Below are 56,979 nucleotides of genomic sequence, written 5' to 3'. Positions count from 1 at the left end.
GGGGAGCTGCAGTTGGTACGGTATACACTGCGCGATGGTCGTGACGGTCATCGGGGCGGGGCCGCGCCACAAGGCGGGGCTTTTTCGTTGACAGGACCATTTTATTTGTACAATCGTACAAATCTCTCCCTGCCGTCGTTGAGGCAGATCACGCGGCTTGCGCCGAATGGTCGCCCAACGTCCGATTGACAACGGGGTTGCAGAGGACGCCATGTGGCCGCACGGCATGGCTTGTCCGTGAGTGAAGCGCGGCAAGGACCGGGTACTCGGTCCGGCGCACAAGAGTGAGGAATGAAGGGGAGGGACATCTGATGTTCGAACGCAGGATTTTTTCACGCACCGCAGCGGTTGTCGCTATCGCGGGCCTTGCGGCCGTCGCGCCCGCCAAGGCGGAAGACACGGTCAAGATCGGGCTGATCCTGCCGATGACCGGCGGCCAGGCCTCGACCGGCAAGCAGATCGAGAACGCGATCAAGCTCTACATGCAGCAGAAGGGCGAGACCGTCGCCGGCAAGAAGGTCGAGGTCATCGTCAAGGACGACGCCGCAATTCCGGACAAGACCAAGACCGCCGCTCAGGAGCTGATCGTCAACGACAAGGTCAATTTCATCGCCGGCTTCGGCGTGACGCCGGCCGCGCTCGCCGCCGCGCCGCTCGCAACCCAGGCCAAGATCCCGGAAGTCGTGATGGCGGCGGGCACCTCCATCATCACCGAGCGTTCGCCCTATATCGTGCGCACCAGCTTCACGCTGGCGCAATCCTCGACCATCATCGCCGACTGGGCGGCGAAGAACGGCATCAAGAAGGTCGCGACGCTGACCTCGGACTACGCGCCGGGCAATGACGCCCTCAACTTCTTCAAGCAGCATTTCACGGCCGGAGGCGGTGAGGTGGTGGAAGAGGTCAAGGTGCCGCTGCAGAACCCCGACTTCGCTCCGTTCCTGCAGCGCATGAAGGACGCAAAGCCGGACGCGATCTTCGTGTTCGTGCCGGCGGGCCAGGGCGGCAACTTCATGAAGCAATATGCCGAGCGTGGCCTCGACAAGGCCGGCATCAAGGTGATCGGGCCGGGCGACGTCACGGACGACGATCTGCTCAACAACATGGGCGACGCCGTACTCGGCACGGTCACCGCGCATCTCTATTCGGCGGCGCACCCATCGCAGATGAACAAGGACTTCGTCGCGGCTTACAAGAAGGCCTTCGGCAACCGTCCGGGCTTCATGGCCGTGGGCGGCTATGACGGCATCCACCTGATCTACGAGGCGCTGAAGAAGACCGGTGGCGACACCAACGGCGACAAGCTGATCGAGGCCATGAAGGGCCAGAAGTGGGAGAGCCCGCGCGGTCCGATCTCGATCGACCCCGAGACCCGCGACATCGTGCAGAACATCTACATCCGCAAGGTCGAGAAGGTGGATGGCGAACTCTACAATGTCGAGTTCGCGACCTTCGAGGCCGTCAAGGATCTCGGCAAGACCAAGAAGTGACGCGCTCTTCTGAACCTCTCTCGCTTGCGGGAGAGCGTAGGCCGCCTTCGGCTGCCGTCCTTTAAGAGACGCCGAGGCGAAGCCTCGGCTATCGCAAAGCGCCGGGTGAGGGCTGTCTCCTCTTGGGGATTGCCCCATTGCGGAAACACCCTCTCCCCGACCCTCCCCCGCAAGAGGGGGAGGGGGCGCAGTAAGGCACTTGGATACATCTAGGGCTATTTCCGGCTATCGATGACCGCAATCCTCACCAACCTGTTCGATGGCGTCGCCTACGGCATGCTGCTATTCGTGCTCGCCTGCGGGCTCGCGGTCACGCTCGGCCTGATGAACTTCGTCAATCTCGCCCACGGCGCCTTCGCGATGGCCGGGGGCTATGTCTGCATGGTGCTGGTCAACCGGATGGGCTGGCCGTTCTTCGCGGCCCTGCCGCTCGCTTTCGTCTCCTCGGCTGCAATCGGCATCGCGCTCGAGCGCACGCTGTACCGTCATCTCTACACCCGCAGCCATCTCGACCAGGTGCTGTTCACGATCGGCCTGACCTTCATGTCGGTGGCAGCCGTCGATTACATCCAGGGATCCTCGCGGGTCTTCATCAATTTACCCGCCGCGCTCCAGGGCCAGTTCGACCTGTTCGGCGTCGGCATCGGCCGCTACCGGCTGATGATCATCGTGATCTGCGGCCTGCTGACCATCGCGCTTCAAATGGTGCTGGCGAAGACGCGTTTCGGCAGCCGCCTGCGCGCGGCCGTCGATGACCCCCGCGCCGCGAGCGGTCTCGGCATCAACGTGCCGCAGGTGTTCGCCTTCACCTTTGCCTTCGGTTGCGGGCTCGCCGGCCTCGGCGGCGCGCTCAGCGCCGAGATCCTCGGCCTCGATCCGTATTTCCCGCTGAAGTTCATGATCTACTTCCTGATCGTGGTCACCGTCGGCGGCTCGTCCTCGATAACAGGCCCATTCCTCGCCTCGCTGCTGCTCGGCATTGGCGACGTCGCCGGCAAATATTACGTGCCGAAGATGGGCCCCTTCGTGATCTACACCATGATGATCGTGATCCTGATCTGGCGCCCGAACGGCCTGTTCGGCCGCACGGCCGCGCGTTGAGTTCGCCGATGAGCGCTGCTTCCGACGTCGGCCATCATGCCCAGCGGCAGGCGCGCTGGCACTACGGCGAAATCGCCTTCTGGCTGGTCGTGCTGGCCTGCGGCTTCGCGTTTCCGTCGCGCTATCTCATCATGACCGACATCCTGCGCCTCGCGCTGTTTGCGATGTCGCTCGATCTCATCCTCGGCTATGCCGGCATCGTGTCGCTGGGCCATGCCGCCTTCTTCGGCGTCGGCGCCTATGCCGCGGGGCTGCTGGCGCTTCACGGCATCGTCAAGGAGCCCGTGCTGGCGCTGATCGTCGCCGGCCTTGCCGCCATGGTGCTCGGCTTTGCCACCAGCTTTCTGGTGATCCGCGGCGTCGACCTGACGCGCCTGATGGTGACGCTCGGCATTGCGCTGCTGCTGGAAGCGCTCGCCGAGCGCTTCTCCAATATCACCGGCGGTACCGACGGCCTGCAAGGCATCGAGATGCAGCCGATCTTCGGCGAGATCCCGTTCGATATGTTCGGCAAGGCCGGCTTCTTCTATTCGCTGGCCGTGTTGTTCCTGCTGTTCCTGTTCGCCCGCCGCGTCGTGCATTCCCCGTTCGGCCTGTCGCTGCGCGCCATCAAGAACAATCCCCTCCGGGCCGCCGCCATTGGCATTCCCGTCAACCGTCGCCTGATCGCGATCTATACGCTCGCCGCGTTCTATGCCGGCATTGCGGGAGCGCTGTTCACCCAGACGACCGCGATCGCCTCGCTCGACGTGTTTTCCATGGAGCGCTCCGCGGACCTGATGCTGGTGCTCGTGATCGGCGGCACCGGCTATCTCTATGGTGGGCTGATCGGCGCGGTGATCTTCCGCATGCTCCAGGAATTGTTCTCGACCATCACGCCGCAATACTGGCAGTTCTGGATCGGCCTCGTGCTGGTCGTGATCGTGCTGGTCGGCCGCCAGCGCCTGCATCGCTGGGTGCTGTATGTGCCGAACCTGATCATCAGGCAGATTGCAGGCCGCAAGGCGATCGTCGCCGTGCCGGAGAGCGATTCATGACCATCGCGCTCGAAACCCAAAATCTCGAAAAGCAGTTCGGTGGCCTGCGCGTCACTCGCGATCTGTCCCTGAAGGTCGAGCAGGGTGCCCGCCACGCGCTGATCGGCCCGAACGGTGCCGGCAAGACCACGGTCATCAACCAGCTCACCGGCGTGCTGAAGCCGAACTCGGGCCGCATCCTGCTCGAAGGCCACGACATCACCGATCTGCCTGTGCACAAGCGCGTGCTGCGCGGACTGTCGCGCACGTTCCAGATCAACCAGCTCTACCCGGACCTGACTCCCCTGGAGACCATCGGGCTCGCGGTCTCCGAACGTCTCGGCCATGGCGGCGACTGGTGGCGGCGGATGGGCACGCGCAATGACGTCAATGGCGAGATCGCCGATCTGCTCTCCCGTTTCCACCTGCTCGACGTCATGAACGAGCAGACGGTGACGCTGCCCTACGGCAAGCAGCGCCTGCTCGAGATTGCGGTCGCCATTGCAGCCAAGCCGCGCGTGCTGCTGCTCGACGAGCCCGCCGCCGGCGTGCCCGAGAGCGAGCGCCACGACATTCTCGCCGTCGTGGGCAGCCTGCCGCGGGACGTCACCGTGCTCCTGATCGAGCACGACATGGACCTCGTGTTCTCCTTTGCCGATCGCATCTCGGTGCTGGTCTCGGGCGCGCTGCTGACCGAAGGCCGGCCCGAAGAGGTCGCGCGCGATCCGCAGGTGAAGGCGGTCTATCTCGGCGAGGAGGCGGTCGATGTCTGACCTGCTCGCGATCGATTCACTTCGCGCCGGCTACGGCGAGGCGGTGGTGCTGCCGAAGATGACGCTCCGTCTCGCCGAAGGACAGGTGTTGGCGCTGCTCGGACGCAACGGCACCGGCAAGACCACGCTGATCAACTCGATCGTCGGCGTCACGCGCCGCTTCTCAGGCTCCATTGCGCTTGCCGGCACCGACGTCACGGCGATGCGGCCCGACCAGCGGGCGCGCGCCGGCATCGGCTGGGTGCCGCAGGAGCGCAACATCTTCCGCTCGCTGACGGTGGAAGAGAACATGACCGCCGTGGCGCAGCCCGGTCCCTGGACGGTCGAGAAGGTCTACGAGATGTTCCCGCGGCTGAAGGAGCGGCGGAGCAATTTCGGCAACCAGCTCTCCGGCGGCGAGCAACAGATGCTGGCGATCGGCCGCGCACTCACCCTCAATCCGAAAGTCCTGCTGCTGGACGAACCGACCGAGGGTCTTGCGCCCATCATCGTTGAGGAACTCTTGAAGGCGATCGGGACCATCACCCGGTCCGGGGGCATCTGCTCGATCATTGTCGAGCAGAATGCGCAAAAGATTCTGGGGCTCGCCGACCGCGTTGTGATATTGGAGCGCGGAACGATCGTCCACGACGCTCCGAGCGCCGCGCTGAAGACCGACCCCTCTGTCCTGGAGCGCCATCTCGGCGTCGCCGGGGCGAGCGCCCACTAAGATGTCCAGGGAGTGACACATGCAGCGAACCAAAGCCCCCTTCCGCGCCGACGAAGTTGGCAGCCTCCTGCGTCCGCCCAAGATCAAGGAAGCCCGTAGCCGGCTGGAGAATGGCGAGATCTCGGCTGACGATCTGCGCAAGATCGAGGACATGGAGATCGAGAAGGTCGTGCACAAGCAGGCCTCGATCGGGCTGAAGCTCGCCACCGACGGCGAATTCCGCCGCTCCTGGTGGCATTTCGACTTCCTGTCCAAGCTCACGGGCTGCGAGCTGTTTCACCCCGACACCGGCATCCAGTTCACGGGCGTGCAGACCCGTCACGATGCGGTCCGCGTCATCGGCAAGCTCGACTTTCCCGATAGCCATCCGATGCTGGATCACTTCCGCTTCCTGAAGAAGGTCGCCGATCAGGCCCACGTCACCGCCAAGATGACGATTCCTTCGCCGGCGGTGCTCCACTTCCGCGGCGGGCGCAAGTCGATCTCCAAGGACGTCTACCCCGATCTCGAACCCTTTTACGAAGATCTCGGCAAGACCTATCGCAAGGCCGTGAAGGCGTTCTACGACGCCGGCTGCCGCTATCTCCAGTTCGACGACACCGTCTGGGCCTATCTCTGCTCGCAGGACGAATTGCAGAAGGCGCGTGAGCGCGGCGATAACCCGGATGGCCTGCAGCAGATCTATGCCCGCATCATCAACTATGCGCTGGCGGAGAAGCCGGCCGACATGGTTGTGACCACGCATGTCTGCCGCGGCAATTTCCGCTCGACCTGGATTTCTTCGGGCGGCTACGAGCCTGTTGCCGAGACCATGCTCGCCGGCACCAATTACGACGGCTACTTCCTGGAATACGACTCCGACCGCGCCGGCGGATTCGAGCCGCTGCGCTTCCTGCCCAAGGGCAACAAGGTCGTCGTGGTCGGCGTCATTACCTCGAAGTTCGGCGAGCTCGAGAAAAAGGACGATATCAAGCGCCGCCTGGAAGAAGCCGCCAAGTTCGCGCCCTTGGAGCAGCTCGCGCTGTCCCCGCAATGCGGCTTTGCCTCGACGGAAGAGGGCAACATCCTCTCCGAGGAGGAGCAGTGGGCCAAGCTCAGCCTCGCGGTCGAGATCGCGAAGGAAGTGTGGGGTAATTGAGGATGGCGTCATTCCGGGGCGCGCCTAGCGCGAACCCGGAATCTCGAGATCCCCCGGTGCGCAATTGCGCACCTGAGGTCTGGTGCTTGCGCACCATCCCGGCATCACGGGGCGGTATAGTGCGCCGTCACTTCTCCGCCAGATAGACCTCACCCAGCAGCGACGAATTCGACCACGGCACCTGCTTGTTCTTGGTGGTCGAGACCACCTCGGCCCGCACCCGCGTGAGCATCTGCTGCACCTCCAGCCCTGGCGTGCCGATATGGCGCGAGAGGGCGGCGGAAAACGGCGAGTTGGCGCCTTCGCCGTCGAGCGCCACCTGGCCCGGCGCGGTCGCGAACGCAATCAGCGTGCCGGCCCCCAGTGTCGCACCGGTGCCAAGACTCGTCGGCGCGGCGAGGCCCGAGGCGCCCTCGATGCCGCGACTGTTTCCGGCAGATGCGATCTGCTGCGCCATCGGATTGTTGCGGCATGCATCGAAGATCAGGATGTTGGTGCGGACCTGGTCGTCGAGGCCGGCCATGATCGTGTCCATGTCGATCATCGCCTCCGTCAGGCTCGCGCCGGGCTTGAGCGCGACGTCGACCGGAATGAGATAGTTGCGGCCGTCGACCTGCACGCCATGGCCGGCATAATAGACCAATGCCACCTGCGCCCGCGCGGCCTCGCGAAGAAAGTCGCGCGTCATCTTTTGCATCGCGGCGCGATCGAGATCGACACCTTCCGATACGCTGAAGCCGATGTCGCGCAGGCTCTTGGCGACCGCGCGTGCATCGTTGGGTGGATTGGGCAGCGCCTTGACGTGGGTATAGGCGCCGTTGCCGATCACCAGCGCCATGCGTGTGCCGCGAACGGCCGGGGCGGGCAATTGTGTCGGTGCCGCGCCGGTCTGTTGCGCGGCGGGGGCGGAGGTCGGCTGGGTCGTCGGTGAGGGCGCATCGCGCGGGATCGGCGCGGCCGCGTCCGTCAGCAGCGACAGGCGCACGCGTGCTGTGGCCTGGTTGGCCTTGCTGCCGGCATCAGACGCCACAATCGCCAAGGTTGCCTTATAGTCCTCGCCGGCGCGGGCGTAGTCGCCCTTGGCTTCATAGGCCAGCGCGCGGTGCGTGTAGCCGGAGATCAGCACGCTGTTGGGCGGCGTCATGATGTTGACCGGCGGCTTCTCCTTGGCGAGCCGGATCGCCTCGCTGCCGTCGGCGATGGCGCGATCGAGATCGCCCCTGGCGCGCCAGATTGCGGTGCGATTGATCAGCGGCTGCGGCAGCGAGGGATCGAGCCGGATCGCCTGGTTGATGTCGGCGAGCGCACCGTCGAGATCTCCGAGCGCTTCCTTCGAGATGCCGCGGTTCTGGAACGAGAACGTCGATTTCGGATCGGCCTTGATGGCCATGTCGTAGTCGGCGATCGCCTTGGCATAATCGTGCTTGCCGCGCCAGGCGTTGCCCCGATTGTGGAAGATGGCGCCGTTGGGCGGGCCGAGCTTCAGCGCATCGTCGAAATCGGCGATCGCGATGTCGTAGTCGCCCTTGTCGTAATAGGCCGAACCCCTGAGGTTATAGACCGCCTGGCTCGGCTGCAGCCGGATCGCGTCCGTCGCATCGGCGATGACCTTGGCGTAGTCGCCCTTCTTGTTCCAGCCAACCGCGCGCCAGAAATACACGGTGGCGAGTTGCTCGCCCTTGAAGACCTTTAGCGCGATGATCTTGGTGCAGGCGTCGACCATCTTGTCCGCCGGCGTGGTCTCGGTGGTGCAGAGCGGGCCGAGCTGGTTGCGCGGCTGCGCCGCCGCCGGCGCGGACCAGTGCGCGAACATGAGCAGGCAGAGCGTGACGAGGAGGCGGCGCATGGTGGTGTCTCATGCGAGAGGAGGGGCGCTTGTTTGTTGCCCGGCCAGCCGCAGGGGTTCAGCTCTCCCCGGGGGCACATAAGGCCCGCATCCGCTATTCCCTGAGTGGGCAGAATTTGCTAAGACGCAAGTCCCAACCCGTCTGCCCACCGATTTCCCACTCATGAAGAACGACGAAATCCTGAGCCAGATCACCGACTTCTGCCGCAAGGCGGACATGGCGGAATCGACGTTCGGCCGACGCGCGGTGAACGATGGGAAGCTGGTGCACCGCCTGCGCGAGGGAAAGCGCATCACCATCGACACGCTGGAGCGGATTCAGGCCTATATGGCGGCGTCGATGGCCGGCGGCGTGCCGCCGCCGCGGGGACTTCAGGTGCCCCCCGAGAAGCGCGATCCACGCGGCAATTTCCGCTTCTTCGAGAACCGCCAGAAATACCTGCTGTTCGTCCACACCTGCAGCGAAAAGCGGGTGATCGCGGACCGCGTCGCGCTGGAGCTTGCCTCCATTCATCCGCGTCCACCGGCGCTGCGCCTGTTCGACGCCGGCGTCGGCGACGGAACGGTGCTGGCGCGAGTGCTGCGCGCCACGCACCAGCGCTTTCCGCACATGCCGTTCTACGTCGCCGGCAAGGAGCTCAGCCTGGAGGACCTGCGCCTGACGCTGGAGAAGGTGCCGGACCGCATTTTCGAGCACCCGGCATCGGTGTTCGTGTTCACCAATATGTTCTACGCCGAGGCGCCCTGGCTGACGCCGGCGTCGCCTGCCGCGGCGGCGGCCACCGTCTGGCACGAAGTGCCGCTCCGCGGCGCTTCGTCGGGTGAATTCGAGCAGCAAATTGCGGAGCTGAGGCCTTTTCTGGAGCAGAACTGGCGCGCGGCGATCAGCCCGCGCACGGCCATGCCGCTCTACGAACGGCCGGTCGTCCTTGTGCTCTATCGCGAGGACCACAGGTTCCTGCTGGATTCGACCATTCCGCGGCCGGGCCAGACTGAGGCCAATTTCGACCTCGTCATAGCATCCCAGCCCTACCGGGCCCTGTCCTCGGTCAATTTCCGGGCCAAGCGGATCATTGCGCCTTTGGCGCGGGCGCTTCGGCCGGGCGGCAGGCTGATCGGAATCCACTCCCATGGGCAGGATCCAGGCATGGAAATGATCCAGGCGATCTGGCCCGGAGAAAATCCTTTCTCAGTCAGCCGTCATGAGCTACTGCGTGCAGTTAAGTATGAACTTGGATCGGTGGGCCGCGACTTAAATTTTAATGCTTATGCGGACAACCGCTCGATCTTCAGGTATGATATGGAAGCGCTGCCCAACGAGGTAACGGGCTCTATCGGAACCTCGACGGCTTTTGCAGCGTGGAATGCGGCGGTGTATGTCGCTCAGATTGAGGACGACCGATTGACAGAAATGACTCAAAACGGCCGCACTCTGGATGCCGCCAGGGATGTGCTGCGGAAGTATAACGGGCTCTGGTTTCTCGACGAATCCTACGTCATCTCGCGCCGGCGTGATTGACATCATTAAAAGTAAACATCGCAAACGCCCGCCGGCTAGCGGCGGAACAAGGGGTTACTGATGCGCGCGTCCTATCTCTTCACCAGCGAGTCCGTGTCCGAAGGCCATCCGGACAAGGTCTGTGACCGGATCTCCGACGAGATCGTGGATCTGTTCTACCGCGAAGGGCCGAAAGCCGGCATCGACCCCTGGCAGATCCGTGCCGCCTGCGAAACGCTCGCGACCACCAACAAGGTGGTGATCGCCGGCGAGACCCGCGGGCCGAAGTCGGTCACCAACGAGCAGATCGAGAGCGTCGTGCGCGGCGCGATCAAGGACATCGGCTACGAGCAGGAAGGCTTCCACTGGAAGACCTGCGATATCGAGATCCTCTTGCACCCGCAATCGGCCGACATCGCCCAGGGCGTCGACGCGCTGCAGCCGGGTGAGGTCAAGGAAGAAGGCGCGGGCGACCAGGGCATCATGTTCGGCTACGCCACCAACGAGACCCCCGATCTGATGCCGGCGCCGATCTTCTACGCCCACAAGATCCTGCGTCTGATCTCCGAAGCCCGTCACTCCGGCAAGGAGAAGGTGCTGGGTCCGGACTCCAAGAGCCAGGTCACCGTGCAATACGAGAACGGCAAGCCGGTCGGCGTGCGCGAGATCGTGGTCTCGCACCAGCATCTGGTTCCCGACCTCACCTCGAACCAGGTCCGGGAAATCGTCGAGCCCTATGTGCGCGAGGCGCTGCCGAAGGACTGGATCACCCCGAAGACGATCTGGCACATCAACCCGACCGGCAAGTTCTACATCGGTGGTCCCGACGGCGATTCCGGCCTGACCGGCCGCAAGATCATCGTCGACACCTATGGCGGCGCGGCCCCGCATGGCGGCGGCGCCTTTTCCGGCAAGGATCCGACCAAGGTTGACCGCTCCGCGGCCTACGCCGCACGCTACGTCGCCAAGAACATCGTCGCCGCCGGCCTTGCCGACCGCTGCACGCTGCAGCTGGCCTACGCCATCGGCGTGGCACGTCCGCTGTCGATCTACATCGACACCCATGGCACCGGCAAGGTTTCGGAAGACCAGCTCGAGAAGGCCGCGGCCAAGGCGATGGACCTCACCCCGCGCGGCATCCGCACGCATCTCGATCTCAACCGGCCGATCTACGCGCGCACCTCGGCCTACGGTCATTTCGGCCGCACGCCCGACAACGAGGGCGGCTTCTCCTGGGAGAAGACCGACCTCGTCGAGCAGCTCAAGCGCGCGCTCTGATTCACTTGCGTCGTTCCGGGGCGCCGCAACAACGGCGAACCCGGAGTTTTGCACCTTGCGGATTCCGGGTCGCTCGTTTCTCGAGCGCCCCGGAATGACGAGCCAAACAAACAGGAACCTCTCATGAACGCGAAGCCCGGCTTCACCGATTACATCGTCAAGGACATTTCGCTCGCCGATTTCGGCCGCAAGGAGCTCTCGCTGGCCGAGACCGAGATGCCCGGCCTGATGGCCACCCGCGAGGAGTACGGCCCGAAGCAGCCGCTGAAGGGCGCACGCATCGCCGGCTCGCTGCACATGACGATCCAGACCGGCGTGTTGATCGAGACGCTCGCCGCGCTCGGCGCCGACATCCGCTGGGTCTCCTGCAACATCTACTCGACGCAGGATCACGCTGCCGCTGCGATCGCGGCCGCCGGCATTCCCGTCTTCGCCGTCAAGGGCGAGACGCTGACCGAGTACTGGGACTACACCGCCAAGCTGTTCGACTGGCACGGCGGCGGTCACCCGAACATGATCCTCGACGACGGCGGTGACGCCACCATGTACGTCCATCTCGGCCTGCGTGCCGAGAACGGCGATACCGCCTTCCTCGACAAGCCCGGCTCCGAGGAAGAGGAGGTCTTCTTCGCGCTTCTGAAGAAGCAGCTCAAGGAAAAGCCGAAGGGCTACTTCGCCGGGATCGCCAACAGCATCAAGGGCGTCTCCGAGGAGACCACGACGGGCGTGCATCGTCTCTATGACATGCAGAAGGCAGGCACGCTGCTGTGGCCGGCCATCAACGTCAACGACAGCGTCACCAAGTCTAAGTTCGACAACCTCTATGGTTGCCGTGAATCGCTGGTCGACGGCATCCGCCGCGGCACCGACGTGATGCTGTCGGGCAAGGTCGCGATGGTCGCGGGCTTCGGCGACGTCGGCAAGGGCTCGGCCGCCTCGCTGCGCCAGGCCGGCTGCCGCGTCATGGTCTCGGAAGTCGATCCGATCTGCGCGCTGCAGGCGGCGATGGAAGGCTACGAGGTCGTGACCATGGAAGACGCCGCGCCGCGGGCCGACATCTTCGTCACCGCCACCGGCAACAAGGACATCATCACCATCGAGCACATGCGCGCGATGAAGGATCGCGCCATCGTCTGCAACATCGGTCACTTCGACAACGAGATCCAGATCGCGTCTCTGCGTAATCTGAAGTGGACCAACATCAAGCCGCAGGTCGACGAGATCGAATTCCCCGACAAGCACCGCATCATCCTGCTGTCGGAGGGCCGCCTCGTGAACCTCGGCAACGCGATGGGCCATCCGTCCTTCGTGATGTCGGCGTCCTTCACCAACCAGACGCTGGCGCAGATCGAGCTGTTCGCCAACAACAAGGACGGCAAGTACGAGAAGAAGGTCTACGTGCTGCCCAAGACGCTCGACGAGAAGGTCGCCCGCCTGCACCTCTCCAAGATCGGTGTCAAGCTCACCCAGCTGCGCAAGGACCAGGCCGACTATATCGGCGTGAAGCAGGAAGGCCCGTACAAGTCGGATCACTACCGCTATTGAGCCACAGGTTCGACGAACCATCGACCCAAAGCCCCGGAGCGATCCGGGGCTTTGTTGTTTCGGGACATGGAATTCAACTCGCTTTGCAGTTGGGGCACTCTGATTGCCGATTGACGGCCAGCAGCGGCAGGCGGACAATCCGCCCCGGCGGAGGAAGCCATGCAACAAGAACATTTCGACGTGCTGATCGTCGGCGCCGGGCTATCAGGCATCGGCGCCGGCTATCATCTGCAGACCAAGTGTCCGGCCAAGAGCTACGTCATCCTCGAAGGCCGCGACTGCATCGGCGGCACCTGGGACCTGTTTCGCTATCCCGGCATCCGCTCGGACAGCGACATGTTCACGCTCGGCTATTCGTTCAAGCCGTGGACCGACCCGAAGGCGATCGCCGACGGCCCGCAAATCCTGAACTATGTGCGCGAGACTGCTAGCGAGAACGGCATCGACAAGCACATCCGCTATCATCATCGCGTCAAGCGCGCGGCGTGGTCGACACCGGACGCGCGCTGGACGGTGGAAGCCGAGCGAATCTCTGGCGAGGGCGCGGCCGAGCTCGTGCGGTTCACCTGCAACTTCCTGTTCATGTGCTCGGGCTATTATAAATACGAGGCGGGCTATACGCCGGAGTTCAAGGGCGTGGCGGATTTCGCCGGCCGCATCGTGCATCCGCAGAAGTGGACCGAGGACATCGACTACGCGGGCAAGCGTGTCGTCGTGATCGGCTCGGGCGCGACAGCGGTGACGCTGGTGCCGGAGCTCGCCAGGAAGGCGACGCAGGTCACCATGCTGCAGCGCTCGCCGACCTATGTGGTGTCGCGGCCGGCGCAGGATCCCCTCGCGAACAAGCTGCGCCGCAATCTGCCGGCGCGATTCGCCTATCACCTGATCCGCTGGCGCAACGTGATGTGGGGAATGTTCTTCTTCCAGCTCAGCCGGCGCAGGCCGGCGAAGGTGAAGGATCTTATCCTCAAGGGCGTGAGAATCGCGCTCGGCCCGGACTACGACGTCGCGACCCACTTCACGCCACGCTACAATCCCTGGGACCAGCGGCTGTGCCTCGTGCCCGATGGCGACCTCTTCAAGGCGATCCGCGAGCAGCGCGCCAGCGTCGTCACCAGCGAGATCGACACCTTCACGCGTGACGGCATTCGGCTGAAGGACGGCCGCGAGCTGGCCGCCGACATCATCGTGACGGCGACCGGGCTGGTGCTCCAGGTCGTCGGCGGCCTCGAGGTCAGCGTCGACGGCCGCTCCGTCGATTTCGCCAACACGTTGACCTACAAGGGCATGATGTATGCCGACGTGCCGAACATGGCTTCGGCCTTCGGCTACACCAACGCGTCCTGGACGCTGAAATGCGACCTCACTTGCGAATATGTCTGCCGGCTCATCAATTACATGGACCGGCACAATTTCCGCCAGTGCATGCCGCACAATGACGATCCCACCATCACGGCGCAGCCTTCGCTCGATTTCACCTCGGGCTACGTGCAGCGCTCGATCGCCAAAATGCCGAAGCAGGGGTCGAAGCGGCCGTGGCGGCTCCACCAGAACTACGCGCTCGACATCGTCTCGTTGCGCTTCGGCCGGATCGACGACGGCGTGATGCAGTATTCCTGATCGCGCCCGGCAATGCGTTGTTTCGCGTATTCGGCCGCTTGGCTGAATCGGCGATGGTTCCGGAACGGTTAACGCCGATTTAACGGATGAGTCCTAGCCTGTCTCGGCCGGGGTTACTCGCAAGGCCGAGGTGAGCCCAATGGAAGCCCAGAGAATAGCGGTCGACGCCGTCGTCGCGCTGACCGATTGCGACCGCGACGCCGTCATCGCCTTCATCCGCCGGCTTTACCTCGCCGGCGTCACCGACCCCAAGCGCCTGACCTTCAAGGGCCTGCAGGCGCTGTCGCGGGCCTGATTCGGCTCGTTTCGGCCGGTTTTTGACCCGAGTTCCATCCCCTTGCTCTCCCCGGCGTGATTGCAACCCACCGGTGAATATCTTGCCGCTCGGGCCGGGTCGGGCTACACGACACCCCGGCTGGGTCACTTGGGATTGGGGAAATGCTGAAACAGCTTTTTGCGCCGCAGCTCGTCATTTTGTATGTGCTTGCGGCCTCGACGATTTACGTTCACTTCCGCGGCAAGCAGCGGCTGCGCTTCGCGCGCCAGCTCGGCGATCACTCGACCTATCTCGCACCTTACAATGTGCTGATGTATGCGGGCTCGGCGGTGCCGAACAAGCCGGTGATCTCGGTCGATCAGTTTCCGGAGCTGAAGCCCCTCAGCGAGAACTGGGAGACCATCCGCGACGAGGCCGTGCGCCTGTTCGATGAAGGTTTTATCCGCGCGGCGGCGAAGAACAACGACTGGGGCTTCTACTCGTTCTTCAAGAGCGGCTGGAAGCGGTTTTACCTGAAGTGGTACGACGACTTCCTGCCGTCGGCGAACACGCTGTGTCCGAGGACGGTGGAGCTGCTCAAGTCGATCCCGAGCGTGCATGGCGCGATGTTCGCGATGCTGCCGCCCGGCGGCAAGCTCGGCGCTCACCGTGATCCCTTCGCCGGCTCTCTGCGCTATCACCTTGGCCTGGTCACGCCGAACTCGAACAAGTGCCGGATCCTCGTCGACGGCGTCGAATGCGTATGGCGCGATGGCGAAGCCTTCATGTTCGACGAGACCTTCATCCACAGTGCCGAGAATGCGACTGAGGTCAACCGCATCATCCTGTTCTGCGACGTCGAGCGCCCGATGAAGTACGGCTTCATGACCGCGATCAACCGCTGGGTCAGCCATCACATCGTCAAGGCGTCGGCGACCCAGAACGTCGATGGTGAGCATGTCGGCGTGCTCAACAAGGTGTTCGGCAAGCTTTACGAAATCCATCTCGCCAGCCGCAAGGTGAAGGAGTGGAACCGCAACGTCTATTACGCGCTGAAATACTCGCTGACGGCGCTGATCCTCGGCCTGATCGTGTATTCGGCAATCAGTTGATCGGCGCATCCCGATGAGCTCCTTGCCGGTCGCAACGCCAGGGATCGTGGAGTTCTTCCATCATTGGCTGGACACCTTCGCAGGGTATGTCCGCGAGGTCGATTACGCCTCGGCGCGGCCGCTCTTCCATCCGGACGTGCTCGCCTTCGGCACCCATAACGACGTCATCCCCGGCCTCGATCAATGGGTCAAGACGCAATGGGACAATGTCTGGCCGAAGACGGCCGACTTCCGTTTCGTCCTCGATCAGACGTCCGTTCTGGCATCACCGGACGGCATGATGGCAACCGTGATCGCGCCGTGGACGAGCACAGGCTATCATCCCGATGGCAGCACGTTCGCGCGCCCCGGCCGCGCGACGATGGTGTTTTCGAGGAACGGCGATGGCTGGCTGTGCGTGCATTCGCACATGTCGCTCAACCGCGGTGTGCCGCAGGCGAGCCATGCCAATCGGCCGGTGAAGGCCTGGTAGTTCGACCACGTGCACGATCGACATGCAAAAGGCCCCATTCCGGGGCCTTTTGAGTCCGAGCTGGAGCAACCCTTATTCCGGCTGGCCGATGCTCACCTTCAGCGTGCCGACGCCGTCGACGCCGCATTCGAGCTTGTCGCCGGGCTGGAGCTGCGACACGCCGGCGGGCGTGCCGGTCATGATGATGTCGCCGGCGGCGAGCTTCACCTGCTGGGAGAGCTGCCAGATGATCTCGGGCACGTTCCAGATCAATTCGGTCAGGTCGCCCTTCTGCGCTTCCTTGCCGTTGACCGTCAGCCAGATCTTGCCCTTGGCGGGATGGCCGATCTTCGAGGCCGGCTGCAGCGCGGAGCAGGGCGCCGAATAGTCGAACGACTTGCCGATCTCCCACGGGCGCTCCTTCTTGCGCGAGGCGATCTGGAGGTCGCGGCGGGTAAGGTCGATGCCGACGCCGTAGCCGTAGACGTGATCCAGCGCCTTATCCGCGGGAATGTTCAGTCCACCGCTCTTCATCGCGACGATCAGCTCGACCTCGTGATGCAGATCCTTGGTCAGCGGCGGGTAGGGAATGGTGGCGCCGTCGGGCACCAGCATGTCGGCATGCTTGGCGAAGAAGAACGGCGGGGCGCGCTCGTCATTGCCCATCTCTCGGATGTGCTCGAGATAGTTGCGGCCGACGCACCAGATGCGGCGCACCGGATAGCGGCCGCTCTCGCCGACGACGGGAAGCGAAGCCTGGGGCGGAAGCGGGATGACGTAGGAGGCGGCGTTCATGGAGCGGTCTCGCTGGTCTTGCGGTGGTCTTGGGGTGAAGAAAACTCTAGGCGGTTGCACTGATCGGCGCCAGCCCCAAGGGGCTGCTGCCGTGTTGCTGCAGCCGGAAGAACGAGGCATAGCGGCCGCCGCGGCGGAGCAGCTCGTCATGGCGGCCCTGCTCGACGATCTCGCCGCCCTCGACCACCAGGATGCTGTCTGCGTGCATGATGGTGTGCAGGCGGTGCGCGATCACGATGGTGGTGCGGTTCTGGCAGAGATGCTCGATCGCCTCCTGCACCTGCCGTTCGGATTCGGAATCGAGGGCTGCGGTGGCTTCGTCCAAGAGGATGATCGGCGCGTTCTTGAGCAGCGCGCGCGCGACGGCAATGCGCTGGCGCTGTCCGCCCGAGAGTTGCGTCCCGTGCTCGCCGACCGGCGTGTCGTAGCCGAGCGGAAAGCCCGTGATGAAGTCGTGCGCGCAGGCCGCCTTCGCCGCCTCGACGATCTCGTCCTCGCTGGCGCCTGGCTTGCCGAAGGCGATGTTGTTGCGGATGGTGTCGCGGAACAGATAGACGTCCTGGCCGACATAGGCGGTCTGGGCGCGCAGCGATTTGCGCGAGACCGACGAGATCGACTGGCCGTCGATCACGATGTCGCCCTGCGTCACCTCGTAGAAGCGTAGGAGCAGCCCCAGCACGGTCGACTTGCCGCCGCCGGAAGGGCCGACCAGCGCAGTCACCTTGCCGGGCTCGGCGACGAAGCTCATGCGGTTGAGCACGGTCTCGCCCGAGCGGTAGCAGAAGCTGACGTCGCGCAGCTCGATGCGGGCATCGGTCAGCTTCAGCGCCGGCTTGTCGTCGTCGGACTGCTCGCTCGCGGGGCTGTCGACGACTTCGAGCAGCATGCGGGCGCCGACGAGCTGGCTGTTGAGATCGATGTTGAGCCTGGCCAGCCGCTTGGCCGGCTCGGTCGCCATCAGGAACGCGGTCATGAAGGAGAAGAACGCGCCGGGCGTGGCGTTGAGCGCGACCACGGCATAGCCGCCGTACATCAGGCAGCCCGCGACCGCGAAGCCGCCGAGCATTTCCATCAGCGGGTTGGAGCGGTTGGCGACGCGGGCCATCTTGTTGGCGTTGCGCTCGACGATGGCGATGTTCTCGTCGATGCGCTTTTGCATGGTCTCTTCGAGCGTGAACGCCTTGACTGTGCGGATGCCCTGCAGCGATTCCTGCATCGTCTCCATGATGTCGGCGGTGCCGGTGAACTGGTTGAAGGCGAGGCCCTTGATGCGCTTGACCAGCTTGCGCAGCACCAGCATCGCCGGCGGCACCGCGACGAGGCCGATGAATGACATCAGCGGGTCCTGCCAGACCATTACGCCGATCATGGCGAGCAACATCAAGAGATCGCGCCCGATCGCGTTCACCAGCATGTTCAACACGTCGGTGATCGACTTGGCGCCGGCGGTCAGCCGCGCGAGAAATTCAGAGGAGTGCCGCTCGGAGAAGAAGCCGACGCTTTCGCGCATCAATTTTGCGAACAGCTGGCGCTGATTGGTGGCAAGGATCGCGTTGCTGATCTTGGTCAGGATCACCATGTGGCCGTAGGTCGCCACGCCCTTGACGAACAGCAGAGCGACCGTGATCCCTGAGAACATCGCGATGCCCGGGATGTTCTTGTCGACATAGGCCTGGTTGATGACCTGGCCGAGGACGTAGGTCGCAGCAGCGGTCGCACCGGCGGCGAGCGCCATCAGTGCGAAGGCGGCGAGGTAGCGTCGCCAGTAGACGATTCCCTGTTCTGTGATCAGGCGGCGAATCAGGACCGCTGCCGCGTAGGGATCGTCGGTGATTTTCTTTGGAAACTGGGCCATCCGGTGTCCATTGACGGCGCAGGACAAAAGCCTGCCCGCGCGTCAGGGATCGATGGGCCTCTGTGCCCGCTCAGCTACGGTTTTTCAAGTCCAATTAAGGGCTTGCGCTTGGGATGATTCTAGGCGGAGGCGGCGTGGCGGAGCTCGCCATGGCGCTCGCGGAACAGCTTGTCCTCCCAGGCCAGTGCATGGGCCGCGATGGTCTCGAGGTCCTCGTATTGCGGCCGCCAGTCGAGCAGGCTGCGGATCCGGCTGGTGTCGGCAACCATGGTCATGATGTCGCCGGGCCGGCGCGGGGCGTATTGCACGGCGAAGCTGCGGCCCGAAACCCGGCGCACCGCGTCGATGGTCTCCAGCACCGAATAGCCGCGGCCATAGCCGCAATTCAGCGTGGTCGAAGCGCCGCCATTGCGCAGATAAGCGAGGGCCGAGCGATGGGCCTGAGACAGGTCCGTGACGTGGATGAAGTCGCGGATGCAGCTACCGTCGGGGGTCGGATAGTCGGTGCCGAACACGTCGATCTTGGCGCGCTGGCCGGTGGCGGCCTCCACCGCGATCTTGAGCAGATGCGTGGCGCCGACGGTGGCAAGCCCGATGCGCGCCTGCGGATCGGCGCCGGCGACGTTGAAATAGCGCAAGGTCACGTATTGCATGCCGTAGGCGGCAGCAACGTCGTGCAGCATGATCTCCGTCATCAGCTTCGAAGAGCCATAAGGCGACAGCGGCCGCGTCGGCGCGTGCTCCGGCACCGGCACCTGGTCCGGATTGCCGTAGACGGCAGCGGTCGAGGAGAAGATGAAGCGGCCAATGCCGCGCTTGACCGCCACGTTGAGCAGGTTGCGCGCGGTCGTGAAGTTGTTGCGGTAATAGCCGAGCGGATCGCGCATCGAATCCGGTACGACGACGGAGCCCGCGAAATGGATGATGCTCTCGATGTCGTGCTGGGCGATCACGCCTTCGAGCAGGTTCTCGTCGCCGGCATCGCCGATGAACAGCGGCACGCCTTCGGGCAGATACGCCGAGAAACCGGTGGAGAGATCGTCGATCACGACGACGTCCTCGCCGGCTTCCGCCAGCGCCAGGACCGTGTGACTTCCGATGTAGCCGGCGCCGCCGGTGACTAGCACAGTCATGATCTCACCCGTCTTCCATCAACGCGCAAGGCTAGCGCTTGCGTGGTGAAGAGGGGGTATCGGCAGCCCTGAACTGGTCACTATGCTTAATGTTGCGTATAGGGACTTTGCAAAATGGAGCGTGTCGTGGCGAATTCCCCCGGCGATCTCGAGGTGATCGTGCCAAATCTGCACAGGCGCTATTCCGGGGTCACCGCGACCAACCGGATGGTGGCGCCGCGGCTGGCAAAGCTGTACCGCGCCGCCTGGTTTGGCTCCGACGCGCCGGCGGGGATCGCGCGCCTGAGCATTGGAGATTTCCTCAAGCTGTGGCGCCGCAAGGCGCCGCTGATCTGGCATGCGCGCCGCAACAACGAGATGATCGCCGGCGTTGGCTTGCGCGCGCTCGGCTGGCCGCTCAAGCTCGTGTTCACCTCGGCGGCGCAGCGGCATCACAGCTGGATCACGCGCTGGCTGATCCGGCGCATGGACGCGATCATCGCAACCTCAGATCTCTCGGCCTCGTTCCTGAAGGTGAAGGCGACGGTGATCCCGCATGGCGTCGACACCGACGTCTACGCGCCGCCGGAGAATCGCGCCGCTGCGTTCGCCGAAGCCGCGCTGCCGGGCCGCTACGCCATCGGCTGCTTCGGCCGCGTGCGGGCGCAGAAGGGCACCGACGTGTTCGTCGATGCGATGTGCCGTCTGCTGCCGCGCTATCCGGATTTCACCGCCGTCATCGTCGGGCAGGTGACGGCGGAGCAGACGCCCTTTGCCAACGACCTGAAGAAGCGGATCGAGGCAGCCGGCCTGCAATCGCGCATCGTCATCACCGGCGAATTGCCGATCGAAGCGGTGCAGCGCTGGTATCAGCGCCTGACGATCTACGCCTTCACCTCGCGCAACGAAGGCTTTGGGCTGACGCTGATCGAGGCGATGGCGGCGGGTAGTGCGCTGGTTGCCGCACGCGCCGGCGCGGCCGAGCTCGTCGTCGAGGATGGTGTCACGGGCGTGCTGATCCCGACGGGAGATGCCGACGCGCTAGCGGCAGCGCTCGAGCCGCTGATGCGCGATGTGGCCGCGGCGACGACGATGGGCGAGCGTGCTCGACAGCGCGTCCTCGAGAGATTCAGCCTCGATGCCGAAGCAGCGCGCATCGGCGAGGTCTATCGGCCGCTGCTGTAAGCACGGCTCCTGGGGCGCAAAACAAAAACTGCGAAAACAACCCCATGCACAGTAGCCGGGGTCAGCAAAATCAAGGACTTGGCCGAGAGCTCGCTCGACTGCGGATTTTTCGAATCGCTTTTGACTCGTCGGGCAAAACACTGGCAGAATGCCATCATTGGCGCGAGCCGCGATCGCCTCAGCTGTTTGCCCGCGCTCCGGTCTCCCCCAGCACACGCTGCGCGATCCCCACCACCTCGCTCGCCGCAATATTCCGCATGCAGCGGTGGTCGTTCACCTTACAGACCGTGCTCTGGCAGGGCTGGCAGGGCAACGCTTCCTTGTCCTGCACCATTGTCGCGGCGAGGCCGTTCAGCGGGGCCCAGAGGTAGGGGCTGGTGGGACCGAAGATGCCCATGGTCGGCGTGCCCAGGGCGGCTGCGATGTGCATCAGGCCGGAATCGTTGGAGATCGCAACGCTGGCGGCGGCCATTGCGAGGACGCCGTTGCGCAAGTCGGTGCCGGTGAGATCGCGGACGCCGGGGCGGCCGGCGGCGACGATCTCCTGGGCGAGGCCCTTTTCGGCGGGGCCGCCGACCACCCAGACCTCGAGGCCGCGCTCGACCAGCAGGCGGGCAGCTTCGGGATAATAGGTCCAGCGCTTGGAGACGCCGACCGAGCCCGGGGCGAGCGCCACCGCGGCGCCGGCGCCGAGACCATTGGCCTCGCGCCAGCGGGCGATCTCCTCGGCCGGGACGCGCAGTTGCGGCACCGGCCATTCCGCCGGCAGGGGCGCGCCGTCGGGCTCGGCGAGGGCGGCGTTCTTGTCGATGAAGCGGGGCAGCTTCTTCTCGCCCCAGCGCCAGCGGTTGAGCAGGCCGAACCGGAACTCGCCGACGAAGCCGATCCGTTCAGGAATACCGGCGAGTGCGGGCGCGATGGCCGCCTTCCAGGTCCGGGGCAGCACCAGGGCAGTGCCGTAGTTCCGTTTCCGCAGCAGCTCGGCCAGGCCGAACTGGCGTGCGACGGCCAGCCGGCTGCGCGGCATGTCCCAGACGATACCGGCGCGCACCCCGGGCATGTAATCGACCAGCGGGGCGCACAGGGACGTGGTGAGAAGATCGACCGGCCGGTTCGGCCAGCGCTCCTTCAGGACCCGCACGACGGTGTGGTTCCGCACGAAATCGCCGATCCACATGTAGGGAACGATCAGGATCGGGCGCGTGTCGCTCCGGTCTGCATCACTACCAAGTTGCGAATCAATATTCATTCGTTATGGGGGCCGAGCGCGTGCCGATATCGCGGTTCGGTTAGCCGCTCCGGGCCGATAGGTAAAGCCGGCAGAACCGCTATCCCAAAACCGCTTACACTTTGGCGGATCATGCGCTAGGGCAGGATCGGGCACTAAAATCGGGCAGGTAGGTGGAATGTTGCTGGTGACCGGCGGGGCCGGTTTTATCGGATCGAATGTCGTGGCCGCGCTGAACGAGGCCGGTCGCAGCGACGTCGTGATCTGCGATCTCCTCGGAACCGAAGGCAAGTGGCGCAACCTCGCCAAGCGGCAGCTTGTGGATATCGTTCCCCCGGCCGAGCTGATGGACTGGCTGAAGGGCCGCAATCTGGAGGCCATGATCCATCTCGGGGCGATTTCCGCGACCACAGCCACCGACGGCGATCTCGTCATCGAGACCAATTTCCGCCTGTCGATGCGCCTTCTGGACTGGTGCACGATGAACGCGGTGCCGTTCATCTACGCGTCTTCGGCGGCGACCTATGGCGACGGCACGGAAGGCTTCGACGACGATTCCTCGCTTTCGGCGCTGAAGAAATTGCGGCCCATGAATCTCTACGGCTGGAGCAAGCACCTGTTCGATCTTGCTGTTGCCGAACGTCTGGTGCGCGGCGATCGCCTGCCGCCGCAATGGGCCGGCCTCAAATTCTTCAACGTGTTCGGCCCGAACGAATATCACAAAGGCTCGATGATGAGCGTGCTGGCGCGGCGCTTTGACGACGTGAGGGCAGGCCGCGTCGTGCAGCTGTTCAAGTCGCATCGCGAGGGCATCGAGGACGGCGATCAGCGTCGCGATTTCATCTATGTCGACGACGTCGTGCGCGTCGTCCTGTGGCTGCTCGCGAAGCCGTCGGTGTCGGGCCTGTTCAACGTCGGCACCGGCAAGGCGCGCAGCTTCAAGGACCTCATGCTGGCTGCCTATGCGGCGCTCGGCACCAGGCCCAACATCGAATACGTCGACATGCCCGAGCAGATCCGGGGCAGCTATCAGTATTTCACCCAGAGCGAGGTCGATCGTCTGCTCCGCGCCGGCTATAACGGCGGCTTCACGACGCTCGAGGACGCGGTGAAGGCCTATGTCGGGGATTATCTCGACCGGCCCGATCGCTTTCGCTGAGGCCCTTTCGACCATGCCGACGCCCATTCTCGATTTCGATGCCCTTGCGCAAGCCATCTCAGGCCGTACGGTGCTGTGCATCGGCGACATCATGCTGGACGAGTTCGTCTACGGCGAGGTGTCGCGGATCTCGCCGGAAGCGCCGGCGCCCGTCATCGCCGCCCAGCGCAGCGAGACCCACGTCGGCGGCGCCGGCAACGTCGCGCGCAACGTCGCTTCGCTCGGCGCGCGCTGCATCTTCGTCGGCCTGATCGGCGAGGACGACGCCGGTATGCGGCTCGAGGCAGCGCTCAATGATCAAGCCGGCATCGAGAGCGTGCTGGTGCGCGACGCCTCGCGGCCGACCACGCGAAAAGTCCGTTTCGTCTCCGAACATTTTTCCACGCACATGCTGCGCGCGGATTGGGAGCAGGCGCTGGCTGCGTCCGACGACGTCGAAACGAAACTGATCGACGCGATCCTGCCGCAGATCGCGCGCGCCGACATCGTGCTGCTGTCCGACTATGCCAAGGGCGTGCTGACAGCGCGCGTGATCCGCCACACCATCGATGCCGCGCGCAAGCTCGGCAAGCCCGTCATCGTCGATCCCAAGAGCCTGAACTGGGCGATCTATCGCGGCGCCACGCTGCTCACGCCCAACCGCAAGGAATTCTCGGAAGCGACCCGCAGCCGCGCCGAAACGGTGCAGAGCATCGTCGAGGCCAGCGAGGACGTGATGCGGCTCGCCGATTGCGAGGCGATCCTGGTCACCCAGGGCGAGCACGGCATGACCTTGGTGCCGCGGAATGGCGGGGCCGTTCACGTGCCGGCCGTCCCGGTGAAGGTGCGCGACGTCTCCGGCGCCGGTGACACCGTCGCCGCTGCGCTTGCGGTGTCGCTCGCGGCCGGCGCGGACTGGGACACGGCGCTGCGCATGGCCAATGCCGCCGCCGCCGTCGCCGTCGGCAAGCAGGGCACCGCCAGCGTCAGCGCGGCCGAGCTGCGACGCAAGATCCTGCCGCATGCCACGCTCGCGGCCGAGGAGAAGATCGTGCTCGATCCGGCCGCACTCGACGCGCAGCTCGCCGAATGGAAAAGGCAGGGCCTGCGCGTCGGCTTCACCAACGGCTGTTTCGACATCCTTCATCCCGGCCACGTCAAGGTGCTGACCGCGGCGCGCGCCGCCTGCGACCGCCTGATCGTGGGGCTCAACAGCGACGCCTCGGTGCGGCGGCTGAAGGGTGCCGATCGTCCGGTCCAGGACGAGCGCGCGCGCGCCGAGGTGCTCGCCGCACTGGAGGCCGTCGACCTCGTCGTCATCTTCGCGGAGGACACGCCGATCGACCTGATCACCAGGATCAAGCCCGGCGTGCTGGTGAAGGGCGGCGACTACACCCGCGAACAGGTGGTCGGCCACGAGGTGGTCGAGGCCGCGGGCGGGGCGGTCGTGCTGGTCGACATTCTCCAGGGCTTCAGCACGACGGCGCTGGTGCATCGCGCCAGGGGAGAGAGCAAGTGACGGCGCTCGCACGCGAAACGACCAGCGAAATGTTGAATCGCCGCCTGCGCAGCCCCGCTGCCTGGCGCGAGACCGTCGATCTGTTTGCGATCCTGACCGCGGCCTCGCTGCCCTGGTCGACCTCGCTTGCCGGCATCTTCAACGCGCTGATGCTGCTCTGCATGGTGCCGTTCCTCGATTTGCGCGCGTTCCTGCAATCGCTGAAGCGCCCGATCTGCATCGCGCCGATCGCGCTCGTCTTTCTCGCGCTGCTGGGGACGCTGTGGTCGGACGCGGCCTGGGGTGCGCGCCTCTACGCGGTCAATCCAACCGTCAAGCTGCTCGTGCTGCCGGTCCTGCTCTATCATTTCGAGCGCTCGCCGCGCGGACACTGGGTCTTCATCGCCTTTCTGGTGTCCTGCGCCTTGTTGTCGGTGATGTCCTGGCTGGTCGCGTTCTACCCGAACCTTGCGCTCAAGACCGATCCGCCCGAACGCGGCATCTTCGTCAAGAACTACATCGACCAGAGCCAGGAATTCGCGCTCTGCGCGGTCGCGCTGGCCTATCCGATCGTGATGCTGTTGCGCGAGAAGCGCTATTGGCTCGCCGGGCTGCTGACGGCGCTGGCACTGAGCTTCTTCATCAACATGACCTTCGTGGTGGTGTCACGCACCGCGCTCGTCACCATTCCGATCATGCTCGGGGTCTTTGCGCTGCTTCACCTCAGATGGCGCAGCATCGCGATCATCTCCGGCGCGCTGCTCGTCGGCGCCGTTCTCGCCTGGCAGGCCTCGCCGCAATTGCGCCATACCGCCGAGCGGTTTACCACCGATTACAGCGGTTATGTGGAGCGAGGCGAAGCAACCTCCATGGGCATGCGGCTCGAATTCTGGCGCAAGTCGCTCGGCTTCTTCGCGGAGGCGCCGATCATGGGGCACGGCACCGGTTCGACCCGCGGGTTGTTCGAACGCGTCGCGACGCCCGCCGGTGAGCGCCGGGCGTCAGCCGAGGTGATTGGCAACCCGCACAACCAGACGCTCAACGTTGCTGTGCAATGGGGAGCAATCGGCATCGTCATTCTCTACGCGATCTGGATATTGCATCTCCGGTTGTTCCGCGGCGACGGGCTTGCCAACTGGATCGGGCTGCTGGTGGTGGTGCAGAACGTCTTCACCTCACTGTTCAACTCGCATTTGTTCGATTTCCACGAGGGCTGGATGTACATCATTGGCGTCGGCGTCGCCGGCGGAATGGTGATCCGGGAACAACAGCTCGGGGCGAAGATGGGGGAAGCCGGTTTCTGAGGGGCCGCGCGGCTGGCAAGTCTTGTCCAGATAGGCTATCAGCTCGGTCAGGTTGTATCCAATGGGGATTTCATCGGTCGGCGGATGACGCGGCTTTCGCATCTCACCTCGCGCAATTTCCTGATCGCGCTCCACGACCTGCTCGCGACCACGGCGGCGCTTTTTGCCGCCTTCTATCTGCGATTCGAGGGTGGCGAGGGCTTCTTCGAGCGCCTGCCGCTGCTGTTCCAGATCCTGCCCTACTTCCTCGCCTTCAGCGTGGTCGTTTTCTTCGTCCTCAACCTGACCACGACGAAATGGCGCTTCATCTCGCTGCCGGATGCGCTGAACATCATTCGTGCGGCGACCGTGCTGACGGTTGCGCTGCTCGTGCTCGACTACATCTTCGTTGCCCCCAACGTCCGCGGCGCCTTTTTCCTCGGCAAGGTGACGATCGTCCTCTACTGGTTCCTCGAGATCTCCTTCCTCAGCGCGCTGCGCATGACCTACCGCTACTTCCGCTATACGCGGGTGCGCCGTGATGCGAGGACCGGTGATGCGGCGCCAACGCTGCTGATCGGCCGCGCCGCGGATGCCGAGGTGCTGCTGCGCGGGATCGAGAGCGGGGCGATCAAGCGGATCTGGCCGGTCGGCGTGCTGTCGCCGTCGAACGCCGACCGCGGCCAGTTCATCCGCACCGTGCCGGTGCTGGGGGGCATCGACGACGTCGAGGACGTCATCGCCGACTTCGCCAAGCGCAACAAGCCGATCGCGCGCCTCATCATGACGCCGTCGGCGTTCGAGCCGGAGGCCCATCCGGAATCGATCCTGATGCGGGCGCGCAAGCTCGGCGTGATCGTCAACCGGATGCCCTCGCTGGAGAGCGGCGACACGCCGCGGCTCACGGCGGTTGCGGTCGAGGACCTCCTGCTGCGGCCGAGCGAGAAGATCGACTATGCGCGCCTCGAGGCCCTGATCAGGGGCAAGGCCGTGCTCGTCACCGGTGGCGGTGGCTCGATCGGCTCGGAGATCTGCGAGCGCGTCGTGGCCTTCGGCGCAGCCCGGCTCCTGATCGTGGAGAACTCGGAGCCGGCGCTCTATGCGATCTCCGAAGCGCTCGCCGCCCGCCGGGCGGCAGCCGCCATCGAGGCGCGGATCGCCGACATCCGCGACCGTGAGCGCATCATGCGCGTGATGGCGGAGTTCAAGCCGGACATCGTATTTCACGCCGCGGCGCTCAAGCACGTTCCGATCCTCGAACGCGACTGGAGCGAGGGCGTCAAGACCAACATCTTCGGCTCGATCAACGTTGCGGACGCCGCGGTGGCGGCCGGCGCCGAGGCGATGGTGATGATCTCGACCGACAAGGCGATCGAGCCGGTGTCGATGCTCGGCCTGACCAAGCGTTTCGCGGAGATGTACTGCCAGGCGCTGGATCACGACCTCGCCGCCGGCGCGCGCGGGGCCAAGCCGCCGATGCGGCTGATCTCGGTGCGGTTCGGCAACGTGCTGGCCTCGAACGGCTCGGTGGTGCCGAAGTTCAAGGCCCAGATCGAGGCCGGCGGCCCAGTGACCGTGACGCATCCCGACATGGTCCGCTACTTCATGACGATCCGCGAGGCCTGCGATCTCGTGATCACCGCGGCCACGCATGCGCTCGGAACCCAGCGTCCCGACGTCTCCGTCTACGTGCTCAACATGGGCCAGCCGGTGAAGATCGTCGACCTCGCCGAGCGCATGATCCGCCTGTCCGGTCTGCAGCCCGGCTACGACATCGAGATCGTGTTCACCGGCATGCGCCCGGGCGAACGCCTGCACGAGATCCTGTTCGCCTCGGAGGAGCCGACCCGCGAAATCGGCGTCCCCGGAATCATGGCTGCGCAGCCGAACGAACCGCCGATGCTGACGCTGCGCAAATGGATCGCGGCGCTGGAGCAGGCGATCATACGCGACGATCGCGCCACCATCAGGACCATCCTGAAGGACGCGGTCCCCGAATTCGGGTCGACCGCCGCCTGACCATTGTTGCGCGATCTCGCGCTCGGGGATCAACGATGAGCGAACGTAAGCCAGTCGTGCTGGTGACGGGAGCGAACGGCTTCATCGGCCGTCATCTCGGGCAGGCGCTGGCGTGCGAGGGATGGTCGGTCCGCCCCGCGGTCCGCAAGCGGCAGGGCATCGACGGCGAGGTCGTGATCGAATCGATCGGCCCCGACACCGACTGGCAGGCCGCGCTCAAGGGGGTGGAGGCGGTCGTCCACCTTGCCGCGCGCGTGCATCACAGGCGCGAGGAGCATGCTGCCCAGCTCTACCAGGACGTCAACACCGCCGGCACCGTGCGCCTGGCGCGCAGCGCGGCGATGGCGGGCGTGCGCCATTTCATCTTCATCAGCACCGTGCTGGTGCATGGCCGCAGCAACGAGGGCAGGGCCCCGTTCAGCGAGAACGACGTCTTGACGCCTCGCGGCCTCTACGGGACGTCCAAGGCCGCGGCCGAGGCGGGCCTGAGGACGCTCGCGCGCGAGAGCGACATGAAGATCTCCGTGATCAGGCCGCCCATGGTCTATGGCGCGAGCGCCAAGGGAAGCTTCGCTCTGTTGATGCGCGCGATGAACCTTGGGGTGCCGTTGCCGTTCGCCGCGATCCGCAATCGCCGCGCCTTCCTTGCCGTGCAGAACCTGTCGTCCTTCATCCTGCATCGGCTCGCTCATCCAGATGCGGCCGGCCATTTCGAGATCTTCCTGCTCGCCGACAGCGAGCAGTTCTCGACGCCCGAATTCATCGCGCGTCTGGCGAAGGCGTCCGGCAAGAGGCCGCGACTGTTCGGCATGCCGCCGGGCCTGCTCAGCGCGCTTTTCCGCGTGATCGGCCGGCAGGACATGCATGACAGCCTGATCGGCTCGCTCGAGCTCGACGTCTCCAAGGCGCTCGCGACCGGTTGGCGGCCGGAGGTTTCCCTCGACGAGGGGCTGCGGCTCGCCGTTTCGGCTCAAGTCACCTGAGCGCCGGAGAAACGCCGCAAGGAGAATGCGACGGCGGCCGCCCCTGCGATGAGGCAGACGATCGTGACCGCCATCGAGCCGGAGCGAACGATAGCGATGGCGAGCATTGCCAGTACGAGATTGAGCGCGAATGCTTCGCCGACCACGCGCTTCACCGTGAATCCGTTATCGGTCGCACGCTGATAAAAGTGGGTGCGGTGCGCCGACCAGAACGGTTCGCGCCGGATGATGCGCCGAAACAGCGTGATGGTGGAGTCGGCAAGATAATAGGCAGGCAACAGCAGCGCCGCGGCCGGCTGCCCCCGAAACGCAAGCTCCAACAGGCACCAGCCGAGCAGGAGGCCGATCGGCAGGCTGCCGACATCGCCCAGGAAGACTCTTGCGACCGGACGGTTGAACGGCGCAAAGCCGAGCATGGCGCCGCACAGCGCGGTGGCGATCAGCATGGCCGGCCATGAGAGATCCCCGAGCATTCCCAGCAGCAGCAGCGCAGCGGTGACCGGAACGACTTCCGCCACCGTCATCAGGTCGAGCCCGTCCATGAAGTTGACGAGGTTCACGAACCAGACGCCGGCAAGGACGATGAGGCCGCGCTCCAGCGCGAGCGGCAGCGCCGGCACGATGCGCGCGGTGTCGGGGGCGGTGAACACCACGGCGCCGACGCAGGCGGCCTGCAGCACCAGTCGCACCAGCACGGGCAGCGACACGATGTCATCGGCGAAGCCGACCAGCGCGATCACGACGGTCGCGGCGACCAGCGCCGGCGGGATCGCGACATTGGCGGAGGCCGCCCACAGCGAGGCAACGATCAGCGTCGCGGCGATCACCGCGATGCCGGCGCCCTGCGGGGTCGGGACGCGATGTGAGGAGCGCGCGTTCGGCCGCGCCAGCGCGTAGCGCTGCAGCAGGGGGCGGCTGGTCCAGGTGACGAGCGCCGAGATCAGCGCGGCGGCCGCAACGGCAAGCAGCAGGGCCGCGCCGGCGAGCACATCGGCGGTCGAGCTCACTCCGGCACTCCGATCGGGGCCGACCCTTGCGCGGCTTTCTCGGCGCTGAGGATCCAGACCAGGCCGCCGACTGCCCCGACCAGGAAGAAGACGGCGCCGAACAGCAGCGAGACGTTGACGCCCTCGTTGGCGGAAAGTCCCGCGAAGCCGAACGCAAGGCTCATCGTGGCTTCACGCACGCCCCAGCCGGCGATCGAGATCGGCATCATCGTGATCAGCATCACCGGCGGCACGAGCAGAAAGACGTCGCTGAAGCGAACCGGGGCCCCAATCGACTGCACGACGCACCAGGCGATGACGACGGCGAGCACGTGAACGAGGACCGACAGGATCGCGACGATGGGGCCGCTGGTGCGGCTGAAGATCACGCGATCGGCGATGACGGCGCAGGCGTGGATGTGATGCGTTGCCCACCAGGTCTTCAGCCATCGCCATTTCAGCGCGCCGAAGATCAGGAAGCCGAGGCCGCCGGCGAGCGCCAGGAGGTCGATGAGCAGCAGCGCCGAGCGCCCGTGCGGATCGGTGATGAGGGTGTAGCTCCAGGGCAGGCTGGCGACGATCACGATCGCGAGCGCGATGAGGCCGATGGCGCGGTCGACGAAGATCGAGTAGGTCGCCGTGCGCCAGCCGGCGCCGGCGCGGGCGACCAGCCACAGCCGCACCGCATCGCCGCCGATCGCCGACGGCAGCGTCTGGTTGAAGAACGAGCCGATCACATTGTATCGCATGGCGCGGCCGAGCTCGAGCGGCGCGCCGCAGGCGGCGCTGATCTCGCGCCAGCGCAGCACGCCGACGAAGATCTGCAGGAACGTGACCGCGATCGCCACACCGAGCCAGAACAGGCTGGTCAGGGTGAATCGGGAAAACAGCTCGGACAGGTCGACCTTGCGCAGCGCCAGATAGAGCAGCGCCGCGGAAATCAGGATCTTGGCCGTCGACAACAGGATTCGGCGCATCTCGTCCGCATGAACAGGGTTTGCGAAGATTTGAGGCAACCCGACGCGAGGCGCCGAATTCGGCCGCTTTGGTATGGTTTTGGCGCCGATCTTGCAATAGCCGTCATTAGAGCCGTCATTAGAGCCGCCGTTAAGGACGCCATGACGAGACCTCGCGAAGGAGCGGCGAGCCTATTGCGACCCCGTCGAGGTGGCCGCTAAACAGGATCGGGCGAGCGATCCCCAGGGAACAGGATGACGGATCAGGCGATTTTGGTCACGGGTGCCGCCGGCTTCATCGGCTTCCACGTCGCCCGGCAGCTTCTGGGCGAAGGCGGCATCGTCATTGGGCTCGACAATCTCAACAGCTATTACGATCCGGCGCTGAAGAAAGCGCGCCTTGCTCTGCTCAGGGACGAGGCCGGTTTCTCGTTCGTCGAGGCCGATCTCGCCGACCGCGAGGCCATGGCGGCACTGTTCGCGCAACATCGTTTTGCCAAAGTCGTGCATCTCGCGGCGCAGGCCGGCGTGCGCTACTCGATCGAGCAGCCGCAGACCTACGCCGATTCCAATCTCGTCGGCTTTCTCAACGTGCTGGAGGGCTGCCGCAACAATGGCTGCAGTCATCTGGTCTACGCCTCGTCATCCTCCGTTTACGGCGCCAACACAAAACTGCCATTTGCGGTCGCGGACCGCACCGACCATCCGGTCAGCTTCTACGCCGCGACCAAGAAGGCGAACGAGGTGATGGCGCAGTCCTACAGCCATCTCTATCGCCTGCCGGTCACGGGGCTGCGCTTCTTCACCATTTACGGGCCATGGGGCCGCCCCGACATGGCCATGTTTCTGTTCGCGAGCGCCATCATGGCTGGCAAGCCGATCCGGCTGTTCAACCATGGCAAAATGCGCCGCGATTTCACCTATATCGACGATGTGACGCGCGTCGTGTCCAAGCTGATCGATCTCGTGCCTGCGGACGATCCGGCTGCCGCAAATGCGCCGTTTAAGCTCTACAATGTCGGCAATCATCATCCGGAGGAACTGATGCACGTCGTCGGTCTTCTGGAGCGGGAGCTGGGCCGGACGGCGATCAAAGAATTGCTGCCGATGCAGCCGGGAGATGTGCTGGAAACGTTCGCGGATGTCGATGATCTGATGCGCGATACCGGCTTTGCACCGTCAACGCCGATCGAGCATGGGGTCCATAACTTCGTCACCTGGTATCGGGACTATTTCAAGGTTTGAGATCACGATGGACAAACGCATAATCCCCCTGATCATGTGCGGCGGTGCCGGCACGCGGCTGTGGCCGGCTTCGCGCGAGGTTCGGCCCAAGCAGTTCCTGCCGCTGTTCGGCGCACGCTCGACGTTCCAGGACACGCTGCTGCGCGTGTCCGATCCGCAGCTGTTCGACCGGCCGATCGTCATCACCAATGCGGCGTACCGCTTCATGGTGCTGGAGCAACTCGCCGAGATCGGCGTCGAGGCCGACGTGATCCTCGAGTCGATGCGGCGCGATTCCGGCCCCGCGATCGCGGCCGGCGCGGTGTTCGCGCAGAACCGCGCCAGCGAGGCGATCGTGCTCGCGCTCGCCGCCGATCACGTCGTGCAGAATAATGCCGCCTTCGTCGCCGCCTGCCGCGAAGGCCTCACCGCCGCGAATGCCGGGCGCATCGTCACCTTCGGCGTCAAGCCGGAGCGGCCGGCGACCGAATACGGCTATATCAATCCGGGCGAGGTGATCTCGGGCGAGATGCACGCAGTCGCACGCTTCGTCGAGAAGCCGGACGCGGTGAAGGCCTCCGACTATGTCAATTCAGGCTATCTCTGGAACAGCGGCAATTTCATGTTCCCGGCGAGCGTGCTGCTCGACGAATATCGTAAGGTGGACGCGGCAAGCGTCGAGGCGGTCACCAATGCGGTCAACAATGCCGGCCGCGATCTCGGCTTCGTCACGCTGGAGCCCGAGGCGTTCGGCGCGGCCAAGGCGATCTCGATCGATTATGCGGTGATGGAGAAGACCTCGCGCGCCGCCGTCGTGCCGGTGTCGTGCGGCTGGTCCGACGTCGGCTCCTGGCACGCGGTGTGGGAGTTGTCGGAGAAGGACGCGCAAGGCAATGCCGCGCACGGCACCGCCGTGTTCGAGGATTCCCGCAACTGCAATGTCACCACCGATTCCGCGCTGGTCGCGCTCGAAGGCGTCGACGATCTCGTCGTGGTCGCGACCGCGGACGCGATCCTCGTCTCGCGCCAGAAGGATACCAACGGGCTGAAGCGCCTGGTGACCAAGCTGAAGACGGTGGCGCCGAAAGTCACCGAGGAGCATCTCAAGGTGCACCGGCCCTGGGGCAGCTATCAGTCCGTCGACAATGGCGAGCGCCACCAGGTCAAGCGCATCGTGGTGAAGCCGGGCGGGCGGCTGTCGCTGCAGAAGCACCATCATCGTGCCGAGCACTGGATCGTGGTCCGCGGCACGGCGCAGGTCACCGTCAACGAGACGGTGAAGACGGTGCACGAGAACGAGTCGATCTACATCCCGATGGGCGCCGTCCACCGGATGGAGAATCCGGGCAAGATCCAGCTGGAGCTGATCGAGGTCCAGACCGGCTCTTATCTCGGGGAAGACGACATCATCCGGATTGAAGACGACTATCAAAGGTCGTAACCAGCAAGCTCCGAATCACGCGACCCGGGCCGAGAAGCGGTATCTTTTTCGGCCTAAGGCCCGGGCAACGTGTAACTTTTTGAATCAAATCGTGTCCGGCCCGCGAGGGCGGCATTCGCCACAAATGTGGCGTCCGTGCTAGAAGCGGCCCGGGGATTTGGGTTGAATCGGGGTTTGCTCAGATGAGTTCCAAAGGGTCTGCACCGGCAAGAGCCGGCTTGCGCGTCGGTGTCATTGGTGCCGGCGTGATGGGCAGCAACCATGCGCGCGTGCTCAGCGGCATGCCCGGCGTCAGCCTCGTCGGCGTCGTCGATCCCTCGCCGGCACATCGCGCGCGGGCAACCGAACTCGCCAATTGCGAAAGCTTCGAGACGCTCGACCAGCTGTTCGCCGAAGGCGTCGATGCCGTCACCATCGCGGCGCCGACCCATCTGCATCACGAGGTCGCGCTCGCCTGCATCGCTGAGAATATCCACGTGCTGGTCGAGAAGCCGATCGCATCCACGGTGGAAGAGGGCCGCGAGATCGTCGCCGCCGCGCACAAGGCCGGCGTCACGCTGATGATCGGCCATGTCGAGCGCTTCAATCCGGCGGTCGCCGCGGTCAAGCAGGCGATCGCGGGCGAGGACATTCTCTCCATCGCGATCACCCGCGTCGGCCCGTTCCCGCCGCGCATGTCCAATGTCGGCGTCGTCATCGACCTTGCCGTGCACGACATCGATTTGATCCGTTGGTTCACCGAATCCGACATCGTCGAGGTGCAGCCGCAATTGTCGAGCGCGGTCGCCGAGCGCGAGGACATCGCGCTGCTGCAGTTCCGCACCGAGAGCGGCGTGCTCGCCCACATCAACACCAACTGGCTGACGCCGTTCAAGGCGCGCAGCGTCACGGTCGCAACGCGCGGCAAATACGTGATGGGCGATCTCTTGACGCGCCAGGTCACCGAATGCTTCGGCTTCAAGCCGGACGGCAGCTACTCGATGCGGCATCTGCCGGTCGGCCATGACGAGCCGCTTCGCGCCGAGCTGATCGCGTTCCTCAAGGCGGTGCGCAACGGCGAGACGCCGGCGGTGACGGGCGACGAGGGCGTCGCCAGCCTCGAGATCGCGACGCAGTGCCTGGAGACGCCCTCGCGTCCTGCCGCCGCATCACCCGCGCGCAAGGGGCCGCGCCGCGTCGCCGGCTGATCCCTTTCCATGCCGACCGCTCAAACGTCACAAGGCGCCAAGAATCAGGTCATGAACCAGCACCTACGTTCCGAACCGATTCCCTTCATCGACGTCGCCTCGCAGCGCCGCAGGCTCGGCGCCTCGCTCGATGCCGCCGTCAAGCGCGTGATGGACCATTGCCAATTCGTCAACGGGCCGGAGGTCTTTGAGCTCGAGAAGCAGCTTGCGGCTTATTGCGGCGCCAAGCACGCGATCGGCTGCGCCAGCGGCACCGATGCGATCCTGATGGTGATGATGGCGAAGAATGTCGGGCCCGGCGATGCCGTGCTGTGTCCGTCCTTCACCTTCATCGCGACCGCCTCGCCGGTGGCACGGACCGGCGCGACGCCGGTTTATGTCGACGTCGACGAGACCACCTTCAACATGAGCCCGGAATCGCTCAAACGTGGCATCGCCACCGCCCGCAAGGCCGGCCTCAAGCCCGTCGCGGTGATTCCGGTCGATTTGTTTGGCCAGCCCGCCGATCATGACGCCATTGCCGAGATCGCCAGGGCCGAAGGCCTGTTCGTGCTCGACGACGCCGCGCAAGGTTTTGGCGCGAGCTACAAGGGCCGCAAGCTCGGCACCCTCAGTCACGCCACCGCGACCAGCTTCTTCCCGGCAAAGCCGCTCGGCTGCTTCGGCGACGGCGGGGCGATCTTCACCGACGACGACGAGCTCGCGGCCACCTTGCGCAGCATCCGCGTGCACGGGCAGGGCGTCGACAAGTACGACAACATTCGCCTCGGCCTCACCGGCCGGCTCGACACCATGCAGGCCGCGGTCCTGATCGAGAAGCTGAAGATTTTTGACGACGAGATCGCGGCCCGCAACAGGGTCGCCGAGCGCTATGCGCGGGGTCTGTCCAATGTCGTCACCGTGCCGCGCCTTGCGCCTGGCAACACCTCGGTCTGGGCGCAGTACACCATTCGCCTGCCCAAAGGCACCGACCGCGACGGCTTTGCCGCCGCGCTCAAGGCCCAGGGCGTGCCGACCGCGATCTATTACGGCAAGTCGATGCACCAGCAGACCGCCTACAAGCAATATCCGGTCGCCGAGGGCGGATTGCCGGGTTGCGAGAGCTTGTCGCAGGACGTCATCAGCCTGCCGATGCATGCTTATTTGACCGAAGTCGACCAGGAGCGAATCATCGCCGCCGTGCGCGGCGCGCTGGCGGGGTGAATGTGCTTTCTCACCTCTCTCGCTTGCGGGAGAGGTCGGCGCGTCCGGGCGATGCGAAGCATCGTCCCGCGCGCCGGGTGAGGGCTCTCTCCTCTGGGGGAATCTTCGTCGTCGAGACACCCTCTCCCCAGCCCTCCCCCGCAAGCGGGGGAGGGAGCGCACCCCCATCGTCGCTAGCACCTAGACCTGGTCGCGCCATGCTCTAAAACAATCCGCATGCTCGGACGCATCTTCACGGTCGGTGGTTACACGCTGCTGTCGCGGCTGACGGGATTTGCCCGCGACATCATGCTCGCGGCGATCCTCGGCGCCGGCCCGGTGGCCGACGCCTTTTTCGTGGCGCTGCGGCTGCCCAACCATTTCCGCGCGATCTTCGCCGAGGGCGCCTTCAACGCCGCCTGGGTGCCGGCCTATGCCCATGTCCATGGCGAGAAGGGCGAGGCGGCGGCCCATTTGTTCGCCGACCGCATCTTCACGCTGCTGCTAACTTCGCAAGTCGTGCTGCTGATCGCCGCCTGGCTGTTCATGCCGCAGGCCATGAGCATTCTCGCGCCCGGCTTTAGTGACGATGCCGAGCAGCGCAAGCTCGCGATCGAGCTGACCCGGATCACCTTTCCCTATCTGCTGTTGATCACGCTGGTGACGCTCTATGGCGGCATGCTCAACGTGATGCAGCGCTTTGCCAGCGCCGCGGCCGCCTCAATCTTCCTCAACGTCGCCATGATGATGACGCTGGCGGTTGCGGTCTGGTTTCCGACCGCGGGCCATGCCGCGGCCTGGGGCGTGCTGATCTCCGGCTTCCTGCAATATTTCCTGCTCGCCGGCGATCTCGCCCGCCACGGCGGCCTGCCGCGCTTTGCGCCTTTGAAGCTTGATGAGGATGTCCGTGGTTTCTTCAAGGCGCTCGGTCCGGCAACGCTGGGCTCGATGGGGACTCAGGTCGCGATGTTCGCCGACACCATCATTGCGACTTTCCTCCCTGCGGGAGCTCTGTCGGCGCTCTATTATGCCGACCGGCTGTATCAATTGCCGATAGGCGTGATCGGCATTGCCATCGGCACAGTGCTGCTGCCGGAGATGTCGCGGCGAATCACGGCTAGCGACAATGATGGTGCGATGAAGTCGCAGCGTCGGGCCTTCGACTTCACGCTCCTGTTCTCCGTACCGTTCGTCGCGGCCTTCCTCACTGTGCCTCAAGAGATCATGCGCGCCCTGTTTGCCCACGGCGCGTTCTCCAGGGCGGATGCGGCCGCCGCCGGTGCGACGCTCGCGGCCTATGCGGTCGCCTTGATCCCCGCTGTGTTGATCCGCAGCGCGGTTGCGACGTTCTATGCGCGCAAGGATACGGCAACGCCGGTCCGCGCTTCGCTGACGGGCATCGCCGTTAACGTCGCGCTGAAATTCGCGCTGATGGGCACGCTCGCCCAGATCGGCCTTGCGCTCGCGACTGCTGTCGGAATCTGGACCAATCTGTTGCTGGTGCTGTTCTTCGCCGTGCGGCGCGGCTTTCTCGTGCTCGACCGCGCCTGGCTGCTGTCGCTGGCCAAATTTCTGCTGACCGGACTGATCCTCGCGGCGGCGTTCTGGCTGATCGCGCGCTTCAGCGCTTCATCTCTCGCCTCGGTGCCTTTCCACGATGAATTGACGCTGCTCCTGCTCGCCGTCGGCGGCACGATCGTCTACGCGCTCGCGATCCTCGTGCTGTTCGGCCGCAGCTGGCTGGTCTCGCTGGTGCGCGGCTAGGGTCGCATCCAGATTTATCTATTTACGGTTGCCTCACACGGCGGGCACCGGCGACCGGAATCCTTCATAAGGTCCGCCGATCGTGATACGATTTCCCTGATATTCGGGTGCCCTGCTCAGGAGACGAGGCAGCTACCATGCCATTCCGCTCACCCCCGCGGATCGACGAGTTCGCCACCAGCAACGCCGACCTGCTCATCCTCATCGGCCGTGTCCTGCTTGCATGGGTCTTCGTTGGAAGCGCCTATGGAGCACTCACCAACTTCAGTGGCTCGGTGAGCTATTTTCGGTCGCTGAACCTCCCGGTGCCCCAGCTGTTCACGACGATCAACCTCGTACTGGAAATCGTGATATCGGTTGGCTTGATACTCGGCATCGGCACGCGCTACTGCGCAATTTTGACGTTTCTGTTTGTATTGTCGGCCACTGCGATTGGACATCGTTACTGGGAGTATCCCGCCGGTCCGCAACAGATTGGCCAGTACAATAACTTCTTGAAGAACATCTCCATCATGGGAGGCGCTCTGTTGATCCTGGTCACCGGAGGAGGGCGGTTCTCCCTCGACCGGAGGGTGGGACGCTAGAGCATGAATCGGAAAAGTGTTTAGCGGTTTTCCGAAAAGATCATGCTCAAACAATGACCTAAAGCGCGATGACGATTCATTCTAATCGTATCGCGCTTTAGCAGCTTCACCGCACCCGCTGAGCCACGAAACAGTGCGGCCGCAGGATGCGCGCGGCTGGTCCGTTCGCTTCACGCCAGCAACAACGTGACGAGCAGTTCTGCCAGTTTGACAGCTGCCAAGCCGCGCCGAGGCCGTTTTGCGTCACTTCGTCCTGAGCCTGAAAGCAACCGCAATCAGATGGCCGAGGTGTTTCGAGAAGGGCTTGAGGTGTTCACCTAGGATCCTGGAGAAGAGCATCAGCCACGTCGCGAGCGCGGCACACCACAATAGGCTTTCCAATGCTTCGGGCATGAGGTCACCCTTCCAAACAATTACTTGAAATGCGACGAGTGTGGCCGAACGGGAGCCCTGCGACAAGCCCTTCAGAAAGTGGCAAGCCGCCGAAATGCTCGCAAGCGCGTTAGCTCTCCATGCGTCGCGGAAGCAGCGAATTGAAGGCGACGGGCTATCGTGCCGCCGTTGTGCGCGGCGCCGACAGAGCTGCCTACATAATGGGCGGACGCGCATATCACGGGTCACGACTGTCGCCGTTCGGTCAGCCGCCGCTCTAAACGGTCGCGCGCCTCAAGCGCTCTTCGCGGAGCTGGTCCGTTGTGCGCGGTTGGCGCAAACCTCCTTCGCGTCAGCTTGAAAAACAAATTGGCCGGCGTGAGGTGTCGCCTTCAGGATGCAATCGGGCTCCGTGCATCCCTTGATTTTGCGACGTCGCCGTGCTACAGGCGTCTCATGATTAAATCGTCGCGCCAAGTCTCCCGCAATCACATCACCCGCTTCGGCTGGGCGGTGGGAGGAGTCGTGCGCTAGGATTTCGACGACATCTTTTCCACCAGGCCCCGCCGGCATCGGACGGGGCCTTTTGTTTGGCCACGCTCCCTGCCGGCACAACAGCAGGAGCGTCCGATGCCACCACAACTGACGAAGATCTCACCCGAGGCCGAGCACGATGCCGCGGTGCTTCGCCTCGACCGATCCATTGCGCTGGCGAAGGCGGCCATGGACGAGGTCCTAGCGGCAGCGGCTCGCCTCAACGTGTCCGTTGCAACGCCGGGCCATGCCTTGTCGGCGGGGGGAGCTGCCGGAGCCGCAGCCGCGCCGGCGCAAAGCCTCCTCGGCCTGCTCAAGCGACATTGGCCTGCTTTCGGGAAGTGGCGCCTGCACCCGCGCGTCAGTTTGCTGGATCTGAGTGACAGACAGCTGATGGACATCGGCCTGACGCGCGCCGAAATCGACTATCTCGCACCCGGGCGGGCGATCGATACGTTCAGAGATAGTACGAGGTATCTGTTGAGCCGCGGAATGTGAGCGATCGGCAATCCCTGCCGATGCGATCTGCGATGCGACCCTAGAAGGACAGCGACCATGACGTCACATTCGCACTCTGCCGAGGTGGACGTGGAGATCCGGCGATTGACCCTCGATGACCTGGATATCTTTCGCGAGCTCCGCGGAGAGGCACTCCAGAGGCATCCGCAGACGTTTGGATCGCCTGAAGAGGACGACGGCGGCGATGCCATGCTGGCTGCCTATCGCCATTGGCTCGGCGGCACCATGTTCGGCGCCTTTGGATGCGGGAGCTTGATAGGGCTCGCGGGCTTCTATGTCTCCGCGGACAAAAGAACACGGCACAGGGGCCGCATCTACTCGGTCTATGTCACGGAGAAGGGCCGGGGCCGAGGTGTTGGAGATCGGCTCATCAAAGAACTTCTTAGCCATGCCCAAGCGTGCGTCGAACAGGTGCATCTCGAGGTGCTCTCGACGGCAAGTGCAGCGATCAAGGCCTACAGGCGCAACGGGTTCGAGGTCTACGGTACGGATCCTCGAGCCGTCCGCGTGGGCGGCGTCACATACGACAAATACCTTATGGTCAGGACGTTCAGCCAATAACGTCGGCCCGGTTTGGCCCATCGGGGCTGCTGGTGCGGCGGCGAAATGCGTGGTCTCGGCGTCGAGACCGTCGCCTTGAAAGCGTCTGTCGTGGTCCCTGCCGCTCGGCTGGACTCCCCGACCGTGTCCATGGGACACTCCGCTGAGCGGAGAGGAAGGTGACATGATCCTGGTGACCGGCAGCGCAATCGCAAGGCAGGACTCGATCGATGAGGTCCGGAGACTAAGCCTGCAACACGTCCAACGCTCGCGCGCTGAGCCCGGCGGCATCTCGCATGCGGTGCATGTCGACTGCGAGAATCCCCTCAAGTTCGTATTCGTCGAGCAATGGGCAGATCGCGCTGCGCTGCTTGCGCATTTCGCAGTTCCGGCCTCGCGCGACTTTGCCCGTGCGCTGCGACCGCTCGTCTCGGAGCCGACGACCATCGAGGTCTACGAGGCCGATGGCCGGGCTTTGACGCGCCACTTTTTCCACGGCAATATGCCCACAAAACAACCATGAGAACGGGAAGATCAAATGGCGGCTCCCATCAAGTTCGGCGTTGGCCAAAGCGTGCTGCGCAAGGAGGATGACGCGCTCATCCGCGGCAAGGGGCGCTATACCGACGATTACGCGCCGCAGGCCGCGCTCCGCTGCCTGGTGCTGCGCTCGCCGCATGCGCATGCCAAATACACTATCGATGCGAGCCGCGCCCGCACACTGCCCGGCGTTGCGTTGATCCTGACGGCCGATGACGTCACGGATCTCGGCAATCTGCCCTGCCTGTTCAACCTCGAGACCGATCCGTTCACCGGCCCGCCTTACCCGATCCTGGCCAAGGACGAGGTGCGTCATGTCGGCGACGCCATCGCCTTCGTGGTCGCCGAGACCATCGACCTGGCCCGCGACGCGATCGAGGCGATCGAGGTCAATTGGTCGCCGCTACCTGCGGTGACCGGCGTCGTCAACGCCGTGAAGAAGGGCGCGCCGCAGGTCTGGCCCGACAAGCCCGGCAACGTGCTGTTCGACGTCTCGATCGGCGACAAGGCGGCGGTGGAGGCCGCCTTTGCCAAGGCGCATGCGGTCGCCGAGATCTCCATCGTCAATCCGCGCGTGGTTGCAAGCTTCATGGAGACGCGGGCGGCGGTCTGCGAATACGATGCCAAGCGCGACCATCTGACGCTGACGGTCGGCAGCCAGGGCAGCCACCGCCTGCGCGACATCCTCTGCCAGAACGTGCTCAACATCCCCACCGACAAGATGCGGGTGATCTGCCCCGACGTCGGCGGCGGGTTCGGCACAAAACTGTTTCCGTATCGGGAATATGCCCTGATGGCGGTCGCTGCGCGCAAACTGAAGAAGGCGGTGAAGTGGGCGGCCGACCGCTCCGAGCATTTCATGGGCGATGCGCAGGGCCGCGACAACGTCACCACCGCCAAGATGGCGCTGGCCGAAGACGGCAAGTTCCTCGCGATGGATTGCGACCTCATGGGCGACATGGGCGCGTATCTGTCGACCTTCGGGCCCTACATCCCGCATGGCGGCGCCGGCATGCTGCCGGGTCTCTACGACATCCAGGCCTTCCATTGCCGGGTGCGCACCATCTTTACCCACAGCGTGCCGGTCGATGCCTATCGCGGCGCGGGCCGGCCTGAAGCTGCCTATGTCATCGAGCGCCTCGTCGATGCCTGCGCTCGAAAGCTCGACATGACGCCGGATGCCATCCGCCGCAAGAATTTCATCCCGCCGAAGGCGCTCCCCTACAAGACCGCGACAGGCAAGGTCTACGATTCCGGCGACTTCGCCGCGCATCTGAAGCGCGCGATGGAGATCGCGGAATGGAAAGAATTCCCCAAGCGTGCCAAGGCGGCCAAGAAGCAGGGGCTTATCCGCGGCATCGGCCTTGCGAGCTATGTCGAGATTTGCGGCGTCATGGGTGAGGAGACGGCCAACGTTCGCCTCGATCCCAATGGCGACGTCACTGTGCTGATCGGCACGCAATCGAGCGGGCAGGGCCATCAGACCGCCTATGCGCAGATCGTCGCCGAGCAGTTCGGCGTCGCGCCCGAGCGCGTGCATGTTCGCCAGGGCGATACCGACGAGATCGCGACCGGCCTCGGCACCGGCGGCTCGGCCTCGATTCCCTCCGGCGGCGTCAGCGTCGAGCGCGCCACGCGCGAGCTCGGCTCGAAGCTGAAGGAGATCGCGGCGCAGGCGCTGGAAGCCAGCGCCGGCGACCTCGAGATTTCGGAAGGCATGGTGCGCATCGCCGGCACCGACCGCTCGATCTCGTTCGCCGACCTCGCCAAGCGGCCAGGGGTCGATGCGGCGAAGCTGAACGGCAGCGCGACCTTTGCCAGCGCCGACGGCACCTATCCCAACGGCACCCATGTTGCGGAGGTCGAGATCGACCCGGCGACCGGGATCATCAGAATCGTCAACTACGTGATCGTCGACGACTTCGGCAAGACGCTCAATCCGCTGCTTCTGGCCGGCCAGGTGCATGGCGGCGCCATGCAGGGCATTGGCCAGGCCTTGATGGAGCAGGTGGTGTATGGACCGACCGACGGCCAGCTCATCACCGCGACCTTCATGGATTATGCGCTGCCGCGCGCGGCGGATGGGCCGGCCTTCGTGTTCGAGACCCATAACGTCCCCTGCAAGACCAATCCGATGGGCGTGAAGGGGGCCGGCGAGGCCGGCGCGATCGGCTCCTGTCCGGCCGTCGTCAACGCCATCGTCGATGCGCTCTGGCGCGAATACAAGATCGACCACATCGACATGCCGGCAACGCCCGAGCGGGTGTGGATCGCGATCAGCGAGCATCACCGCCGTCACAGCTTGTGAAGCCGCTCTCCGCGCGCACGGGAATAAACGCGCCGCGCGGGGTTCTACCCTTGATGAGTCCCGGCTTCACGAGAAGCCGGTGACGTCTTATTCCCTGAACGTCTCGATAGCCGGAGAGAAACGAACCAATGAAACGGACGATGATTGTCGCGGGCGTCCTCGTGCTGGGCGCGGGCGCCGTCATGGCGCAGCAGGAAATTGCCGTCCAGCAGGACAATCTGATGCGCTCGCAGGCAAAGAGCCTGTACTCGGTCATTCAGAAGATGTCCAAGGGCGACATTCCCTACAACCAGAAGGCCGTCGACGAGGCGATTGCCAGCCTGGAGGCGGACGTCGCCAAGATCGCCAAGACCTTCGAGATCAATCCCAAGCAGGACGTCGTGAATGCGTCCTACGGCTCCTCGCCGAAGGTCTGGCAGAACAAGGCCGATTTCGATTCCAAGATCCCGCCGGTGCAGAAGGCGATTGCCGACGTCAAAGGCAAGATCACCAATGTCGCCAGCCTGAAGGCCGCCTACACGGCGATCAACGACCGCTGCAATGATTGTCACGAAACCTATCGCGTGAAGCTGAAATAATTGGCGGAGTTATCGTTTGTAGCCCGCATGGAGCGCAGCGCAATCCGGGAAGCCTGCGTGACTCGATGGACTTGTCCCAGATTGCGCTGCGCTCCATCAGGGCGACCAAGGACTTCAGAAAGGGCGGTTGCGAAAGCAACCGCCCTTTTTTGACCGCGGCCCGCAGGAACTTCTGTCCGCAAGGCCTGACGGAGTGCCGCGAGAGCGGCTATCTTTGCGCCAACGGCCGTGCGCTCACACGAGTCTCCTCCCGGCACCCTCAGGTCGGGGTTCCCAACGCGCGGCGAGCAGCTCATTCAACAGCGAGACAGGCCATGGCAAAACCGTTCCCGTCCAAGACCCATATCGGCAATCATATGCTGCATCCAGAAACCCTGATGCTGACCTATGGCTATGATCCGCAATTGTCGGAGGGCGCCATCAAGCCGCCGGTGTTCCTGACCTCCACCTTCGTGTTCAAGACCGCCGAAGACGGGCAGGACTTCTTCGACTACGTCGCCGGACGCCGCGAGCCGCCGGAAGGCATGGGCGCGGGCCTGGTCTATTCGCGCTTCAATCATCCCAATAGCGAAATCGTCGAGGACAGGCTCGCGATCTACGAGCGCACGGAGAGTTGCGCGCTGTTCTCCTCCGGCATGGCGGCGATCGCAACCACGATCCTGGCCTTCGTTCGCCCCGGCGACGTCATCCTGCATTCTCAGCCGCTCTATGGCGGGACGGAGACACTGCTGACGAATACGCTCGCGCGCCTCTCGATCGGCGCCGTCGGCTTTGCCGACGGCATCGACGAGACGGCAGTCAAGCAGGCCTCGGAGGAGGCCATGGGCAAGGGGCGGGTTTCGATGATCCTGATCGAGACGCCCGCCAATCCGACCAACGGCCTCGTCGACATCGCAATGATCTGCCGCACCGCCGATTCCATCGGCAAGGCCCAGGGACACACGCCGGTCATCGCCTGCGACAACACGCTGCTCGGGCCGGTGTTTCAGCGGCCGATCGAGCACGGCGCGGATCTGTCGCTGTATTCGCTGACCAAATATGTTGGCGGCCATTCCGACCTGATCGCGGGCGCCGCGCTCGGATCGAAGGCGATCATGAAAGGCATCAAGGCGCTGCGCGGCGCCATCGGCACCCAGCTCGATCCGCATTCCTGCTGGATGATCAACCGCTCGCTCGAGACGCTCAGCCTGCGGATGGAGAAGGCCGATGCGAATGCGCGGCTCGTGGCGGATTTCCTGCGCGACCACCCGAAGGTCGCCAAGGTGCACTACCTCGGTCATCACGAGCAGGGCTCGCTCTCCGGCCGCGTGTTCGCGCGGCAATGCCTGGGCGCGGGCTCGACGTTCTCGTTCGACATCGTCGGCGGCAAGGAGGCGGCGGTGAAATTCCTCAACGCGCTGCAGATCCTCAAGCTGGCGGTGAGCCTTGGCGGCACGGAATCGCTCGCAAGCCTGCCGGCGACGATGACCCATTCCGGCGTTCCCGCCGACATCCGCCAAAAGATCGGCGTGCTCGATTCCACGATCCGGCTGTCGATCGGCATCGAGAATCCATCGGACCTGATCGCCGACCTCACGCAGGCGCTCAACGCGGCTTGAGCGAGCAGGTCCTCGCTCCGAAGCGAAAAGGCCGGACGCCCCTCCTGCGTCCGGCCTTCGCTCAACGAAACAGCGTTTTCGCTTTACTTCGTCACCTGACCGCGGATCTCGCCGCCCGGGTTCGCGGCGGTATGGATGTTGATGTAGTACTTGCCGCCGAGCAGATCGGCGGCCTGCGCGTCCGTGAGGGTGGCTTCGCCCTTGACCGGGCTCGAGGCTGCATTCGGGATCGGGACCGCGACGCCGGCGTTCTTGCCGGCTTCGGCAGGCCCGTGGAAATGCGCGGCGGTGGCGGGGCCCGAGAGACCGGAATAGGTGACGGTCCAGGACAGCTTCTTGCTGGCAGCGTCATAGTCCAGGTCGGCCGTTCCGGTGGCGCTGCTGGTGTTGGCGGGGACTTCGGATTTGCCGTCCAGCGTCGCCTTCAGTTTCTCCGCGCCGGCCGGGGCGGCGAACGCAACGGCAGCTCCGAGTACCAGTGTGGCAAAAACGGCTTTGGTCATGGGTCTCTCCTGTTGACGCCTGATTGCTCTTCAAACAGTGCGTCGTGCGGTTTATTCCGGCATTACAGCCCGGCCGTCTAAATTATTCGTGGTTGGATCGGGCGCGGCATGCCCCTTAAGTTCGCGCGCTCACGATGGAATCATCGAATGCTGCGACGAACGCTTCTTGCCGCCCTGATCGCCGCTGCCGCGGCGTTCGCCCTCTATTGGTGGTTGACCGCCCCAGCCGTGCTGGCTGTGCCGGCGCCGACACGCACCCCCGATCTCGCCAACGGGCAGGAGCTGTTCAACGCCGGCGGCTGCTCGTCCTGTCATGCTACCCCCAATCAGTCCGATCGCCTGCGGCTCGGCGGCGGACTGGCGCTGGGCTCGCCGTTCGGGACGTTCTACGCCCCCAATATTTCCCCCGACCCGGCTGACGGGATCGGCCGCTGGAGTGAGGCTGATTTCGTCAACGCCGTGATGCGCGGCATCTCGCCCGCGGGCACGCACTATTTCCCCGCGTTTCCCTACACGTCCTATCATCTGGCCAGCATCGACGACGTCCGCGATCTCTTCGCCTATCTGAAGACGCTTCCGCCGGTATCCGGCAGAGTGGGCGACCACGCGCTGCCGTTTCCGTTCAACATCCGCCGCAATGTCGGCATCTGGAAGCTGCTGTTCATGGACACCGCGCCGTTCGTCGCGGACGCCACGCGCTCGCCGCAATGGAATCGCGGAGCCTATCTGGTGAACGGTTTCGGTCATTGCGCCGAATGCCACAGCCCGCGCAATGCGCTCGGCGGCATCATCGCCGGCCAGCGCTTTGCCGGTGGGCCCAATCCGGAAGGGGAGGGCTGGGTGCCCAACATCACGCAGCAGGGCATCGGCAGCTGGAGCGAGAAGGATATCGCGGATTTTCTCGAGACCGGCGACATGCCCGAGGGCGACAGCGCTTCGGGCGCGATGCGGCCGGTGATCAAGAATCTGGCGCAACTGACGGCGGAAGACCGCGCCGCGATGGCCGCCTATCTGAAGTCGCTGCCGCCGGTGCAGGGACCGACACCGCCCAAGCGCAAGGAGGGCGGCTAGCGCTGCCGGCGCCCAAGCGCGATCGCAGACCGACCAATCATCAACGCGCGTCGGTCGTTGTTATGCGCATGATCTAGCCCGTGCCGAATGCCTTGAAGGTGATGATGGTGAGGGTGTCCTGGATGCCCGGCAGCACCTGCACCTTCTCATTCACGAAGTGGCCGATATCGGTATCCTTGTCGACGTAGAACTTCACCAGGAGGTCGTATTGGCCGGCCGTGGAGTAGATCTCGGAGGCGATCTCGGCTTCGGCAAGCGCATTGGCCACCGTATAGGATTGGCCGAGCTTGCACTTGATTTGAACGAAAAAAGGAACCATCGCAGGCACTCCGAAAGCGGATTCTTCTGGCTAATAGGCCAAAACCGGCCGGATTTAGCAAGCGAACTTGCTGGACTGCCCGAAGCGCATTCGGGCGCGATGCTAGGATGGGACCACTGCTGCGGCCAATGCATCCCTCAGGCGCTGGGCGAGCTCGACCTTGCGGTAGGGCTTGGTCAGCACGATCGCATGCGCCTGCGCGCGGCCCTGCTCGACCAGGGTCTCCAGCGCGTAGCCCGAGGTGAACAGGACCGGCAAGCCGGGAAGCACCCGCCGCGCCTGATCGGCGAGCTCCCAGCCGCTCATGCCGCCCGGCATCACGATATCGGTGAACAGCAAGTCGATGCCGGGATCGCCCTGCAGCTGCTGCAAGGCATCCTTGCCGTTGACCGCGGCGACGACGCGATATCCGAGCGCTTCCACCCTGCGAATGACGGAGGAGCGGACGAACGGATCGTCCTCGACGATCAGGATCGTTTCGTAGCCTCGCGGCGCCGTGTCCTCGCCGTCGGGAAGATCGGCTTGCGACCTGCCGGTGCTCGCGCGCGGCAGGTAGATCCTGACCGTGGTCCCAAGGCCAGCCTCGCTGTAGATCGAGACATGGCCGCCTGACTGCTTTGCAAAGCCATAGACCATGCTGAGGCCGAGGCCCGAGCCCTTGCCGACCTCCTTGGTGGTGAAGAACGGCTCGAACGCGCGTGCGGCGACCTCGGGCGTCATGCCTTCGCCGTCGTCGGTGACCGCGATCAGGGCGTAGCTGCCGGGTGCGACCTCCGGATGAAGGGCACCGTCATCAGCGTCGATCGTGACCAGCTCCGTGGCCAGCGTGAGGTGGCCTCCCGATGGCATGGCATCCTGCGCGTTGAGCGCGAGATTGAGCACGGCGGATTCGAGCTGGGCGCGGTCGGCAAAGGCCAGGATCGTGCCGGGCCCCGAGGTCGTCCTGATCTCGATGTCTTCGCGCAAGGTGCGCTTGAGCAGCTTGAACATGGAGTCGAGCAGGCTCCGGCAGTCGATCGTCTGAGGCCGCAGCAATTGGCGGCGGCTGAAGGCGAGCAGGCGCTGCGTCAGCTCGGCGCCCCGTTCGCCCGATTGGCAGATGTCGTCGGCAAAGCGCCCGAGGTCCGGCCTCGCCTTCAGCTGCTCGCTCAGGTGCTCGGCATTGCCGATGATGACGGTCAGCAGATTGTTGAAGTCGTGCGCGATGCCGCCGGAGAGCTGGCCGACCGTCTCCATCTTCTGCGCCTGCTGAAGCTGCTGCTCGGTCAGCTTGCGCGCGGTCAGGTCGTGGACGATGCCGACGAAGATCAATTCGCCGTCCTGTCGTGCCTCGCCGACCGACAAATCCATCGGAAACGTCGTGCCGTCCTTGCGCAGGCCGACGGCCTCGCCGCCGGTCGCGAAACGCCGCGCCTTGCGGTCGGGCGCCGCGTCCGCCTCGGGCATCAGCATGCCGACGTTGCGGTTCATCACCTCGTCGGCACGGTAGCCGAACAAGCGCTCGCAGGCCGGATTGAACAGCAGGATGCGGTCCTGCGCATCGAGCAGGATGACGCCGTCGACCGCGGTCTCGACGATCGCGGTGAGGCGCGCCACGCTCTCGCGCATCGCGCGCTGGGCGTCGCGGACCTGCTGCAGCAGCAGCGTGGCGTCGCGGCTCTTGATTTCCTCCTCCTCGAGCGCGGCCTGCACCTGTCGCAGCTCGAACGGCGAGGGGATCGTCAGGATCTTCGGCAGCAGCGGCCAGAGTGCGGCGGCGGTGAAGACCGACGCGACCGCCGTGGCGGCCTTGACAATGCCCTCGATGCCATAGATCGGAACCCAGAGCGTGTAGATCGACAGCACATGGGTCAGGCCGCACGCCAAGATGAAGATCGCGAACGCCCAGTAGACCCAGCCGAACTTGAGGTCGCGCCGCCTGGTGACGAGGATGGCGAGGGCGAACGGGATCGAGAAATAGGCGGCGGCAATGCAGGCGTCGGAAACGACGTGAAGCCAGATCAGCTCGGGCTCCCACAACAGGCAGATGCCGTGCGGCGACAGCATGGACGAGTCGAGGAGACGTTCGAAGAAGGCCCACATCGTTCCACCCCAGGAATCTTGTTCAGGCGGCTTGCGGGGCCGGGGCGACCCGTAACATGGGGGCGCTGGACGGTTCCACCACCTGACGTCTCGCGTAACCGGCGAAGCACGCTTAGGTACGCGACTATACCAAGGGTCCGGCGCCGTTGCATTTTCAAGCCCGCATCATTGCGGGCCCTGGACCGCGCTGTGTCCGACCGATTCGCGAGGCGCGCAATTGATTCCCGAATCACGCTTGGCGGCGTTCCGGCGCGCTTGCTGGCGTTCCACGGTCGCGCTAGGACAGGCCATGACGGCGTCCTCAAGCACATGTCTCCCGCGATGACGACCCCGGTCGCACTCACCATCGCCGGTTCCGATTCGAGCGGCGGCGCCGGCATCCAGGCGGACCTGAAGACCTTCGCCGCGCTCGGCGTCTACGGCGCCTCCGTGATCACGGCGCTGACAGCGCAGAACACGCGCGGCGTGACCGGCATTCACGCGGTGCCGGCCGGGTTCGTCACCGAGCAGATCGACGCGGTGTTCTGCGACCTCGACATTGGTGCGGTGAAGATCGGCATGGTGGCCCAGGCCGCCAGCATCGATGCCATCGCGGCCGCGCTGTCACGCTGGTCGCCCCGGCATGTCGTGCTCGATCCCGTCATGGTGGCGACCTCCGGCGACCGCCTGCTTGCCGCTGAAGCCGTCGACGCCCTGCGCACCAGGCTGATACCGCTGGCTGCCGTGATCACACCGAACCTGCCGGAGGCTGCGGCCCTGCTCGATGCGCCGGTGGCGGCGAGCGAGGCCGAAATCGAACGTCAGGGACGACGCCTGCTGCGGCTGGGGTGCCGCGCCGTCCTGATCAAGGGCGGGCACGGCGAGGGCGCCGAAAGCATCGACTATCTCGTCACTGCCGAGACTGCGATCGCGCTCGCCGCCCCGCGCGTGGCCACCCGCAACACCCATGGCACCGGTTGCTCGCTGTCCTCCGCCATCGCGGCGGGGCTGGCCAAGGGCGAGGACCTCGAGGCCGCCGTCCGCAACGCCAAGGCCTGGATCAGCGCCGCGATCGCCGCCGCCGACCGCTTCAGCGTCGGCCACGGCCATGGGCCGATCCATCATTTCCACAAGTTCTATTGAGGCGGGGGCCCTGCGGAAGCGTAGCCGTTCATCTGTTCAGCGCCACCTGCGTAGGGCTAGTTCACCCTCCCCCTCCAGGGCCCCTCCAGGGGAGGGTAAGAGTTCAACTTGGCCTTTTTGGGGTCTTGCGCCCCCTGCGGCGCCATGTCGCCTGATTGTCGCATGCGACTGATATTCGCGGGAGGGCGAGGCAAGGCGTGATTCGTATTTGAAGGTGCCTCAAGGGTTCAATCGGTCATCCCCCTGTCACGGGACATTGTTACAGGCTGGCGCATGGGAAGTTACGATGTGAGTGACGAGAGCCCGGAGCGGCGCTTTCGCACGTTGTTCATCTCCGACGTCCATCTCGGAGCCCGCGGTTCACAAGCCGATCTTCTGCTCGACTTCCTGCGCTACCATGATGCCGACACGATCTATCTCGTCGGCGACATCGTCGACGGTTGGGCGCTGAAATCGAGCTGGCACTGGCCGCAATCGCATAACGATCTCGTCCAGAAGCTTTTGCGCAAGGCGCGCAAGGGCGCCAAGATCATCTACATTCCGGGCAATCACGACGAGTTCCTGCGCAACTATTACGGCACGCATTTCGGCGGCATCGACGTGGTCGAGAACACGGTTCACACCGGCGCCGACGGCAAGCGCTATCTCGTCATTCACGGCGACATCTTCGATCTCGTGGTGCAGAACGCGCGCTGGCTCGCCCATCTCGGCGACAAGGCCTACGACTTCGCGATCCAGATGAACCGCCTGGTCAACTTCTTCCGCCGGCTGTTCGGCGTGCCCTATTGGTCGCTGTCGCAATGGGCCAAGCAGAAGGTCAAGAACGCAGTCAACTATATCGGCGCGTTCGAGCAGGCGCTCGCCGCCGAGGCACGGCGTCACGAGGCCGACGGCGTGATCTGCGGCCACATCCACTACGCCGTGATCCGCGACGAGGACGGCATCCGCTACATGAATTGCGGCGACTGGGTGGAGAGCTGCACCGCCCTGGTCGAGCATGACGACGGTCATTTCGAGATCATTACCTGGGCGGATCAGTTGCGGAAACCGGAGCAGGTGCCACAGGTCGCGGCAAGGGCGGCCTGATGCGCATTCTGGTCGCGACCGACGCCTGGCACCCGCAAGTCAACGGTGTGGTTCGGACGCTGACCAAGCTGGCTGACGCTGCAAAAGGGCTTAGCATTGAAGGGCTCGGCGTCGAGTTCACGTTCCTGACGCCGCAATCGTTCCGCACCTTCGCGATGCCGAGCTATCGCGACGTGCGCCTCGCCATGCCGCGTCCGGCGCGAATCGCGAGGCTGATCGAGGAGGCGCGTCCCGACAGCATCCACATCGCGACCGAAGGGCCGATCGGCCTGATGGTCCGCCGCTATTGCCGCCAGCGCAAGCTGCCGTTCACGACCAGCTTCCATACCCGCTTTCCCGAATATGTCCGCGCCCGCGTGCCGGTGCCGGGCTCGCTGATCTGGCGGGCGCTGCGGCGCTTCCACAGCGCCAGCCGCGCCGTGATGGCCGCGACGCCGGCGCTCGCACGCGAACTGACCGAGCGCAGCTTCGACAATGTCGTGCTGTGGCCGCGCGGCGTGGACACCACGTTGTTCCACCCCCGCGTCGTTGATCTCTGCCTGCCGGCGCCCGTGTTCCTGTCGGTCGGCCGCGTCGCAGTTGAGAAGAATCTCGAGGCGTTCCTCGACCTCGACCTGCCCGGCACCAAGGTGGTCGTCGGCGACGGCCCGGCGCGCGCCTCGCTGGAAGAAGCCTATCCCGATGCGATCTTCCTCGGCGAGAAGCACGGCGACGAACTGGGGGCCATCTACGCGGCCGCGGATGTGTTCGTGTTCCCGAGCAAGACGGACACCTTCGGTCTGGTCCTGCTGGAGGCGCTGGCTAGCGGCCTGCCGGTCGCGGCCTTCCCCGTGAAGGGTCCCCGCGACGTCATCGGCGATGCGCCGGTCGGCGCGCTCGATCACGATCTGCGCGATGCCTGCTTCGCGGCGCTCGACATCTCCCGGCAGGATTGCGTTGCCTTTGCCGCCAATTACACCTGGGAAGCCTCGGCGCGGCTCTTTATCGACAGCATTTTGGCGGTCGGGGCGGTGCTGCCCGGCCGGACCGGCGCGGAACAGCCGCGCGAGGTCGCCTAGAGCTATCTCGATCCGATGGATCGAAATAGCTCTAGATTCTTGTTTTGACGCGTTTTCTTCACGCGAACCGGGATCCACTTCGCTTGAAACGCTATGGGGGAAATCCTCTCGCGGAGGTGTCTTGCCGGGGCCTGATCGGCCGCGATAACATTCCGCCATGACCGAACAGGCCCTTCCGGTCGGCCCTGCCGACATCGATGCCGCAGCGCGCGTGATCGCGCCTTACGCCATCCGCACCCCGCTGTTATCCTTCCCCGTGCTCAACGAGCGCGTCGGTGCGAAAGTGTTCTTGAAGCCGGAGATGCTTCAGCGCACCGGCTCGTTCAAGTTCCGCGGCGCCTTCAACAAGGTGTTCTCGATCCCGCAGGACAAGCGCGCCGGCGGCGTCGTTGCGTTCTCCTCCGGCAACCACGCGCAGGGCGTGGCGGCGGCGGCAAAGATCCTGGACATGCAGGCCACCATCGTGATGCCGGCGGACGCCCCGCTGTCGAAGCGCGAGCGCACAAAATCCTACGGCGCCGAGGTCGTGCTGTACGACCGCGACAAGGACGACCGCGAGGCGATTTCGCGCGGCATCGCCGAGAAGCGCGGCGCGACGCTGGTCAAGCCCTACGACGATCCCTTCGTGATCGCAGGGCAGGGCACCGCCGGCCGCGAGATCGCCGAGGACATGGCAACGCTCGGCCTCAGCCCGGACATCGTGGTGGCGCCGGCCTCCGGCGGCGGCCTGATCGCGGGCGTCGCCACGGCGGTGAAGGCGCGCTATCCGCAAGCCGAGATCGTGGTCGCCGAGCCCGAGGCGTTCGACGATCACGGCATTTCACTCAGCGCAGGCCATCGCGAGCCGCATCCGCCGGCCGGCCGCACCATCTGCGATGCGCTGATGGCTCTGATGCCCGGCGAGATGACGTTTGCGATCAACAGCAAGCTGCTCGCGCGCGGCATCACGGCTTCCGATGCCGAAGTCGGCGCGGCCGTCGCCTTCGCCTATCGTGAGCTGAAGCTCGTGGTGGAGCCCGGCGGCGCCGTTGGCCTCGCCGCGCTGCTTGCGGGCCGCCTTGATGTGGCCGGCAAGAACGTCGTCATCGTGCTGTCAGGCGGCAATGTGGATGCCGACCTGTTCGCCGAGCTGGTGGCCTAGTCGTCATTCCGTGGCACGCGTAGCGTGGGCCCGGAATCCATAACCACAGCCTGGGATTATGGATTCCGGGCCTGCGCCTTACGGCGCATCCCGGAATGACGACGTCTAATAGCTGACATGAAGAAGGGGGAGAGCAATATCGCTTCTGCCCCTTCTTGTGTTTGTCGATCTTGAGATCGAACTCTACGCTTGCTCGGTGCAACCTCTCCCGCTTGCGGGAGAGGTCGGCACGCAGTGCCGGGTGAGGGCTTTTTCCTGTTGGGGATTGTCCCGTTGTGGAGAGACCCTCTCCCCAGCCCTCCCCCGCAAGCGGGGGAGGGAGCGCACCTTCTTAGCGGCAATCAGTGCATGAAGCCGCCGCGACGGTTGCCGCCATTGCTCATGCTGGGCGCCTGGTTCATCGACTGCCGGAAGCTGTTGTTGCTGTTGACCATGCGGTTCGGCATCGTGTTGAGCTGCGGACGGTTGGTCTGCACGTTAGTCTGTACTTGCACCTTGTTGATCGGGATATTGTTGGGCTTCACGATGCCGGTGTTGCCGTTGTTGACGCGGATCGGCTGGTTCTGCGTCTGAACGTTGATCGGCTTCACGTCGATCTTGTCGCCGCCTTTACCGACATTCACCGGCATGCTCACGATTTTGGGCGGAACACCGTTGGGTGTGCCGGTATTGTTGCCGCCGTTCTGCGGATTGTTGGTCGCAGGCAGCGTCACGATCTTGCCGATGCCGACCTTGCCGTTGATGGTATTGGTCGGCGCGGGCAGGGTGACGATCTTGCCCGGGGGCTGCGACGGCGTGCCGTTCTGCTGGTTCGGCTGGTTGTTGCCGGCAGGCGGGGTAACGATCTGGCCGCCATTGCCGAGCTTGCCGATGACGTTGCCGTCGAGCGGCTTCTGGACGAGCGGCAGATTGCCGTTCACCTGCGCGCCGTTGCCCTGCTGCATGAGCGGCATGTATTTGGGCTGGCCGAGATTGCCGATCTTGATCGTCGGAGCGATGTTCTGCGGCGCCAGGAACTTGGTCGCCTGCATCAGGGGGATCTGCTTCGGCTGCGCCTGCAGCTTCAGCGCGACCTGCGCATAGGGGCTGTTGCCGTAGCTGTCATAGAAGCTCTTGTAGGCGAGCGGCGAGTTGGCGAGCACCGCCTTGTGCCAGGCCTGCGAGATCAGGAGGTTCTTGAGCAGCCAGCGGATGTGGTCGCACAGCGGGTCGTGCGGATACATCTGGATGAACTCCTGATAATATTCCGGACGGCCTTCGGACACGACGTAATCATAGGCCTGGCGCGTCGAGCGGCTCGGCAGATTGGAAGCCATCTGCACGACCGGCGCATTCACCGGCGCGCGTGTGGCGGCAATTGCAGTGTCGCCGAAGAAGGTGAAGTCGCTCGTCAGTGACGAGCTCTCCCACGGGATCTGCGCGCCGCTGGTGGCCTGGTTGACCTGCAGACGCACGCGCTTGAACAGCTGCTCGATCGGCACGTTGGGCTCGCGCGCGATGTTCAGGAACGCTTGCGTGTAGGGGCTGTGACCATTGGTGCCGTCGAGCGCCTCAGTGCCCGGCGCGGTCGAGTAGCCGACGATCGAGCCGTTCGGCGCATCTACGATGGCAAGGCCTCGGCCGGCGTCGTTGACTTCAGGGAACGGGTTGTTGCGGCAGGCATCGAGGATGACGATGCGCATGCGGCTCGGGATCGTCTCCAGCGTCGACATCACGTCGACGAGGCGCAGCGAATTGTTGACGAGCTCGGTCGGGCTCGAGACCTTGGCGTCGACCGGAACGAGATAGTTCTCGCCGGCGAGCTGCACGCCGTGGCCGGCGTAATAGACCATCGCCACCGTGTTCGGACCGCGCGAGGCGACCTTGGCGGAAAAGTCCTGGACGACGCGGAGCATGTCGTTCTGGGTCAAGTCGGTCGCGGCGACCACTTCGAACCCGGCGGAGTTCAGGAACTGCGCCATTGACTGCGCGTCATCGTCGGGGTTCGCAAGCTGCGGCGCGTTCTGGTACTTCGCATTGCCGATCACCAGCGCCACCCGCTGCTCCGGACCTTGCAGCGCGGTGGGGGCAGGCTGCACCGGGGCAACTTGCGCGGAAACGGGCCCGCAGGCGAAGCCGAACAGGCTTCCCAACAGGCTCGCTGTCATGAAGAAGGGCTTTAGGCGGAACATGGCGTGCTCCTTTGGCACTCATCTCGATGCGAGATTGGTTGCGCGCAAGCTTGGCCGCGTTCGAGCCTTGCGGTCCGTGATCCCTGTCACCATGGTCGCCTCCGTGATCTGAATCACGCTCGGAACCTGCTATGGTGAGCGATCGATTGGGAGGGAAGTCCGTCACATGCTGAAATCGATCGATCCGATCCTCACCCCCGATTTGCTTTGGCTGCTCGCCGCGATGGGCCATGGCGACGACCTCGTCTTCGTCGATGCCAATCATCCCGCCACCCGCATCGCGCAGAGCACCTCGTCGCAACGCCTGATCCAATTGCCGGGCATGACGATGGAGGTCGCCATCCGCGCCATCATGTCGGTCTATCCGCTCGACGATTTCGATCCCGATCCGGTGCGTGTGATGATGCCGGTCGACGATCCCGACCGCGTGCCCGTGGTGCAGCGCGCGGTGCTCGCGGAGATCGAGCGCGCTGTTGGCCGCGCCGTTGCACCTGGCAAGCTCGCGCGTCCCGACTTCTATCGCGCGGCAGCGGCCGGCTTTGGCGTGGTGCAGGTCGGTGACAGCAGGGGCTATGGCTGCTTCCTGATCCGCAAGGGCGTGATCAGCTAGCGGAGCTGCGTTCGATCGGCGTACCGCCTGATGCAGAGCCGCCGAGTTATCCTGTGCGATGCTCCCGCGCACGGCGACCATCTGCCAGCACTCGAATTTGAGTGGCCTTCGAGCAGGCGGGCGTCTATCGTCGATCCATGTCTCGCCTTCTGTGTTTCTTTGTTGCTGTCGTCCTGTCGCTGCTGCCCGCTGTCGCGTCCGCCGAGCCCGTGCAAAAGCGCGCCAAGCCGGTCTGGAAGGGCTACGGCTTTCTGCCGGGCTATCGGCAGCCGCTCAGCAACAGCATTCCGCTCTACAAGCAGAAAGACGCGATGCGCCGCCTGTCGCGCGCCGACCGGCGCCCTTGGTACATCGACCCGGTTCCGCAATATTATCGCTGGGACGGCGAGTGGCACTATTTCGGCCGCCCGGGCTTCAACGGCGGTCGCTACAACGGCGGCAGTTTTGGCCCGTGCTGGACGCGCACGCCGATCGGTCCGATCTGGAATTGCGGGTGAGGCGCGGCGGTCAGGGAAACCTGCGGACGACCTCGATCAAGCCGACAATTGCGCCGTTGAACGCATCGAGGTCCTCG

50 protein-coding genes (1 of these 50 cut by a window edge) are annotated in these 56,979 nt (G+C 64.7%); 38 read left to right on the top strand and 12 right to left on the bottom strand.

Going from position 1 to position 56,979, the window contains the following annotated elements; translation table 11 throughout:
- Positions 1 to 311: 311 nt before the first annotated feature.
- The 6 genes from HZZ16_RS12025 (at position 312) to HZZ16_RS12000 (ending at position 6,227) form a co-directional block, all read left to right on the top strand.
- Positions 312 to 1,490, top strand: a complete 1,179-nt coding sequence (locus tag HZZ16_RS12025) for an ABC transporter substrate-binding protein (RefSeq protein WP_197948665.1) — start codon at positions 312 to 314, stop codon at positions 1,488 to 1,490.
- 231 nt (positions 1,491 to 1,721) lie between these two features.
- Positions 1,722 to 2,591 carry a branched-chain amino acid ABC transporter permease gene (locus tag HZZ16_RS12020; RefSeq protein ID WP_025037494.1) on the top strand — a complete coding sequence of 290 codons (870 nt, stop codon included), beginning with the start codon at positions 1,722 to 1,724 and terminating at the stop codon, positions 2,589 to 2,591.
- Positions 2,592 to 2,599: 8 nt separating this feature from the next.
- A complete protein-coding gene (locus HZZ16_RS12015) occupies positions 2,600 to 3,628 on the top strand; it encodes a branched-chain amino acid ABC transporter permease (RefSeq protein ID WP_197948664.1) in 1,029 nt (342 codons plus the stop codon).
- A complete protein-coding gene (locus tag HZZ16_RS12010) occupies positions 3,625 to 4,380 on the top strand; it encodes an ABC transporter ATP-binding protein (protein WP_197948663.1) in 756 nt (251 codons plus the stop codon). Before HZZ16_RS12015 ends, HZZ16_RS12010 begins: the two co-directional genes overlap by 4 nt.
- Positions 4,373 to 5,089, top strand: coding sequence for an ABC transporter ATP-binding protein (locus HZZ16_RS12005; RefSeq protein WP_197948662.1), 717 nt, complete (start codon positions 4,373 to 4,375; stop codon positions 5,087 to 5,089). The genes HZZ16_RS12010 and HZZ16_RS12005 overlap by 8 nt, the downstream gene beginning before the upstream one ends.
- A 19-nt stretch (positions 5,090 to 5,108) precedes the next feature.
- Positions 5,109 to 6,227: a cobalamin-independent methionine synthase II family protein gene (locus HZZ16_RS12000; RefSeq protein ID WP_197948661.1), complete on the top strand. Its 1,119-nt coding sequence runs from the start codon at positions 5,109 to 5,111 to the stop codon at positions 6,225 to 6,227.
- A 127-nt stretch (positions 6,228 to 6,354) separates the two neighbouring features.
- Here the strand turns inward: HZZ16_RS12000 and HZZ16_RS11995 are convergent, their stop codons facing one another.
- Positions 6,355 to 8,073 carry a caspase family protein gene (locus HZZ16_RS11995; RefSeq protein ID WP_197948660.1) on the bottom strand — a complete coding sequence of 573 codons (1,719 nt, stop codon included), beginning with the start codon at positions 8,071 to 8,073 and terminating at the stop codon, positions 6,355 to 6,357.
- Positions 8,074 to 8,236: 163 nt separating this feature from the next.
- Between HZZ16_RS11995 and HZZ16_RS11990 the strand changes: the two genes are divergently transcribed.
- The 7 genes from HZZ16_RS11990 (at position 8,237) to HZZ16_RS11960 (ending at position 15,854) form a co-directional block, all read left to right on the top strand.
- Positions 8,237 to 9,592, top strand: a complete 1,356-nt coding sequence (locus HZZ16_RS11990) for a hypothetical protein (protein ID WP_197948659.1) — start codon at positions 8,237 to 8,239, stop codon at positions 9,590 to 9,592.
- Positions 9,593 to 9,652: 60 nt separating this feature from the next.
- Positions 9,653 to 10,849 (top strand): methionine adenosyltransferase, encoded by a 1,197-nt coding sequence (metK, locus tag HZZ16_RS11985; protein ID WP_172785319.1) that lies wholly within the window; start codon positions 9,653 to 9,655, stop codon positions 10,847 to 10,849.
- 123 nt (positions 10,850 to 10,972) lie between these two features.
- Entirely contained in the window at positions 10,973 to 12,394 is a 1,422-nt protein-coding gene (ahcY, locus tag HZZ16_RS11980; protein WP_197948658.1) for an adenosylhomocysteinase, read from the top strand.
- A 159-nt stretch (positions 12,395 to 12,553) separates the two neighbouring features.
- The gene (locus HZZ16_RS11975; RefSeq protein ID WP_197948657.1) at positions 12,554 to 14,014 is read left to right on the top strand and encodes a flavin-containing monooxygenase; all 1,461 of its coding nucleotides are present in this window, start codon (positions 12,554 to 12,556) and stop codon (positions 14,012 to 14,014) included.
- Positions 14,015 to 14,153: 139 nt separating this feature from the next.
- Positions 14,154 to 14,309 carry a hypothetical protein gene (locus HZZ16_RS11970; protein WP_007612486.1) on the top strand — a complete coding sequence of 52 codons (156 nt, stop codon included), beginning with the start codon at positions 14,154 to 14,156 and terminating at the stop codon, positions 14,307 to 14,309.
- A 143-nt stretch (positions 14,310 to 14,452) separates the two neighbouring features.
- Positions 14,453 to 15,382, top strand: coding sequence for an aspartyl/asparaginyl beta-hydroxylase domain-containing protein (locus HZZ16_RS11965; protein WP_197948656.1), 930 nt, complete (start codon positions 14,453 to 14,455; stop codon positions 15,380 to 15,382).
- Positions 15,383 to 15,395: 13 nt separating this feature from the next.
- The gene (locus tag HZZ16_RS11960; protein WP_197948655.1) at positions 15,396 to 15,854 is read left to right on the top strand and encodes a YybH family protein; all 459 of its coding nucleotides are present in this window, start codon (positions 15,396 to 15,398) and stop codon (positions 15,852 to 15,854) included.
- Positions 15,855 to 15,926: 72 nt separating this feature from the next.
- On the opposite strand, the gene HZZ16_RS11955 is transcribed toward HZZ16_RS11960, so the two are convergent.
- The 3 genes from HZZ16_RS11955 to galE all read right to left on the bottom strand — a co-directional run bounded on the left by HZZ16_RS11955 (position 15,927) and on the right by galE (position 19,616).
- On the bottom strand, positions 15,927 to 16,628 hold the full coding sequence (locus tag HZZ16_RS11955; protein ID WP_197948654.1) for a fumarylacetoacetate hydrolase family protein: 702 nt from the start codon (positions 16,626 to 16,628) through the stop codon (positions 15,927 to 15,929).
- A gap of 46 nt (positions 16,629 to 16,674) precedes the next feature.
- A complete protein-coding gene (locus tag HZZ16_RS11950; RefSeq protein WP_197948653.1) occupies positions 16,675 to 18,483 on the bottom strand; it encodes an ABC transporter ATP-binding protein in 1,809 nt (602 codons plus the stop codon).
- Positions 18,484 to 18,602: 119 nt separating this feature from the next.
- Complete coding sequence (galE, locus tag HZZ16_RS11945; RefSeq protein ID WP_197948652.1) at positions 18,603 to 19,616, bottom strand: UDP-glucose 4-epimerase GalE; 1,014 nt, start codon at positions 19,614 to 19,616, stop codon at positions 18,603 to 18,605.
- A 126-nt stretch (positions 19,617 to 19,742) separates the two neighbouring features.
- Between galE and HZZ16_RS11940 the strand changes: the two genes are divergently transcribed.
- Positions 19,743 to 20,780: a glycosyltransferase family 4 protein gene (locus tag HZZ16_RS11940; protein WP_197948651.1), complete on the top strand. Its 1,038-nt coding sequence runs from the start codon at positions 19,743 to 19,745 to the stop codon at positions 20,778 to 20,780.
- Between the two features lie 178 nt (positions 20,781 to 20,958).
- On the opposite strand, the gene waaF is transcribed toward HZZ16_RS11940, so the two are convergent.
- A complete protein-coding gene (gene waaF, locus HZZ16_RS11935; RefSeq protein ID WP_197948650.1) occupies positions 20,959 to 22,029 on the bottom strand; it encodes a lipopolysaccharide heptosyltransferase II in 1,071 nt (356 codons plus the stop codon).
- 157 nt (positions 22,030 to 22,186) lie between these two features.
- Between waaF and rfaD the strand changes: the two genes are divergently transcribed.
- The 5 genes from rfaD (at position 22,187) to HZZ16_RS11910 (ending at position 28,929) form a co-directional block, all read left to right on the top strand.
- On the top strand, positions 22,187 to 23,167 hold the full coding sequence (gene rfaD, locus HZZ16_RS11930; RefSeq protein ID WP_197948649.1) for an ADP-glyceromanno-heptose 6-epimerase: 981 nt from the start codon (positions 22,187 to 22,189) through the stop codon (positions 23,165 to 23,167).
- A gap of 13 nt (positions 23,168 to 23,180) precedes the next feature.
- Positions 23,181 to 24,665: a D-glycero-beta-D-manno-heptose-7-phosphate kinase gene (rfaE1, locus tag HZZ16_RS11925; protein WP_197948776.1), complete on the top strand. Its 1,485-nt coding sequence runs from the start codon at positions 23,181 to 23,183 to the stop codon at positions 24,663 to 24,665.
- Positions 24,662 to 25,948 (top strand): O-antigen ligase family protein, encoded by a 1,287-nt coding sequence (locus HZZ16_RS11920; protein ID WP_197948648.1) that lies wholly within the window; start codon positions 24,662 to 24,664, stop codon positions 25,946 to 25,948. Before rfaE1 ends, HZZ16_RS11920 begins: the two co-directional genes overlap by 4 nt.
- Before the next feature lie 84 nt (positions 25,949 to 26,032).
- Complete coding sequence (locus tag HZZ16_RS11915; RefSeq protein WP_197948647.1) at positions 26,033 to 27,946, top strand: SDR family NAD(P)-dependent oxidoreductase; 1,914 nt, start codon at positions 26,033 to 26,035, stop codon at positions 27,944 to 27,946.
- A gap of 35 nt (positions 27,947 to 27,981) precedes the next feature.
- The gene (locus tag HZZ16_RS11910) at positions 27,982 to 28,929 is read left to right on the top strand and encodes an NAD-dependent epimerase/dehydratase family protein (RefSeq protein ID WP_197948646.1); all 948 of its coding nucleotides are present in this window, start codon (positions 27,982 to 27,984) and stop codon (positions 28,927 to 28,929) included.
- On the opposite strand, the gene HZZ16_RS11905 is transcribed toward HZZ16_RS11910, so the two are convergent.
- Entirely contained in the window at positions 28,917 to 29,936 is a 1,020-nt protein-coding gene (locus tag HZZ16_RS11905; RefSeq protein ID WP_311974126.1) for an MraY family glycosyltransferase, read from the bottom strand. The genes HZZ16_RS11910 and HZZ16_RS11905 overlap by 13 nt on opposite strands.
- Complete coding sequence (locus tag HZZ16_RS11900) at positions 29,933 to 30,892, bottom strand: lysylphosphatidylglycerol synthase transmembrane domain-containing protein (RefSeq protein ID WP_197948645.1); 960 nt, start codon at positions 30,890 to 30,892, stop codon at positions 29,933 to 29,935. Before HZZ16_RS11900 ends, HZZ16_RS11905 begins: the two co-directional genes overlap by 4 nt.
- 234 nt (positions 30,893 to 31,126) lie before the next feature.
- Here HZZ16_RS11900 and HZZ16_RS11895 point away from each other — a divergent pair, with 234 nt between their 5' ends.
- The 12 genes from HZZ16_RS11895 (at position 31,127) to HZZ16_RS11840 (ending at position 45,242) form a co-directional block, all read left to right on the top strand.
- Entirely contained in the window at positions 31,127 to 32,116 is a 990-nt protein-coding gene (locus tag HZZ16_RS11895) for an SDR family NAD(P)-dependent oxidoreductase (protein ID WP_197948644.1), read from the top strand.
- A gap of 7 nt (positions 32,117 to 32,123) precedes the next feature.
- On the top strand, positions 32,124 to 33,536 hold the full coding sequence (locus HZZ16_RS11890) for a mannose-1-phosphate guanylyltransferase/mannose-6-phosphate isomerase (protein WP_197948643.1): 1,413 nt from the start codon (positions 32,124 to 32,126) through the stop codon (positions 33,534 to 33,536).
- Positions 33,537 to 33,718: 182 nt separating this feature from the next.
- Positions 33,719 to 34,723: a Gfo/Idh/MocA family protein gene (locus HZZ16_RS11885; protein WP_197948642.1), complete on the top strand. Its 1,005-nt coding sequence runs from the start codon at positions 33,719 to 33,721 to the stop codon at positions 34,721 to 34,723.
- A gap of 51 nt (positions 34,724 to 34,774) precedes the next feature.
- Positions 34,775 to 35,926, top strand: a complete 1,152-nt coding sequence (locus tag HZZ16_RS11880; protein WP_197948641.1) for a DegT/DnrJ/EryC1/StrS family aminotransferase — start codon at positions 34,775 to 34,777, stop codon at positions 35,924 to 35,926.
- 216 nt (positions 35,927 to 36,142) lie between these two features.
- Complete coding sequence (gene murJ, locus HZZ16_RS11875; protein ID WP_197948640.1) at positions 36,143 to 37,669, top strand: murein biosynthesis integral membrane protein MurJ; 1,527 nt, start codon at positions 36,143 to 36,145, stop codon at positions 37,667 to 37,669.
- Between the two features lie 137 nt (positions 37,670 to 37,806).
- A complete protein-coding gene (locus tag HZZ16_RS11870; RefSeq protein WP_197948639.1) occupies positions 37,807 to 38,253 on the top strand; it encodes a DoxX family protein in 447 nt (148 codons plus the stop codon).
- Between the two features lie 1,002 nt (positions 38,254 to 39,255).
- Positions 39,256 to 39,657, top strand: coding sequence for a YjiS-like domain-containing protein (locus HZZ16_RS11865; RefSeq protein ID WP_197948638.1), 402 nt, complete (start codon positions 39,256 to 39,258; stop codon positions 39,655 to 39,657).
- Between the two features lie 57 nt (positions 39,658 to 39,714).
- The gene (locus HZZ16_RS11860; RefSeq protein ID WP_197948637.1) at positions 39,715 to 40,239 is read left to right on the top strand and encodes a GNAT family N-acetyltransferase; all 525 of its coding nucleotides are present in this window, start codon (positions 39,715 to 39,717) and stop codon (positions 40,237 to 40,239) included.
- A 163-nt stretch (positions 40,240 to 40,402) separates the two neighbouring features.
- Complete coding sequence (locus HZZ16_RS11855) at positions 40,403 to 40,741, top strand: putative quinol monooxygenase (RefSeq protein WP_197948636.1); 339 nt, start codon at positions 40,403 to 40,405, stop codon at positions 40,739 to 40,741.
- A gap of 15 nt (positions 40,742 to 40,756) precedes the next feature.
- Complete coding sequence (locus HZZ16_RS11850) at positions 40,757 to 43,066, top strand: xanthine dehydrogenase family protein molybdopterin-binding subunit (RefSeq protein ID WP_197948635.1); 2,310 nt, start codon at positions 40,757 to 40,759, stop codon at positions 43,064 to 43,066.
- A 128-nt stretch (positions 43,067 to 43,194) separates the two neighbouring features.
- Positions 43,195 to 43,644 carry a cytochrome c gene (locus HZZ16_RS11845; RefSeq protein WP_197948634.1) on the top strand — a complete coding sequence of 150 codons (450 nt, stop codon included), beginning with the start codon at positions 43,195 to 43,197 and terminating at the stop codon, positions 43,642 to 43,644.
- A gap of 314 nt (positions 43,645 to 43,958) precedes the next feature.
- Complete coding sequence (locus tag HZZ16_RS11840) at positions 43,959 to 45,242, top strand: cystathionine gamma-synthase family protein (protein WP_197948633.1); 1,284 nt, start codon at positions 43,959 to 43,961, stop codon at positions 45,240 to 45,242.
- An 83-nt stretch (positions 45,243 to 45,325) separates the two neighbouring features.
- Here the strand turns inward: HZZ16_RS11840 and HZZ16_RS11835 are convergent, their stop codons facing one another.
- Positions 45,326 to 45,745: a CHRD domain-containing protein gene (locus HZZ16_RS11835; RefSeq protein ID WP_157280854.1), complete on the bottom strand. Its 420-nt coding sequence runs from the start codon at positions 45,743 to 45,745 to the stop codon at positions 45,326 to 45,328.
- A gap of 147 nt (positions 45,746 to 45,892) precedes the next feature.
- Between HZZ16_RS11835 and HZZ16_RS11830 the strand changes: the two genes are divergently transcribed.
- The gene (locus HZZ16_RS11830) at positions 45,893 to 46,816 is read left to right on the top strand and encodes a c-type cytochrome (protein WP_197948632.1); all 924 of its coding nucleotides are present in this window, start codon (positions 45,893 to 45,895) and stop codon (positions 46,814 to 46,816) included.
- 73 nt (positions 46,817 to 46,889) lie between these two features.
- Here HZZ16_RS11830 and HZZ16_RS11825 read toward each other — a convergent pair whose 3' ends face one another.
- Together HZZ16_RS11825 and HZZ16_RS11820 are read right to left on the bottom strand one after the other, a co-directional pair.
- Entirely contained in the window at positions 46,890 to 47,135 is a 246-nt protein-coding gene (locus HZZ16_RS11825; RefSeq protein ID WP_018642903.1) for an Lrp/AsnC ligand binding domain-containing protein, read from the bottom strand.
- Between the two features lie 102 nt (positions 47,136 to 47,237).
- Complete coding sequence (locus tag HZZ16_RS11820) at positions 47,238 to 49,217, bottom strand: PAS domain S-box protein (protein WP_197948631.1); 1,980 nt, start codon at positions 49,215 to 49,217, stop codon at positions 47,238 to 47,240.
- Positions 49,218 to 49,538: 321 nt separating this feature from the next.
- On the opposite strand from HZZ16_RS11820, the gene thiD reads away from it, so the two are divergent.
- From thiD to HZZ16_RS11800, 4 genes are all read left to right on the top strand, one after another.
- Positions 49,539 to 50,339, top strand: coding sequence for a bifunctional hydroxymethylpyrimidine kinase/phosphomethylpyrimidine kinase (gene thiD, locus HZZ16_RS11815; RefSeq protein WP_197948630.1), 801 nt, complete (start codon positions 49,539 to 49,541; stop codon positions 50,337 to 50,339).
- Positions 50,340 to 50,612: 273 nt separating this feature from the next.
- Positions 50,613 to 51,425, top strand: a complete 813-nt coding sequence (locus HZZ16_RS11810; protein ID WP_197948629.1) for a UDP-2,3-diacylglucosamine diphosphatase — start codon at positions 50,613 to 50,615, stop codon at positions 51,423 to 51,425.
- Complete coding sequence (locus tag HZZ16_RS11805; RefSeq protein ID WP_197948628.1) at positions 51,425 to 52,483, top strand: glycosyltransferase family 4 protein; 1,059 nt, start codon at positions 51,425 to 51,427, stop codon at positions 52,481 to 52,483. The genes HZZ16_RS11810 and HZZ16_RS11805 overlap by 1 nt, the downstream gene beginning before the upstream one ends.
- Before the next feature lie 157 nt (positions 52,484 to 52,640).
- Entirely contained in the window at positions 52,641 to 53,624 is a 984-nt protein-coding gene (locus tag HZZ16_RS11800) for a threonine/serine dehydratase family protein (RefSeq protein WP_197948627.1), read from the top strand.
- Positions 53,625 to 53,965: 341 nt separating this feature from the next.
- On the opposite strand, the gene HZZ16_RS11795 is transcribed toward HZZ16_RS11800, so the two are convergent.
- Entirely contained in the window at positions 53,966 to 55,795 is a 1,830-nt protein-coding gene (locus tag HZZ16_RS11795; RefSeq protein ID WP_197948626.1) for a caspase family protein, read from the bottom strand.
- Between the two features lie 166 nt (positions 55,796 to 55,961).
- Here HZZ16_RS11795 and HZZ16_RS11790 point away from each other — a divergent pair, with 166 nt between their 5' ends.
- Both HZZ16_RS11790 and HZZ16_RS11785 read left to right on the top strand, forming a co-directional pair.
- Positions 55,962 to 56,405 (top strand): RbsD/FucU family protein, encoded by a 444-nt coding sequence (locus tag HZZ16_RS11790; RefSeq protein ID WP_197948625.1) that lies wholly within the window; start codon positions 55,962 to 55,964, stop codon positions 56,403 to 56,405.
- A gap of 137 nt (positions 56,406 to 56,542) precedes the next feature.
- Positions 56,543 to 56,902 carry a hypothetical protein gene (locus HZZ16_RS11785; RefSeq protein WP_197948774.1) on the top strand — a complete coding sequence of 120 codons (360 nt, stop codon included), beginning with the start codon at positions 56,543 to 56,545 and terminating at the stop codon, positions 56,900 to 56,902.
- Positions 56,903 to 56,912: 10 nt separating this feature from the next.
- Here the strand turns inward: HZZ16_RS11785 and HZZ16_RS11780 are convergent, their stop codons facing one another.
- Positions 56,913 to 56,979: the final stretch of an ADP-ribosylation/crystallin J1 gene (locus HZZ16_RS11780; RefSeq protein WP_197948624.1), read on the bottom strand. It continues 287 nt past the right edge of the window; only the last 67 of its 354 coding nucleotides appear in the window; its start codon lies beyond the right edge, outside the window; the stop codon is at positions 56,913 to 56,915.

It is taken from the genome of Bradyrhizobium glycinis, assembly GCF_016031655.1.
In the GTDB taxonomy this organism is placed as follows: domain Bacteria; phylum Pseudomonadota; class Alphaproteobacteria; order Rhizobiales; family Xanthobacteraceae; genus Bradyrhizobium; species Bradyrhizobium glycinis.
The sequence above is the reverse complement of the archived record's forward strand: the minus strand, read 5'-3'. Positions and strand labels throughout refer to the sequence as shown.

Coding starts and splice junctions, on each gene's coding strand:
- HZZ16_RS11850 (WP_197948635.1), top strand. CDS start 40,757: ATGGCGGCTCCCATCAAGTTCGGCGTTGGCCAAAGCGTGCTGCGCAAG.
- HZZ16_RS11960 (WP_197948655.1), top strand. CDS start 15,396: ATGAGCTCCTTGCCGGTCGCAACGCCAGGGATCGTGGAGTTCTTCCAT.
- HZZ16_RS11785 (WP_197948774.1), top strand. CDS start 56,543: ATGTCTCGCCTTCTGTGTTTCTTTGTTGCTGTCGTCCTGTCGCTGCTG.
- HZZ16_RS11900 (WP_197948645.1), bottom strand. CDS start 30,892: ATGCGCCGAATCCTGTTGTCGACGGCCAAGATCCTGATTTCCGCGGCG.
- HZZ16_RS11895 (WP_197948644.1), top strand. CDS start 31,127: ATGACGGATCAGGCGATTTTGGTCACGGGTGCCGCCGGCTTCATCGGC.
- HZZ16_RS11805 (WP_197948628.1), top strand. CDS start 51,425: ATGCGCATTCTGGTCGCGACCGACGCCTGGCACCCGCAAGTCAACGGT.
- rfaD (WP_197948649.1), top strand. CDS start 22,187: ATGTTGCTGGTGACCGGCGGGGCCGGTTTTATCGGATCGAATGTCGTG.
- HZZ16_RS11840 (WP_197948633.1), top strand. CDS start 43,959: ATGGCAAAACCGTTCCCGTCCAAGACCCATATCGGCAATCATATGCTG.
- HZZ16_RS11845 (WP_197948634.1), top strand. CDS start 43,195: ATGAAACGGACGATGATTGTCGCGGGCGTCCTCGTGCTGGGCGCGGGC.
- HZZ16_RS12020 (WP_025037494.1), top strand. CDS start 1,722: ATGACCGCAATCCTCACCAACCTGTTCGATGGCGTCGCCTACGGCATG.
- galE (WP_197948652.1), bottom strand. CDS start 19,616: ATGACTGTGCTAGTCACCGGCGGCGCCGGCTACATCGGAAGTCACACG.
- HZZ16_RS11955 (WP_197948654.1), bottom strand. CDS start 16,628: ATGAACGCCGCCTCCTACGTCATCCCGCTTCCGCCCCAGGCTTCGCTT.
- HZZ16_RS12000 (WP_197948661.1), top strand. CDS start 5,109: ATGCAGCGAACCAAAGCCCCCTTCCGCGCCGACGAAGTTGGCAGCCTC.
- HZZ16_RS12010 (WP_197948663.1), top strand. CDS start 3,625: ATGACCATCGCGCTCGAAACCCAAAATCTCGAAAAGCAGTTCGGTGGC.
- rfaE1 (WP_197948776.1), top strand. CDS start 23,181: ATGCCGACGCCCATTCTCGATTTCGATGCCCTTGCGCAAGCCATCTCA.
- HZZ16_RS11810 (WP_197948629.1), top strand. CDS start 50,613: ATGGGAAGTTACGATGTGAGTGACGAGAGCCCGGAGCGGCGCTTTCGC.
- HZZ16_RS11975 (WP_197948657.1), top strand. CDS start 12,554: ATGCAACAAGAACATTTCGACGTGCTGATCGTCGGCGCCGGGCTATCA.
- HZZ16_RS12015 (WP_197948664.1), top strand. CDS start 2,600: ATGAGCGCTGCTTCCGACGTCGGCCATCATGCCCAGCGGCAGGCGCGC.
- HZZ16_RS11790 (WP_197948625.1), top strand. CDS start 55,962: ATGCTGAAATCGATCGATCCGATCCTCACCCCCGATTTGCTTTGGCTG.
- HZZ16_RS11965 (WP_197948656.1), top strand. CDS start 14,453: ATGCTGAAACAGCTTTTTGCGCCGCAGCTCGTCATTTTGTATGTGCTT.
- HZZ16_RS11825 (WP_018642903.1), bottom strand. CDS start 47,135: ATGGTTCCTTTTTTCGTTCAAATCAAGTGCAAGCTCGGCCAATCCTAT.
- metK (WP_172785319.1), top strand. CDS start 9,653: ATGCGCGCGTCCTATCTCTTCACCAGCGAGTCCGTGTCCGAAGGCCAT.
- ahcY (WP_197948658.1), top strand. CDS start 10,973: ATGAACGCGAAGCCCGGCTTCACCGATTACATCGTCAAGGACATTTCG.
- HZZ16_RS11995 (WP_197948660.1), bottom strand. CDS start 8,073: ATGCGCCGCCTCCTCGTCACGCTCTGCCTGCTCATGTTCGCGCACTGG.
- HZZ16_RS11830 (WP_197948632.1), top strand. CDS start 45,893: ATGCTGCGACGAACGCTTCTTGCCGCCCTGATCGCCGCTGCCGCGGCG.
- HZZ16_RS11880 (WP_197948641.1), top strand. CDS start 34,775: ATGAACCAGCACCTACGTTCCGAACCGATTCCCTTCATCGACGTCGCC.
- HZZ16_RS11990 (WP_197948659.1), top strand. CDS start 8,237: ATGAAGAACGACGAAATCCTGAGCCAGATCACCGACTTCTGCCGCAAG.
- HZZ16_RS11860 (WP_197948637.1), top strand. CDS start 39,715: ATGACGTCACATTCGCACTCTGCCGAGGTGGACGTGGAGATCCGGCGA.
- HZZ16_RS11820 (WP_197948631.1), bottom strand. CDS start 49,217: ATGTGGGCCTTCTTCGAACGTCTCCTCGACTCGTCCATGCTGTCGCCG.
- HZZ16_RS11910 (WP_197948646.1), top strand. CDS start 27,982: ATGAGCGAACGTAAGCCAGTCGTGCTGGTGACGGGAGCGAACGGCTTC.
- HZZ16_RS12005 (WP_197948662.1), top strand. CDS start 4,373: ATGTCTGACCTGCTCGCGATCGATTCACTTCGCGCCGGCTACGGCGAG.
- HZZ16_RS11800 (WP_197948627.1), top strand. CDS start 52,641: ATGACCGAACAGGCCCTTCCGGTCGGCCCTGCCGACATCGATGCCGCA.
- HZZ16_RS11885 (WP_197948642.1), top strand. CDS start 33,719: ATGAGTTCCAAAGGGTCTGCACCGGCAAGAGCCGGCTTGCGCGTCGGT.
- HZZ16_RS11970 (WP_007612486.1), top strand. CDS start 14,154: ATGGAAGCCCAGAGAATAGCGGTCGACGCCGTCGTCGCGCTGACCGAT.
- thiD (WP_197948630.1), top strand. CDS start 49,539: ATGACGACCCCGGTCGCACTCACCATCGCCGGTTCCGATTCGAGCGGC.
- HZZ16_RS11795 (WP_197948626.1), bottom strand. CDS start 55,795: ATGTTCCGCCTAAAGCCCTTCTTCATGACAGCGAGCCTGTTGGGAAGC.
- HZZ16_RS11915 (WP_197948647.1), top strand. CDS start 26,033: ATGACGCGGCTTTCGCATCTCACCTCGCGCAATTTCCTGATCGCGCTC.
- HZZ16_RS11870 (WP_197948639.1), top strand. CDS start 37,807: ATGCCATTCCGCTCACCCCCGCGGATCGACGAGTTCGCCACCAGCAAC.
- HZZ16_RS11835 (WP_157280854.1), bottom strand. CDS start 45,745: ATGACCAAAGCCGTTTTTGCCACACTGGTACTCGGAGCTGCCGTTGCG.
- HZZ16_RS11950 (WP_197948653.1), bottom strand. CDS start 18,483: ATGGCCCAGTTTCCAAAGAAAATCACCGACGATCCCTACGCGGCAGCG.
- HZZ16_RS11855 (WP_197948636.1), top strand. CDS start 40,403: ATGATCCTGGTGACCGGCAGCGCAATCGCAAGGCAGGACTCGATCGAT.
- HZZ16_RS11865 (WP_197948638.1), top strand. CDS start 39,256: ATGCCACCACAACTGACGAAGATCTCACCCGAGGCCGAGCACGATGCC.
- HZZ16_RS11890 (WP_197948643.1), top strand. CDS start 32,124: ATGGACAAACGCATAATCCCCCTGATCATGTGCGGCGGTGCCGGCACG.
- waaF (WP_197948650.1), bottom strand. CDS start 22,029: ATGAATATTGATTCGCAACTTGGTAGTGATGCAGACCGGAGCGACACG.
- murJ (WP_197948640.1), top strand. CDS start 36,143: ATGCTCGGACGCATCTTCACGGTCGGTGGTTACACGCTGCTGTCGCGG.
- HZZ16_RS12025 (WP_197948665.1), top strand. CDS start 312: ATGTTCGAACGCAGGATTTTTTCACGCACCGCAGCGGTTGTCGCTATC.